General features: G+C 63.3%; 47 protein-coding genes (1 of these 47 cut by a window edge). 23 read left to right on the top strand and 24 right to left on the bottom strand.

All coding sequences use genetic code 11. The features are described from left to right. The first annotated feature begins 615 nt into the window (after nt 1-615). On the top strand, nt 616-1,194 hold the full coding sequence (locus NDY25_RS10825) for a class I SAM-dependent methyltransferase (protein WP_168959256.1): 579 nt from the start codon (nt 616-618) through the stop codon (nt 1,192-1,194). Between the two features lie 6 nt (nt 1,195-1,200). Beyond that, nucleotides 1,201-1,380 carry a hypothetical protein gene (locus NDY25_RS10820; protein WP_023901962.1) on the top strand — a complete coding sequence of 60 codons (180 nt, stop codon included), beginning with the start codon at nt 1,201-1,203 and terminating at the stop codon, nt 1,378-1,380. Here the strand turns inward: NDY25_RS10820 and NDY25_RS10815 are convergent. Beyond that, nucleotides 1,355-2,746, bottom strand: a complete 1,392-nt coding sequence (locus NDY25_RS10815; RefSeq protein ID WP_251756644.1) for a DNA topoisomerase IB — start codon at nt 2,744-2,746, stop codon at nt 1,355-1,357. The two genes, NDY25_RS10820 and NDY25_RS10815, sit on opposite strands and share 26 nt — an antisense overlap. Nucleotides 2,747-2,804: 58 nt before the next feature. Here NDY25_RS10815 and NDY25_RS10810 point away from each other — a divergent pair, with 58 nt between their 5' ends. The 4 genes from NDY25_RS10810 (at nt 2,805) to NDY25_RS10795 (ending at nt 11,271) form a co-directional block, all read left to right on the top strand. Next, a complete protein-coding gene (locus tag NDY25_RS10810; RefSeq protein WP_168959258.1) occupies nt 2,805-3,185 on the top strand; it encodes an I78 family peptidase inhibitor in 381 nt (126 codons plus the stop codon). Between the two features lie 202 nt (nt 3,186-3,387). Next, a complete protein-coding gene (gene gltB / locus NDY25_RS10805; protein ID WP_168959259.1) occupies nt 3,388-7,860 on the top strand; it encodes a glutamate synthase large subunit in 4,473 nt (1,490 codons plus the stop codon). Nucleotides 7,861-7,985: 125 nt separating this feature from the next. After that, nucleotides 7,986-9,467 (top strand): FAD-dependent oxidoreductase, encoded by a 1,482-nt coding sequence (locus tag NDY25_RS10800; RefSeq protein WP_006452227.1) that lies wholly within the window; start codon nt 7,986-7,988, stop codon nt 9,465-9,467. 706 nt (nt 9,468-10,173) lie between these two features. Further along, entirely contained in the window at nt 10,174-11,271 is a 1,098-nt protein-coding gene (locus NDY25_RS10795) for an acyltransferase family protein (protein WP_168959260.1), read from the top strand. A 165-nt stretch (nt 11,272-11,436) separates the two neighbouring features. Here the strand turns inward: NDY25_RS10795 and NDY25_RS10790 are convergent, their stop codons facing one another. Next, nucleotides 11,437-12,531 carry an NAD(P)-dependent alcohol dehydrogenase gene (locus tag NDY25_RS10790; protein ID WP_305888813.1) on the bottom strand — a complete coding sequence of 365 codons (1,095 nt, stop codon included), beginning with the start codon at nt 12,529-12,531 and terminating at the stop codon, nt 11,437-11,439. Between the two features lie 264 nt (nt 12,532-12,795). Between NDY25_RS10790 and NDY25_RS10785 the strand changes: the two genes are divergently transcribed. The 4 genes from NDY25_RS10785 (at nt 12,796) to NDY25_RS10770 (ending at nt 18,769) form a co-directional block, all read left to right on the top strand. Continuing rightward, a complete protein-coding gene (locus NDY25_RS10785; RefSeq protein ID WP_168959261.1) occupies nt 12,796-13,869 on the top strand; it encodes a glycoside hydrolase family 5 protein in 1,074 nt (357 codons plus the stop codon). Nucleotides 13,870-14,569: 700 nt separating this feature from the next. After that, nucleotides 14,570-15,565 carry a glycoside hydrolase family 5 protein gene (locus NDY25_RS10780; RefSeq protein ID WP_180336581.1) on the top strand — a complete coding sequence of 332 codons (996 nt, stop codon included), beginning with the start codon at nt 14,570-14,572 and terminating at the stop codon, nt 15,563-15,565. Nucleotides 15,566-15,950: 385 nt separating this feature from the next. Next, entirely contained in the window at nt 15,951-17,012 is a 1,062-nt protein-coding gene (locus NDY25_RS10775) for a glycoside hydrolase family 5 protein (protein ID WP_168959263.1), read from the top strand. Nucleotides 17,013-17,710: 698 nt separating this feature from the next. Next, nucleotides 17,711-18,769, top strand: coding sequence for a glycoside hydrolase family 5 protein (locus NDY25_RS10770; RefSeq protein ID WP_168959290.1), 1,059 nt, complete (start codon nt 17,711-17,713; stop codon nt 18,767-18,769). A gap of 106 nt (nt 18,770-18,875) precedes the next feature. Here the strand turns inward: NDY25_RS10770 and NDY25_RS10765 are convergent, their stop codons facing one another. Beyond that, entirely contained in the window at nt 18,876-19,034 is a 159-nt protein-coding gene (locus NDY25_RS10765) for a hypothetical protein (protein ID WP_251762178.1), read from the bottom strand. Between the two features lie 28 nt (nt 19,035-19,062). Between NDY25_RS10765 and NDY25_RS10760 the strand changes: the two genes are divergently transcribed. Then, a complete protein-coding gene (locus NDY25_RS10760) occupies nt 19,063-19,512 on the top strand; it encodes a PepSY domain-containing protein (RefSeq protein WP_023901948.1) in 450 nt (149 codons plus the stop codon). A 204-nt stretch (nt 19,513-19,716) separates the two neighbouring features. Here the strand turns inward: NDY25_RS10760 and NDY25_RS10755 are convergent, their stop codons facing one another. Both NDY25_RS10755 and NDY25_RS10750 read right to left on the bottom strand, forming a co-directional pair. Further along, nucleotides 19,717-21,522 (bottom strand): M28 family metallopeptidase, encoded by a 1,806-nt coding sequence (locus tag NDY25_RS10755; protein ID WP_168959264.1) that lies wholly within the window; start codon nt 21,520-21,522, stop codon nt 19,717-19,719. Between the two features lie 58 nt (nt 21,523-21,580). Next, nucleotides 21,581-22,237: a DUF4097 family beta strand repeat-containing protein gene (locus NDY25_RS10750; protein WP_256627928.1), complete on the bottom strand. Its 657-nt coding sequence runs from the start codon at nt 22,235-22,237 to the stop codon at nt 21,581-21,583. Nucleotides 22,238-22,334: 97 nt separating this feature from the next. Between NDY25_RS10750 and NDY25_RS10745 the strand changes: the two genes are divergently transcribed. Further along, on the top strand, nt 22,335-23,657 hold the full coding sequence (locus NDY25_RS10745; protein ID WP_168959266.1) for a murein hydrolase activator EnvC family protein: 1,323 nt from the start codon (nt 22,335-22,337) through the stop codon (nt 23,655-23,657). Between the two features lie 335 nt (nt 23,658-23,992). Beyond that, on the top strand, nt 23,993-25,513 hold the full coding sequence (locus NDY25_RS10740) for a S41 family peptidase (protein WP_256627927.1): 1,521 nt from the start codon (nt 23,993-23,995) through the stop codon (nt 25,511-25,513). Nucleotides 25,514-25,738: 225 nt separating this feature from the next. Here NDY25_RS10740 and NDY25_RS10735 read toward each other — a convergent pair whose 3' ends face one another. The 3 genes from NDY25_RS10735 to NDY25_RS10725 form a co-directional block, all read right to left on the bottom strand. After that, nucleotides 25,739-26,725, bottom strand: a complete 987-nt coding sequence (locus tag NDY25_RS10735) for a D-2-hydroxyacid dehydrogenase family protein (protein WP_168959268.1) — start codon at nt 26,723-26,725, stop codon at nt 25,739-25,741. Beyond that, a complete protein-coding gene (locus tag NDY25_RS10730) occupies nt 26,725-27,045 on the bottom strand; it encodes a DUF1820 family protein (protein WP_168959269.1) in 321 nt (106 codons plus the stop codon). The genes NDY25_RS10735 and NDY25_RS10730 overlap by 1 nt, the downstream gene beginning before the upstream one ends. A gap of 111 nt (nt 27,046-27,156) precedes the next feature. Further along, entirely contained in the window at nt 27,157-27,849 is a 693-nt protein-coding gene (locus NDY25_RS10725; RefSeq protein WP_023901941.1) for a rhomboid family intramembrane serine protease, read from the bottom strand. Between the two features lie 217 nt (nt 27,850-28,066). On the opposite strand from NDY25_RS10725, the gene NDY25_RS10720 reads away from it, so the two are divergent. Then, nucleotides 28,067-29,407: an outer membrane protein transport protein gene (locus NDY25_RS10720; protein WP_168959270.1), complete on the top strand. Its 1,341-nt coding sequence runs from the start codon at nt 28,067-28,069 to the stop codon at nt 29,405-29,407. Between the two features lie 164 nt (nt 29,408-29,571). On the opposite strand, the gene NDY25_RS10715 is transcribed toward NDY25_RS10720, so the two are convergent. Further along, the gene (locus tag NDY25_RS10715) at nt 29,572-30,399 is read right to left on the bottom strand and encodes a YopJ family acetyltransferase (protein WP_272164436.1); all 828 of its coding nucleotides are present in this window, start codon (nt 30,397-30,399) and stop codon (nt 29,572-29,574) included. A 468-nt stretch (nt 30,400-30,867) separates the two neighbouring features. On the opposite strand from NDY25_RS10715, the gene NDY25_RS10710 reads away from it, so the two are divergent. Beyond that, nucleotides 30,868-31,572: a 2OG-Fe(II) oxygenase gene (locus NDY25_RS10710; protein WP_168959271.1), complete on the top strand. Its 705-nt coding sequence runs from the start codon at nt 30,868-30,870 to the stop codon at nt 31,570-31,572. A 124-nt stretch (nt 31,573-31,696) separates the two neighbouring features. On the opposite strand, the gene NDY25_RS10705 is transcribed toward NDY25_RS10710, so the two are convergent. Then, the gene (locus NDY25_RS10705; protein ID WP_168959272.1) at nt 31,697-32,800 is read right to left on the bottom strand and encodes a PA0069 family radical SAM protein; all 1,104 of its coding nucleotides are present in this window, start codon (nt 32,798-32,800) and stop codon (nt 31,697-31,699) included. Nucleotides 32,801-32,936: 136 nt separating this feature from the next. Between NDY25_RS10705 and cls the strand changes: the two genes are divergently transcribed. From cls to NDY25_RS10690, 3 genes are all read left to right on the top strand, one after another. Continuing rightward, nucleotides 32,937-34,397, top strand: a complete 1,461-nt coding sequence (cls, locus tag NDY25_RS10700) for a cardiolipin synthase (RefSeq protein ID WP_168959273.1) — start codon at nt 32,937-32,939, stop codon at nt 34,395-34,397. Nucleotides 34,398-34,472: 75 nt separating this feature from the next. Beyond that, on the top strand, nt 34,473-34,742 hold the full coding sequence (locus tag NDY25_RS10695; protein ID WP_168959274.1) for a hypothetical protein: 270 nt from the start codon (nt 34,473-34,475) through the stop codon (nt 34,740-34,742). A 10-nt stretch (nt 34,743-34,752) separates the two neighbouring features. Next, a complete protein-coding gene (locus tag NDY25_RS10690) occupies nt 34,753-35,520 on the top strand; it encodes a pyridoxine 5'-phosphate synthase (protein ID WP_168959275.1) in 768 nt (255 codons plus the stop codon). Between the two features lie 486 nt (nt 35,521-36,006). Here the strand turns inward: NDY25_RS10690 and NDY25_RS10680 are convergent, their stop codons facing one another. The 11 genes from NDY25_RS10680 to dnaA form a co-directional block, all read right to left on the bottom strand. Beyond that, nucleotides 36,007-36,417: an ExbD/TolR family protein gene (locus tag NDY25_RS10680; protein ID WP_023901933.1), complete on the bottom strand. Its 411-nt coding sequence runs from the start codon at nt 36,415-36,417 to the stop codon at nt 36,007-36,009. Nucleotides 36,418-36,420: 3 nt separating this feature from the next. After that, nucleotides 36,421-36,843: an ExbD/TolR family protein gene (locus NDY25_RS10675; RefSeq protein ID WP_023901932.1), complete on the bottom strand. Its 423-nt coding sequence runs from the start codon at nt 36,841-36,843 to the stop codon at nt 36,421-36,423. Nucleotides 36,844-36,888: 45 nt separating this feature from the next. Then, nucleotides 36,889-37,653: a TonB-system energizer ExbB gene (gene exbB / locus NDY25_RS10670; protein ID WP_006451798.1), complete on the bottom strand. Its 765-nt coding sequence runs from the start codon at nt 37,651-37,653 to the stop codon at nt 36,889-36,891. Nucleotides 37,654-37,737: 84 nt separating this feature from the next. Next, a complete protein-coding gene (locus tag NDY25_RS10665; RefSeq protein WP_006451797.1) occupies nt 37,738-38,409 on the bottom strand; it encodes an energy transducer TonB in 672 nt (223 codons plus the stop codon). A 153-nt stretch (nt 38,410-38,562) separates the two neighbouring features. Beyond that, the gene (locus NDY25_RS10660; protein WP_168959276.1) at nt 38,563-39,759 is read right to left on the bottom strand and encodes a tetratricopeptide repeat protein; all 1,197 of its coding nucleotides are present in this window, start codon (nt 39,757-39,759) and stop codon (nt 38,563-38,565) included. A 152-nt stretch (nt 39,760-39,911) separates the two neighbouring features. Beyond that, the gene (locus NDY25_RS10655; protein ID WP_168959277.1) at nt 39,912-40,718 is read right to left on the bottom strand and encodes a M48 family metallopeptidase; all 807 of its coding nucleotides are present in this window, start codon (nt 40,716-40,718) and stop codon (nt 39,912-39,914) included. A gap of 62 nt (nt 40,719-40,780) precedes the next feature. Then, nucleotides 40,781-41,617, bottom strand: coding sequence for a CPBP family intramembrane glutamic endopeptidase (locus tag NDY25_RS10650; protein ID WP_168959278.1), 837 nt, complete (start codon nt 41,615-41,617; stop codon nt 40,781-40,783). 69 nt (nt 41,618-41,686) lie between these two features. Further along, nucleotides 41,687-44,131, bottom strand: a complete 2,445-nt coding sequence (gene gyrB / locus NDY25_RS10645) for a DNA topoisomerase (ATP-hydrolyzing) subunit B (protein WP_023901928.1) — start codon at nt 44,129-44,131, stop codon at nt 41,687-41,689. A gap of 114 nt (nt 44,132-44,245) precedes the next feature. Beyond that, nucleotides 44,246-45,352 (bottom strand): DNA replication/repair protein RecF, encoded by a 1,107-nt coding sequence (recF, locus tag NDY25_RS10640; RefSeq protein WP_168959279.1) that lies wholly within the window; start codon nt 45,350-45,352, stop codon nt 44,246-44,248. A gap of 723 nt (nt 45,353-46,075) precedes the next feature. After that, nucleotides 46,076-47,176, bottom strand: coding sequence for a DNA polymerase III subunit beta (gene dnaN, locus NDY25_RS10635; protein WP_006451791.1), 1,101 nt, complete (start codon nt 47,174-47,176; stop codon nt 46,076-46,078). A gap of 277 nt (nt 47,177-47,453) precedes the next feature. Further along, nucleotides 47,454-48,782, bottom strand: a complete 1,329-nt coding sequence (dnaA, locus tag NDY25_RS10630; protein WP_006451790.1) for a chromosomal replication initiator protein DnaA — start codon at nt 48,780-48,782, stop codon at nt 47,454-47,456. A gap of 242 nt (nt 48,783-49,024) precedes the next feature. Here dnaA and rpmH point away from each other — a divergent pair, with 242 nt between their 5' ends. The 4 genes from rpmH (at nt 49,025) to mnmE (ending at nt 52,812) form a co-directional block, all read left to right on the top strand. Next, nucleotides 49,025-49,165 carry a 50S ribosomal protein L34 gene (gene rpmH / locus NDY25_RS10625; RefSeq protein WP_002805908.1) on the top strand — a complete coding sequence of 47 codons (141 nt, stop codon included), beginning with the start codon at nt 49,025-49,027 and terminating at the stop codon, nt 49,163-49,165. A 38-nt stretch (nt 49,166-49,203) separates the two neighbouring features. After that, nucleotides 49,204-49,650, top strand: a complete 447-nt coding sequence (gene rnpA / locus NDY25_RS10620; protein ID WP_039512801.1) for a ribonuclease P protein component — start codon at nt 49,204-49,206, stop codon at nt 49,648-49,650. A 15-nt stretch (nt 49,651-49,665) separates the two neighbouring features. Further along, nucleotides 49,666-51,387: a membrane protein insertase YidC gene (gene yidC, locus NDY25_RS10615; RefSeq protein WP_168959280.1), complete on the top strand. Its 1,722-nt coding sequence runs from the start codon at nt 49,666-49,668 to the stop codon at nt 51,385-51,387. Between the two features lie 84 nt (nt 51,388-51,471). Then, nucleotides 51,472-52,812 (top strand): tRNA uridine-5-carboxymethylaminomethyl(34) synthesis GTPase MnmE, encoded by a 1,341-nt coding sequence (mnmE, locus tag NDY25_RS10610; protein WP_168959281.1) that lies wholly within the window; start codon nt 51,472-51,474, stop codon nt 52,810-52,812. Between the two features lie 102 nt (nt 52,813-52,914). Here mnmE and NDY25_RS10605 read toward each other — a convergent pair whose 3' ends face one another. Next, nucleotides 52,915-53,193: a TonB-dependent receptor gene (locus NDY25_RS10605; protein ID WP_233366585.1), complete on the bottom strand. Its 279-nt coding sequence runs from the start codon at nt 53,191-53,193 to the stop codon at nt 52,915-52,917. 71 nt (nt 53,194-53,264) lie between these two features. Here NDY25_RS10605 and NDY25_RS10600 point away from each other — a divergent pair, with 71 nt between their 5' ends. Then, nucleotides 53,265-54,026: an IS5 family transposase gene (locus NDY25_RS10600; RefSeq protein WP_256627964.1), complete on the top strand. Its 762-nt coding sequence runs from the start codon at nt 53,265-53,267 to the stop codon at nt 54,024-54,026. On the opposite strand, the gene NDY25_RS10595 is transcribed toward NDY25_RS10600, so the two are convergent. After that, a complete protein-coding gene (locus NDY25_RS10595) occupies nt 54,023-56,773 on the bottom strand; it encodes a TonB-dependent receptor (RefSeq protein ID WP_251757218.1) in 2,751 nt (916 codons plus the stop codon). The two genes, NDY25_RS10600 and NDY25_RS10595, sit on opposite strands and share 4 nt — an antisense overlap. 712 nt (nt 56,774-57,485) lie before the next feature. Continuing rightward, a protein-coding gene (locus NDY25_RS10590) for an acid phosphatase (protein WP_168959006.1) crosses the window boundary here: on the bottom strand, nt 57,486-57,671 show its 3' portion. Its footprint extends 672 nt past the window's final position; the window shows 186 of its 858 coding nt (coding positions 673-858); its start codon lies beyond the right edge, outside the window — the gene reads right to left on this strand; its stop codon occupies nt 57,486-57,488.

The following is a 57,671-nucleotide window of genomic DNA, read 5'->3' as shown; positions in this document are numbered from 1 at the left end:
AGGTTGCGGTTCGGTATCGCCGCTGCTGGCGGTGCGCAATGTCTCGCCGATTTCCACGTTGCTCACCTCCATGGCGCGGTCTAGCGGTCATTCAGACACCATGATGTCCGGCCCCTCAAAGCTTACGATGCGCACGCCAGACAACCCCCGCTGCACGCAGCTCGTCTGCGCATGCGGTGACGGCCGTGTTGGGCGCGTGTCTTGGCAATCGCTGGTCAGGATCATTCGACACGCATTCGCCCGATCAACACCTGCCGCACTGCGCACCGATTGCAAACATGGCCTGATGCGTCGGCTGCCACGCAGGCTGGCGCCACTGTCTGTCGATCATCTGTGCGATGCAGGCATTTATGCAACCGCCGCGCGTTATATGCGGTCATCACCTGCACCGACGATCACGCATCGTTTTTTTATCTGATGACAGCGCATTGCAGCTAAGCATTCGAATCGCCAGTGCACCAATGCTGATAAAAACCTGAACTATCGCCACCGATCTGCAGCCAAAACAGGTTCCGGACAGACTCTTGCTTTAGCCTTGTTTTTGCACCATCGCGCATCCTGCAGTGGTGCGTGCAGATGCAGCTTGGCCGAACTCTTTCAACGTTGTGAGGATAGATGGCACGTTCGTATATGACGTCGTTTTTTCGCGAATGGATCACCGCACCCTGCTCCGTTGCAGCGATAATTCCCTCCGGACGCGCCCTCGCCTCCATCATCACATCCGAGCTGTCGGCGCGTACCGGTCGGGTTCTCGAACTCGGGCCGGGGACCGGTGTGTTTACCCAGGCGATGATCGACAAAGGCGTGCAGGAAAAGAACCTCGTTCTGCTCGAGTACAACGCCACCTTTTCTGCGTTGCTTACGCAGCGCTTCCCGCGCGCAAGCTTGCTGCAGATGGATGTCTGCGATCTTGAATCGCTGCCTCGCATCGATGGCGCGTACGTCGATGCCGTGGTCTGCGGCCTTGGCCTGTTGAACATGCCGGCACACCAGGTGGCTGCGATTCTGCGCGGCGCCTTCCTGCAGCTGAAGCCTGGCGGGCGGCTGTATCTGTTTACCTATGGATTCAAATGCTCGGTGCCGGCGCATATTCTCGATGCGCTCGATCTGGAGGCCGTCAAGATCGGGCGCACATATCGAAACGTTCCGCCTGCAACGACCTATCGCATCCAGCGTCGCACCCACACAAGGTAAAACACGATGCAGGCCAACGATCTGCTCGCGCTTGTCGTGAGCTGTGGCATTGCGGGCGTGCTGGACGCTGCAGATAAAAATCTACAAGCAGACAGACATAGGCGTGACGCAGACCGGGCTACCGATCACCTCACCAGCGATATCTCGCCGAACAACAGCATCACGCAGATTTTTTGCTGCGGCTGAGCTTCGTCTTGGTAGCCTTGGTAGCCTTGGTAGCCTTGGTAGCCTTGGTAGCCTTGGTGGCCTTGGTGGCCTTGGTGGCCTTGGTGGCCTTGGTGGCCTTGGTCGTCTTGCCTTGCTTGCTGCGCGAGTCGGTCAAAAAGCGCAGCGTGGCCGCCTCCCATTGGCGCTCGCCGCGCACGCCGGTGGCCATGGCCTGCAGTTCGCCGGCGCGCCAGCCTTCGAATACGCATGGGTCGATATAGGCCTTGCGACACACCGAGGGCGTATTGCCCAGCGCATCGGCCACTTCGCGGATGACATCGTTCTGCACCTGGGTCAGCGCGCGTTCGCTCATGCGCTCGGGTAACGGCAACCGCGCCAGGCGTTGCAGTGCCGCCAGCGTACCGCCCCAGGTGCGGAAATCTTTGGCGGTAAAATCCTCACCCATCGCCTCACGCAGATAATCGTTGACCTCACCCGAATCCACTGGCTGCAGCTGGCCGTCGTCGTCGCGGTACTGAAACAGCGATTGGCCCGGCAATTGCTGGCATTGCCGGATGAGTTTCACCAGTTGCTTGTCGTCCACTTCGATCTCGTGATCCTGGCCGCTCTTGCCCCGGAATTTCAGCCGCGCACGTCCGCCGCGCAGAAATTCCATATGCCGGTTGCGCAAGGTGGTGAGGCCGTAGGAGCGATTGCTGCGCGCATATTCGGCATTGCCCACACGCACCAGGGTGTCGGCCAACAACGCCACCACGATCGCCAGCACCTTCTCGCGCGGAAATCCCGGCAGTACCAGATCGCGGCGCAGCCGTCGGCGTAATTTGGGCAAGGCCTGGCCGAAGGCGATCACACGTTCGAACTTGCCTTCGCCACGCACCTGCGCCCACTCGGCGTGATAGCGGTATTGCTTGCGCCTGCGCGCATCACGGCCGGTGGCCTGCAGATGGCCATTGGGCTTGGCGCAGATCCACACCTCGGTATACGCCGGCGGAATGGCCAGTGCGCGGATGCGCTGCAAGGTATCGGCATCGGCCACGCGCTGCCCGTCGGCACTGCGGTAACTGAAGCTCTTGCCGGCCTTGCGGCGGCTGATACCGGGCTGTTGATCGTTGACATAGGTGAGCCCGGCCGCACGCGCGGTGGCCTTGGCCTGCGCGACCGCTGCCACGCTCGCCGCCGCGGCCGTGGCAGCCACCGCACTGGCGGCACTGGCGGCCACGGTAGCCACGGTGGCCAGCTTGCCGGCAGCGCTGGCGGTGGCTGCGGCATTGCGAAGAACACGTTTGGCTTTCATTGCGCACGGATCGAAGGACAGGCGCCGATTGTTGAGCCGGGCAGGACTAGGCAGCGTCAACGCTGCGACAACGCCATGTGGGCAAGCGATGCCCGTCAGCAGATTTTCTGCTTATGCTTGGGCCTCCCCCACTGTGCTGGAGTCATCGATGCGCTCTGTCCTGCCTACCGCCCGCCTGGCCTGTTCCTTGGTCGTGCTGGCGGCCTTGAGTGCCTGCGGCTCGCCGCAACCGGACGAGCAGGAAGCCGTCACCGCCAAGGCGCAGCAAGCGGCCGAACAAGCCGCAGCCCCCGCACCGGCCGCCGCTCCCGAGGCCCCGCCGATCGGCAGCTGCGATGCCACCCAGGTGCAGTCGCTGGTCGGTCAGGCCTTGACCGATGCAGTGAGCGAACAGGCCCGCAGCGATGCCCGCGCCAAGTCGGTGCGCGTGCTCAAACCCGGGCAGATGGTCACCATGGAGTTCAACGGCGAACGGCTCAATCTGGAAGTGGATGCCAAGAACCTGATCGCCTCGGTGCGCTGCGGCTGAGCACCGCCTGGCGCCTGTTGGCGAACGGGCGCCAAGCCAGCTGGCACAGGGCCTTGCAGCCGCCCTCGTTGCAGCTGTAACGGTGTATTGCGGCACCGCATCAACTGTGGTCTAGTCGATCATCCGGTGACCTCTTCGAAACGCTCCACGGATCGAGCGCTGCAACGTCGTCGCCGCTCTCCCAGATCGCAAAGAGGCAGACATGGCCCCCCGCACTCGCCAAGGGCTCAACGACTACGGTCTCTACAACAGCGCGCGCGACGAACGCGACGCCTGTGGTTTTGGCATGGTCGCCCAGTTGGACGACCAACCTTCCCGCTCGCTGGTAGACACCGCGATTGCGGCGCTCTCGCGCATGACCCACCGCGGCGGCGTGGCCGCCGACGGGCTCACCGGCGATGGCTGCGGCTTGCTGATCCGCAAACCCGATGCGTTCCTGCGCGGGCTGGCGCGCGATGCCGGCATTACGCTGGGCACGCGCTACGCGGCCGGTGTGGTGTTCCTGCCGCTGGACGATGCCGATGCGGCGCGATGTCGTGCCGAACTGGAAACCCAGTTGCACACCGCCGGCGTGCACTTTCGCGGTTGGCGCGTGGTGCCCACCGACGACAGCGTGTGCGGGCAACTGGCGCGCGACACCTTGCCGCGTATCGAGCAGTTATTCGTCGATGCAGGCGCGGAGCAGACCGAAGACGGCTTCACCCTGGCGCTGTTCCTGGCGCGCCGGCGCGCCGAGCAGGCGCTGCGCGAGGTGGACAACTTCTACGTCACCACCTTGTCGCCCAATGGCATCAGCTATAAGGGCATGGTGCTGCCGGACAAGCTGAGCACGTTCTATCCGGACCTGCAGCGCAGCGATCTGTCCTCCAGCGCAATTGTCTTTCACCAGCGGTTTTCCACCAACACGCTGCCGCGCTGGCCGCTGGCGCATCCGTTCCGGCTGCTGGCGCATAACGGCGAAATCAACACCATCGAAGGCAACCGCCGCTGGGCGCAGGCGCGTAGCAAGGTGTGGCAGACCCCGCGCTTCGACATCGCCGAGTTCGACCCGGTGATCTCCATGCATGGCTCCGATTCGCAGAGCCTGGACAACATGCTCGAGCTGCTGGTCGCCGGTGGCATGGACCTGCTGCAGGCGCTGCGTATCCTGGTGCCGCCGGCGACCCAGTCGCTGGAATTCAAGGACGCCGACCTGGCTGCGTTCTACGAGTTCTACGGTTTGAACACCGAACCGTGGGACGGCCCGGCCGGCATCGTGGCCTGCGATGGCCGCTACGCCGCCTGCATGCTCGATCGCAACGGGCTGCGCCCGGCGCGCTGGATGCTGACCTCCGACCGCCATTTCCTGGTGGCCTCCGAGGCCGGCGTGTGGGAATTGCCGGCCGAGCGCATCACCCGCAAGGGCAAGCTGGGCCCGGGCGAGATGATGGCGATCGATTTGAAGCGCGGCGACCTGCTCGATTCGGATGCCATCGACCGCATCAACCGCGCGCGCGCGCCGTACAAGCAATGGCTGCAGCAGGGCGTGACCTATCTGCAGACCGAGTTGATCGACCCCTCGCTGGTGGAAGAACCCTTCAGCGAGCAGACCCTGCGCAGCTACCACAAGCTGTTCCAGCTCAGCACCGAGGAGGTGGAGCAGATCCTGCGCCCGCTGGCCGAGACCGAGCAGGAAGCCACCGGCTCGATGGGCGACGACACCCCGATGGCGGTGCTCAGCCGCCAGACCCGGCCGCTGTACGACTACTTCCGCCAGGCCTTCGCGCAGGTCACCAACCCGCCGATCGACCCGCTGCGCGAAGGCATCGCGATGTCGCTCACCACCCAGCTCGGCAAGGAGACCAACATCTTCCACGCCGGCGCCGAGACGGTGAACCACGTCATCCTCAACTCGCCGGTGCTCAGCCAGCGCAAGCTGCGCCAGTTGCTGAAGATGGAGCAGTACGTCGAGCGCAATCGCCTGATCGACCTGTCCTACAGCGTCGAAGAAGGCCTCAAGGCGGGGCTGGAACGCATCTGCCAGGAAGCCGAGACCGCCGCGCGCGCCGGTGCGGTGATGTTGCTGCTGTCCGACCGCTACCCGGTCCCGGACCGGCCGATGGCGCATGCGCTGCTGGCCACCGGCGCGGTGCATCACCACCTGTGCAAGGTGGGCCTGCGCTGCGACGCCAACCTGATCATCGAAACCGGCACCGCGCGCGACCCGCACCACATGGCCTGCCTGCTCGGCTTCGGCGCCACTGCGGTGTATCCGTATCTGGCTTACCAGACGCTGTTCGACCTGGGCCGGCGCGGCATCCTGCAGCTGAGCAAGGGCGGCGAGCAGTCGCAGATCGGGCGCCGCTATCGCAAGGGCATCTACAAGGGCCTGTCCAAGATCATTTCGAAGATGGGCATCTGCACCATCGCCAGTTATCGCGGCGCGCAGTTGTTCGAGATCGTGGGGTTGGACCCGGACGTGGTGGAGCTGTGCTTTGCCGAGACGCCCGCACGCATCGGCGGCGTCAACCTGGCGCGGCTGGACACCGAGGCGCGCGAGCTCACCGCGCGCGCCTGGAACGACCAGCTCAAGCCGGAAGTGGGCGGCTTGCTCAAGTACGTGCACGGCGGCGAGTACCACATGTACAACCCCGACGTGGTCATGACGCTGCAGCGCGCCACCCGCACCGGCGATGCCGGCGATTGGCAGAAATACGTGGATGCGGTGCATTCGCGCCCGGCCTCCACGCTGCGCGATCTGGTCCAGCTCAAGCGTGCCGAGACCCCGACCCCGCTGGACGAGGTGGCCCCGGCGGCCGATGTGCTGCGTCGCTTCGACACCGCTGCGATCAGCCTGGGCGCGTTGTCGCCCGAGGCGCACGAAGCACTGGCCATTGCGATGAACCGCCTGGGCGGACGCAGCAATTCCGGCGAAGGCGGCGAAGACCCGGCCCGCTACGGCACCGAGAAGCGCTCCAAGATCAAGCAGGTGGCCTCCGGTCGCTTCGGCGTGACCCCGGAATACCTGGTCAATGCCGAGGTGTTGCAGATCAAGGTCGCGCAGGGCGCCAAGCCCGGCGAAGGCGGTCAGCTGCCCGGCCACAAGGTCAACGAACTGATCGCCCGGCTGCGTTACGCCAAGCCCGGCATCGGCCTGATCTCGCCGCCGCCGCATCACGACATCTATTCGATCGAAGACCTGGCCCAGCTGATCTACGACCTCAAGCAGGTCAACCCCACCGCACTGGTGTCGGTGAAGCTGGTGGCGCATGCCGGCGTCGGCACCATTGCCGCCGGCGTGGTCAAGGCCGGCGCCGATCTGATCACCGTGTCCGGCCACGACGGCGGCACCGGCGCCAGCCCGATCAGCTCGATCCGTTACGCCGGCGTGCCGTGGGAACTGGGCGTGGCCGAGTCGCACCAAGCGCTGGTGGCCAACGACCTGCGCGACCGCACCATCCTGCAGACCGATGGCGGCCTGAAGACCGGCCTGGACGTGGTCAAGGCCGCGCTGCTGGGCGCCGACAGCTTCGGTTTCGGCACCGCGCCGATGATCGTGCTGGGCTGCAAGTACCTGCGCATCTGCCACCTCAACAACTGCGCCACCGGCGTGGCCACCCAGGACGAGCGCCTGCGTGCGAACTACTTCACCGGTTTGCCGGAGCGCGTGGAGCATTTCTTCCGCCTGCTGGCCGAAGAAGTGCGCCAGTGGCTGTCGTACCTGGGCGTGCGCTCGCTGGACGAGATCGTCGGCCGCACCGACCTGCTCGAACAGCTGGAGGTCTCGCCACGTGCCGGGGTCAAGGTCGATCTCTCGCGCCTGCTCACGCATGCGCAGTACGACGGCAGCCATTGCGCCGCCCAGCGCCTGTACGAGTCGCCGGACAGCCTGGCCACGCAGATGGATGGCCTGCTGGCCACTGCGATCGCCAACAAGACCGGCGGCGACCATCGCTTTTTGATCCACAACACCGACCGCTCGATCGGCGCGCGCCTGTCCGGCGCCATCGCGCGTGCGCACGGCAACCACGGCATGAGCGATGCGCCGTTGAACCTGCGCTTCCGCGGCACCGCCGGGCAGAGCTTCGGCGCGTTCAACGCCGGCGGCCTGCAGCTGGAATTGGAAGGCGAAGCCAACGACTACGTCGGCAAGGGTATGGCCGGCGGCCGGCTGGTGGTGCGCCCGCCGCGCGGTGCGCGCTTCGAGGCCCGTAGCACGCCGATCGTGGGCAACACCTGCCTGTACGGCGCCACCGGTGGCGAACTGTTCGCGGCCGGCCGTGCCGGCGAGCGCTTTGCGGTGCGCAACTCCGGCGCACTGGCGGTGGTGGAGGGCGCAGGCGACCACTGCTGCGAATACATGACCGACGGCGTGGTGCTGGTGCTGGGCAAGGTCGGCCTGAACTTCGGCGCCGGCTTCACCGGTGGCCTGGCCTATGTGCTGGATATCGAACGCGACTTCGTGGACCGCTACAACCACGAGCTGATCGACATCCACCGCGTCTCCGCCGAAGGTTTCGAGAACCATCGCCAGCACCTGCACACCCTGATCAGCCGCCACCGCGAGCTGACCGGCAGCATCTGGGCGCAGCAGATCCTGGACGAGTTCCGCGACTACATCGGCAAGTTCTGGCTGGTCAAACCCAAGGCCGCCAGCATCGAGTCGCTGACCGAGTCGCTGCGGCGCGCCGCCTGAGTGCTTCCCTCTCCCTGCAACGGGAGAGGGTTTGGGGATGCGGGCGCTGACGCTCCGTACCCTCATCCGCCCCTTCGGGGCACCTTCTCCCGGTGGGAGAAGGGAATCAGCCACGGATTTCTTTTATGAGCCGCAAGCAAGCCTTCCAATTCCTCGACCTGCCCCGGACCATGCCCACACGCATTCCGGTGGAGCTGCGCACGTCCGGTGACTGGGGCGAGCTGTACGGCAAGTTCGACAAGGCCGACGCGCAGTATCAGTCCGGCCGTTGCCTGGACTGCGGTAATCCGTATTGCAGCTGGAAGTGCCCGGTGCACAACGCGATCCCGCAGTGGCTGCAGCTGGTGCAGGAAAACCGCATCGAGGAAGCCGCCGCGCTGTGCCATTCCACCAACCCGCTGCCGGAAGTGTGCGGGCGGGTGTGTCCGCAGGACCGCTTGTGCGAAGGCAGCTGCACGCTGGAGGAATTCGGCGCGGTCACTATCGGTGCGGTGGAAAAATACATCGTCGATACCGCCTTCAAGATGGGCTGGCGCCCTGACCTGGGCAACGTGCAGCCGACCGGCTGGCGGGTGGCGGTGATCGGCGCCGGCCCGGCCGGCCTGTCGTGTGCGGACCGGCTGGTGCGTGCCGGCATTGAAGCGGTGGTCTACGACCGCTACGAGCAGATCGGCGGCCTGCTGCAGTTCGGCATCCCCAGCTTCAAGCTGGACAAGTCGGTGATCGGCAAGCGCCGCGAGATCCTCGAAGGCATGGGCGTGCAGTTCCGCCTGGGCGTGGAAGTGGGCCGCGACGTCAGCATCGAGCAGTTGCTGGGCGAATTCGATGCGGTGTTCCTGGGCACCGGTGCCTACCGCTACACCGATGGCGGGCTGCCCGGGCAGGATCTGAAGAACGTGCTGCCGGCGTTGCCGTTTCTGGTGCAGAACAGCCGCATCGTCAGCGGCAACGACCCGCACGGCCGGCCGATCGCCGGCTGGGAAGACCAGATGGCGCTGCCCGATCTCAACGGCAAGCGCGTGGTGGTGCTGGGCGGCGGCGACACCGGCATGGACTGCGTGCGCAGCGCCATCCGCCTGGGTGCGGCCAAGGTCACCTGCGCCTACCGCCGCGACGAGGCCAGCATGCCGGGTTCGGCACGCGAAGTGGCCAACGCGCGCGAGGAAGGCGTGCGCTTCCTGTTCAACCGTCAACCGCTGTCGATCGAATCCGGCGCCGACGACGAAGCCATCGGTGTGACCGTGGTGGAGACCAGGCTCGGTGAGCCCGATGCCAGCGGCCGTCGCAACGCGGTGCCGGTGGAAGGCAGCGAATCGCTGCTGGAAGCGGACGTGGTGATCATCGCCTTCGGCTTCTCGCCGACCGTACCGGACTGGCTGGCCTCGCAAGGCGTGGAAGCCGGCAGCAATGGCCGCATCGTCGCCCCGGCCGACGACAACGGCCGCCTGCCCTACCAGACCAGTAACCCACGCCTGTTCGCCGGTGGCGACTGCGTGCGCGGCGCCGACCTGGTGGTGACCGCCGTGGCCGAAGGCCGCGATGCGGCGGGCAGCATCGTGCAGCTGCTTGGCGTCAAGGCGCAGGTCAAGGAACCCGCTGCGGCCTGAGTGATTGCCAGCGGTGGGCGATGTGCCCACCATTGGTGCGGGCTCGCGTGCGGGCTCGCGTGCGGGCAACCCGCACGCTGCGTGAGCGGCTACGCCCGCGTGACGCACCGCAATGCAATGCATCCACGGCGACACGCAACGGACATCGCATCCCGCAAGGTCGCGCCTCGCCCGACCCGGAACGCTCCACGACCAATCCCCCTGTCTTTCGCGATCGGCACTTCGCTCAAGCGATCGTGCGGCGTTTGCTGCTGCGTGCGGTGATTTGTCCTGCCGCCGATCAGGCTGACGCTGGCAGCGCGCGTAGACCACAACGCAACACCACAACGCCGCCTACCGCTGAGCACACGCTCCACCGCATCTCGGCAACTGCAAACTCAAGCGGTCATCGACCGTGCAAGGCGCCCGCACCCACGCATGACCTTGCCATCAGCGCACACACAGGCCTGCATCTATCTGCAGCCTCGACGATTGCACGCGCCAAGCAAGTGTGATCTAAGTCACATATAAGCCGTCCCCGCATCACGCAGCCCAGCCACCCCTCAACTGACACGCGGAACGCTCTGCGCTTACCCGGATGTCCTCGGCAACGACGGTATCCGCCCTCCTCCCACGCGTGGACAACACCGCCGTGGAATCCAGACCTGATTCGTGTCGTCGCACACCGCGGCGGCAAAGCCGTGGGCCCCACCAAAGGAGCAACCTCATGACCTACCAAACCATTACCGGTAACCATAAACGCGATGATTGGGTGGACTGGCTACGCGGTGCCAGCGTGCTGATGGTGATCGTCCTGCACGCCTATGGCTTCGCCTTCGACGCCTATCCCGAGCTACGCAGCGGCGCAACCGGAGAAAGCAGCACGCTGATGCTGTCGATCGAGCGTATCAACCGCTCGCTGGCCCCATTGCGCATGCAGCTGATGTTCCTGCTCTCGGGCTTGTTCGTGGCGCGCGGGCTGGACAAGGGGATCGCGACCTACTTCAGCGGCAAGCTGCGGCACGTGTTGTATCCCTATCTGATCTGGTCGCTGCTGATCTTCGGGTTGCGCGAGGCAGGCTCGGTGCTGGCCAAGTCCGAACCCATTGCCTGGCTGGACCTGGGCAGGATCGCGGTCGGCAACGTGGCACTGACCTGGTTTCTGTTCTACCTGTTCGTGTTTCTTGCAGTGATCCCACTGCTGCGTCGGCTGCCGGCCCCGTTGGTGCTGGCAGCGACCCTGCTGGGCTCGGTGTGCCTGGGCCCATTGCTGCGCCAGGGTGCCGACCCGTTCTATTACTTCGCGTTCTTCTACATCGGCACGCTGCTGGCCGGTCGCGTGCCGGCACTGCTGCAGCAGGCACCGCGCTGGATCTGGCCACTGTCGTGCCTGAGCCTGTGCGCGATCGTGCTGATCGCCAATCTCACCGCGCTGCACGGTATCTGGATCGGCTACCTGCCGCTGGTGGTGATCGCGCTGCCGCTGGTGATCGCTGCTGCAATCTGGGCAAACCAGCAACCGGCCGCGCAGGCGATCCGCTATGTGGGCCGCAACTCGGTGGTGTTCTATCTGACCCACTTCCCGCCGTTCATCGTGCTGGCCTATCTGCTGCCGCGCTGGATCCACGATGGGTCGCTGCTGTTCTTCGCCTTGTTGGGCACCGGCGTGCTGGCGCCCACCCTGCTGTGCCTGCTGCGCACGCCGGGCCGCCTGCCCGCGCTGAACCTGCTGTTCTCCGCACCCATGCTGGTGCGCCCCGCGACGCCGCTGGTGTCGCCCTATCCGGCGCAGGACGGCAGCGTGGCCGCTGCGCAGGGCGCCTGACCTGGTTGAACGCGTCGCGGTCCGGCGATGCCTGCAGCCGGTGGCCGGTGTCATCCGGCAGCAGCGTGGACGCGGTCACCGCCGGGTCCACGCTGCAGTCGTTCGCAGGCACCTGATGTGCAGCCCTGTTGCAGGGCTGCATCGATTGCCGGGCGCGCTGGGGAATCAGGCCGCCTTGTCCAGCGTGGCCATGTCGATCACGAAGCGATACTTCACGTCGCTCTTGAGCATGCGCTCGTAGGCCTCGTTGATCTGGTCGGCGCGAATCGTTTCGATGTCCGAGACGATGTTGTGCTTGGCGCAGAAATCCAACATCTCCTGGGTCTGGCGGATGCCGCCGATCAACGAACCGGCCAGCGTGCGGCGCTTCATGATCAGATTGAACACGCTCGGCGAAGGGTGCGAATGCTCGGGCACACCCACCAGCACCATCGCCCCGTCGCGCTTGAGCGCAGCCAGGAACGGGTCCAGGTTGTGCGGCGCGGCCACGGTGTTGAGGATGAAGTCCAGTGTGTTGGCTTGCGCGGCCATCTGCGCCTCGTCCTTGGAGATCACCACTTCGCTGGCACCCAGACGCAACGCATCGGCGCGCTTGCTCTCGGAGGTGGTGAACAACACCACGGTGGCGCCCATCGCCTTGGCGATCTTCACTGCCATGTGGCCCAGGCCACCCAGGCCCACCACACCCACCTTCTGGCCGGGACCGACCTTCCAATGCGCCAGCGGCGAATAGGTGGTGATACCGGCGCACAGCAGCGGCGCCACGGCGGCCAGGTTGTCGCTGTGCGAGATGCGCAGCACGTATTTCTGATCGACCACGATGTGGTCCGAGTAACCGCCGTAAGTGTTCTCGCCGCCAAACATCGGCCCGTTATAGGTGCCGGTAAAGCCCTGCTCGCAATACTGTTCTTCGCCTTCCTGGCAGGACGCGCAGCTGCGACAGCTGTCGACCATGCAGCCGACACCGGCCAGGTCGCCGACCTTGAAACCAGTGACCGCATCGCCAACCGCCGTCACACGGCCGACGATCTCGTGGCCGGGCACCGACGGGTACAGCGTGTTGTGCCATTCGTTGCGTGCGGTATGCAGATCCGAGTGACACACACCGCAATAGGCGATGTCGATCTGTACATCGTCGGGGCCGGGTGCGCGCCGTTCGAACACGAACGGTGCAAGCGGTTGATCGGCGGTCTGGGCGGCGTAAGCGTGAGCTTTGCTCGTGAGGGGGCTCCGGGCGTCACGTCCCCCGCGATGGTGCAGGAGACAAAAGTAAGCAGCCTCTAGCTTAAAACAGGCGCCTGTCGCACTCCTGCGACAGTGCGTCTTGCCTGTCGGGTTGCGAACGCCACCGCAGCGGCGGGGTGCGCCTTGCAGGCGTTTGCGCGATCAAATCGCTGCAGTAGGCGTGAATGGCGCACTAACGCCAAAGCTTCTACGCTGACCAACCACCATCCTGCCCTGCACCATCTCTGCTGGCCGTGCCCTCCCCCTGCGGCCACTCACGTCGATGCCGAAGGAGGCTTCATGTTTCGCTCTCCCGCACATTTCCCCTCGTTACGCAGTGCCGCACTCGCACTGACCTTGCTCGCTGCAATGCCGTTGGCGCAGGCAAAAGAGCCCGCCGCTGCGAAAAAAGAATCTGCCGGCCTGAAATATGTCGGTGTCAATCTCTCCGGCGCCGAGTTCAACTCGCGCAAGAAGCCGGGCACCTTGTACAAGGACTACACCTATCCGGCCGCGTCGGACTTCAGTTATTTCGCCGGCAAAGGCATGAATACGATCCGCTTGCCGTTCCTGTGGGAACGCCTGCAGCCACAGCTCAGCGGCGAGTTGGATCCGGCGCAATTGGCACTACTGAAGAAATCGGTGGCGGCGGCCAAGGCCAACAAGCAATACCTGATCCTGGATGTGCACAACTACGCCAAGTACAACGGCAAGCGCATCGGCACCAGCGATGTACCCGCCGCCGCAGTGGCGGATCTGTGGCGCCGGCTGGCGCTGGAATTCAAGGACGACACATCGGTGATTTTCGGGCTGATGAATGAGCCCAATGGGATTTCCGCAACCGACTGGGCTGCAGCGGCGCAAGGCGCAATCAACGCGATCCGCAAGACCGGCGCCAAGAACCTGATCCTGGTACCGGGCACCGCCTACAGCGGCGCGCACAGCTGGCGCAGCGCCAACTACGGCGGTTCCAATGCCAAGGCGCTGGAGATCGTCAAGGACCCGGGCAACAACCTGGCCTTCGAAGCGCATCAATATCTGGACAGCGACTACAGCGGCACCAAGCCGGTCTGCACCAGCGCCACGGTTGGCGAAGAGAAATTGCGCGGCTTCACCGCATGGCTGCGCGAGAACAAGCAGAAAGGCTTTCTGGGCGAATTCGGCACTGCCAACAATCCGGTCTGCGACCAGGCGCTGGAAGGCATGCTGACCTACATGGAAAAGAACAGCGACGTGTGGCTGGGCTGGACCTGGTGGGCCGCCGGTGCATGGTGGAAGCCGGAGTACTTCTTCACCGTGCAGCCGGGCAAGGATGGCAGCGACAAGCCGCAGATCTCGATCCTGAGCAAGTACGCACGCCGCGCCACCAAGTAACACACGCCGGTCTGTTCGAATGCGGTGGTCACAGCAAGATGCTGCGGCCACCGTTTTTTTGTCGTGCATGTATGACATGCGCCATGCCGAAGCATCGGATGTGCGGGCGCTGGCAGCACAGCGCTACGCGCAAATACGCGGTGGCCCCGCAATCGCGCGACGCGTCTTGCAGGATCCGCAGTGATGGATTGTTGCCGCAATCACGACGCAGCACACAAACCTCACGTGCAATACATCGCAAGTGCCGACGTCCCGTTCGCGCACCAGGTGAGTTTTATACGTGCAATTGCGATCTGCGTTGATGCAAGGCACGCCACTGCATCGATGTACAGTGTTGTAATCGCAAGACAACCTGCAACGTCACTCCATCTCGAATGCGCAGCAGTCGATGCAGTGCTGCCGCGCAGAGTGCGACCTGTGTGCGGCGATGACGATCGCGCGATGTGCGCTCTACCACATCAAAGCACGTGTATGTTTGGCAATAAGTGCCAAGTCGCTCACAGCTCCAATTAAGTGATATCTCGCATTCGTAGTTTGAATGTACAGATGCGCCTAGGGTGTAGGTGTTGCATTGTCGTCATGCACGTGGCAGGTCCACGCCAGTGCAATGCACCTCCCCACGCGAATGCTTCAGGAGTCACCCATGTTGCCCCCTCCCCCTCGGACACGCCGGCTGCTTAGCTGCGCGTTCTCATTGCTGCTGCTTGTCATCATGCCGCTTGCACATGCACAGAGCGGCAATCGCCTGAAGTATGCCGGCGTCAATCTCTCTGGCGCAGAAATCAAATCCTCGCAAAAACCCGGCGTGCTCAACGTCGACTACCTGTATCCGGCTGCCAGCGATTACCGCTACTTCGCCGGCAAACACATGAACACCATTCGGCTACCCATCCTGTGGGAGCGCCTGCAACCCAAGGCTGGTGGTGAACTGGATGCGGCGCAATTGGCACTGATCCGCCAGGCAGTCGCCAATGCCAAGGCCGCCAAGGTCTATCTGATTCTGGATGTGCACAACTACGCCAAGTACTACGGCAACAAGATCGGCAGCAGCCGCGTGCCGATCAGCACCTTTACCGATTTGTGGCGCCGTCTGGCGATCGCCTTCAAGAACGACAACGCGGTGATCTTCGGGCTGATGAATGAGCCTTACGACATCAATCCGCAATCCTGGGCCACCGCGGCACAAGCATCGATCGACACCATCCGCAAAACCGGCGCCAACAATCTGATTCTGGTTCCCGGTGCATTGTGGAGCGGCGCGCACAGTTGGTATTCCACCGTTGCCGGGCAATCCAATGCCGTGGCACTGGCATCCATTCGTGACCCGCTCAATCGCTACGCCATCGAAGTGCATCAATACCTGGATACCGACTCCAGCGGTACCAGCGCCGGTTGCGTCAGCAGCACCGTGGGTGCCGAACGCCTGCGCAGTTTTACCCAGTGGCTACGCCTGAATCACAAGCGTGGATTTCTGGGCGAATTCGGCACTGGCAACAACGCAACCTGCAATAGCGCACTCAACAACATGTTGGGGTACATGGAAACCAACAGCGATGTGTGGATCGGCTGGACCTGGTGGGCCGCCGGTGCATGGTGGAACCGGACCTATCCATTCAACGTGCAGCCCGATTCGCAGGGACGCGACAAGCCACAGATGACGATCCTGAGCGCCCGCGCGCAGCGTATCGCCCGCTAACAGCGACACCTCGCATTCGTCTGCAAACCACGCCTCGCCTGCGCTGAGCATGCAGGCGCAACCGTGCACGGCGCCAACGAATCGGCGTCATGCAGTTGGCAGCAGACGCATCCATACGACGTTCTTTCGACAGCACACCGTCCGCGCTGACCGTGTGCCGAAGCGTGCGCGGCCGCTTTTTTCTGCCGCGCGTTACAGCGTGCTGGTGCGGAATGTGACCCCGGCGAATTGTGACTGCGAGTGAGCTCGCACATTTACTTAACGCTCAGTGTGTTGCGCGATCGGGCACAGCCAATGCATTAAGTCCTACCGATGCAGGGCGCTTGGCGCAAATCGCACGCAACCGGCTGCGACGCATCGTCCCCGTCGTTCAAGGAGTTGCTTTATGTCTTCTGTTTCCTGCTCGCTGCGCAGCGTCGTTCGCTGTGCACTGCTTCTCATCCTGCTTGGCGTCTTGCCGCAGGTTCATGCGCAGACACGCGCACTCACCTACGCCGGAGTCAATCTTTCCGGTGCCGAGTTTGCATCGTCGAAAAAGCCGGGAGTCCTCAACAAAGACTACATGTACGCACCTGCCAGCGATTACACCTATTTCGCCGGCGTTGGCATGAATACGATCCGCCTGCCCATTTTGTGGGAGCGTCTGCAACCCAGCGCGCGTGGCGAACTGGATCCGGCGCAATTGGCATTGGTGCAGCAGGCAGTGGCCCGCGCCAAGGCATCGGGCATGTATCTGGTGCTGGATATCCATAACTTTGCCAAATACTACGGTTATAAAATAGGCACTCCTGAAGTGCCGATTGCGACCTTCAGCGATGTATGGCGCCGTCTTGCGCTGGTGTTCAAAAACGATAACGCGGTGATCTTCGCGCTGATGAATGAGCCCAATGGGGTATCGGCAGGTGGTTGGGCAGCCGCTGCACAGGCAGGCATCGACAGCATTCGGGCCACCGGTGCAAACAATTTGATTCTGGTCCCCGGCGTGTTATGGACCGGCGCGCATAGTTGGTACTCGCCCACCAGCGATGGGTATTCCAACGCCACCGCGCTGACCTCCATCTACGACCCCCTCGACAACTATGCGTTCGAAGTGCATCAGTACCTGGATGCCGATTCCAGCGGCACCAGCAATGTCTGCGTCAGTGCCACCGTCGGCGCCGATCGGCTACGCAGTTTCACCGAGTGGTTGCGCCTCAATCAAAAACGCGGTTTCCTTGGCGAATTCGGCACCGGCAACAACGCAGGTTGCAATGCAGCGCTGCAGGGCATGCTCGGGTATATGGAAACCAATGCAGATGTCTGGCTGGGCTGGACGTGGTGGGCTGCCGGTTCATGGTGGAACATCAGTTACGAATACAGCGTACATCCCAACAAGGACGGAACCGACAAGCCGCAGATGTCGATCCTGTCGCCACAGGCGACCCATGCGACACGCTTCAGCCCTTGATGTGATGGCTCGCCATGATCCGATCGAGCCGCCGCAAGGCGGCTCTTTTGTGTGCGTCATCGCAACGTGCGGTCACACAAGTTGGACTCAATATCCAAGTGCAACACCCTCAGTGCAGTTGAAAAGCCATCACCACCTGACTGACGCCGGGGACGGAGGTGTTTCAGTTGGTGCGTGATCCTCTAATGCTAGGGCGCTGGTTGCCCCAGCAGCTTGCTGCCAAGCTCGCATGCATGCATGCATGCATGCATCCGGATGGTCCTGCCCGGCGCGTCAGCCACAAAGCCGTGCAAAGCGCATCGCTTAGTTAATAACGCCTGCGATAAACATAGACGACGACGGCAAACGCTTATGCGTTCGCTGCACGTGCTACTGCATTGTTACGTCAGTGATCCGACGCCGGACCGTTGACAGCGAGCGCGTCCATACGATGGTATTTCGACACAGCGATGCATCTGTCGCGGCTTGAAAAGCCTGCGTTGCCGCATATTCCATGCCCACGTTATAACGCGCTGATTCGAAAAGTGACCTATGCGATATATGACTGCGCATCATTCCCCATATTTACTTCAAGGTTAATTTTCCCGGAGTTCGGTACGGCAGATGCATTAAAGACGACGGATGCGGCGTATTTCGCGCAGATCGCAAGCACAAAGGGTGCTGTGACGCATCTTCCCCGTCGTCTAAGGAGTTGCTTTATGTCTGCCGTTTCTCACTCGCTTCGCAACCTTGTTCGTTGCGCCCTGCTGTTCCTCCTGATCGGCACGTTGCCGCTCGCCCACGCAAGAACGCGCGTACTGAAATACGCCGGCGTCAATCTCTCAGGCGCAGAATTCGCGTCTTCCAAAAAGCCGGGAGTCCTCAACAAGGACTATATGTATCCGGCAACCAGCGATTACACCTATTTCGCAGGTGTAGGCATGAATACCATCCGTCTTCCCATCCTGTGGGAGCGCCTGCAACCGAGTGCGCGCGGCGAATTGGATCCGGCGCAACTGGCATTGGTGCAACAGGCGGTGGCACGCGCCAAGGCATCGGGCATGTATCTGGTGTTGGACATCCACAACTACGCCAAATACAACGGCTACAAGATCGGTAGCAGCGAGGTGCAAAACGCCACGTTCGCCGATTTATGGCGGCGTCTTGCGCTGGTGTTCCGCAACGACAATGCCGTGATCTTCGGCCTGATGAACGAGCCCAATGGCGTATCTGCCAGCGGATGGGCCGGTAGCGCCCAGGCGGCGATCGACGCCATCCGCGCCACCGGTGCCAACAATTTGATCCTGGTCCCAGGCGTTCTCTGGACCGGTGCGCACAGTTGGTCCTCGCTCACAAGCGATGGCTATTCCAATGCCAGCGCGCTGGCGTCCATCTACGATCCCCTCAACAACTACGCGTTCGAGGTGCATCAGTATCTGGACGCAGATTCCAGCGGCACGACCAACGTGTGCGTCAATTCCAGCATCGGTGCCGATCGTCTGCGCAGCTTCACCGAGTGGCTACGCGCCAATCACAAGCGCGGTTTCCTTGGCGAATTCGGCAGTGCCAGCAATAAGACCTGTAATAGTGCGCTGTACGGCATGCTCAAGTACATGAAAAGAAACGACGATGTATGGTTGGGCTGGACGTGGTGGGCCGCAGGTGCCTGGTGGGGCTCCTACGCGTATACCGTACAGCCGAACAAGGACGGCACCGACCGGCCGCAGATGTCGATCCTGTCTCCGTGGGCAGTGGGCGTAACAGGTGTCACACCTTGATGTGATCGGATCGAGCCGCCGCAAGGCGGCTCGATTTTATGCGTCCGTCCGGGCTGTGCATCGTTCTGGCTCCGGTGCGAATCGCAGCGCAGCCATCCTGATCGCGTCATCGACGACCTTGCGCTACCACTGCAGCCACCTCCCGCGGAAGGTAAACATCACGTGCAAGGCGAATGAAGACCAGTGCGAGCATTTCAGCTGCCTGAACTCGTACCACCGCGACGTCGGTTTTTTCACCCGATGGCGATGACAGCGCGTCCAGCATGGGCACACTTCACTGCAGGAGCAGTCTCATGGCACATCGATTGATGAAGACCGCGCTGATCGGCGCACTCGCGCTGGCATCGCATGGCGCATTTGCGCAGGCCGCTGCTGATAAGCCGGCCAAGGCGCTGACGTCCGCCGAAATCACCAGCATGCTCACCAGCAAGGGTTACACCAAGGTGCACGACGTCAAGTTCGAGCACGGAGTGTGGACTGCCGATGCGCGCAGCGGCGATGGCAAGGATGTGGATGTGCGTATCGACCCGGTGACCGGGCGCGTGTACGGCGACCAGACCACCTCCAAGTTGAGCGAGGCCGATATCCGCGCGGCGTTGTCGACCAACGGCTATTCCAACGTGCACGACCTCAAGTTCAAGGACGGCCTGTGGAAGGCCGACGCCGAGCAACGTGGCGGGCAGAAGGTCGACCTGCACATCGATCCGGAAGATGGGCACGTGGTCAGCGCGGACAACGACTGATCCATCACTGACGCAATCGCGTGGTGGTGTTTGAGCACGTTTGCCGGGCAGAACTGCAGCACTGAACAGGGCCTCCAACTGGAGGCCCTGTTTACTGATACCGCAGGCTGCGCGGCCTTGTTATCACCCGCAGCGCCGCAACTCGATCGATCGCAACACGACTCCACACATGCGTGCTTGAGGCCATGCGCGCACTCGGTGTACTCAACGCGCCGGCGCTACCTGCTTGCCATTAGCCTGTTTGCCATCAGCAGCAGAGGCAGGTGCCTGCGGATCCGCTACTGCACTCGCACCCGGCTTGCCGACCATCATGCGGTCGCGCGCGGCCTTGAATGGATTGCCGGCATACCAGTTGGGCCAACGCTCGCCAGCGGCGACTTCCTTGCCCACGCCATACACCGCCTGCAGATCTTCGATGGTGCCATCGAGTTTCCAGGTGGCCGCATCGTACTGATCGCCAGGGGCATGGTAGCGATTGCGCCCATAGTCTTCGGCGGCTGCACGTCCGGCAGCGGTGCCGCCCTCGCGCAGGTCTTCGCCGCCATCGGCGTACAGCGCCGGCACACCGGCCTTGGCGAAGTTGAAATGATCCGAGCGGAAATACGAGCCGCTCTGCGGTGTGGCCTCAGCGTGCAGGGTGCGGCCCTGCATCGCGGCGATCGGCTTGAGAATGTCTTCCAGCTCCGAGCTGCCCATGCCCACTACGGTGACATCGCGCGCACGTCCGGCCACCGACATCGCATCCAGGTTGATCACCGCGGCGATCTTGTCCAGCGGGAAACTCGGGTTGGCCACGTAATACTTGGACCCGAGCAAACCGGATTCTTCCAGCGTCACCGCCACAAACACCACCGAGCGTGCCGGCTTGGGATCCTGATGCGCGAACGCATCGGCGATTTCCAGAATGCCGGCCACGCCGGTCGCGTTGTCCACCGCGCCGTTGTAGATGTTGTCGCCGCTCTCGCCCGGATGCTTGCCCAGGTGATCCCAATGCGCCATGTACAGCACCGCCTCATCGGCGTGGCTGCTGCCCGGCAGCACCCCGACCACATTGCGTGAGGTCTTTTCGGCGATGGTGCTCTTCAGGTCCACCGACCAGCTGGCCTTCAACGGCACCGGCTTGAAGCCGCGCTTGCTGGCGTCCTTGTAGGCCTGCGCCAGGTCCAGCCCGGCGTTGGCGAACAACTGCTTGGCGGTCTCGGCGCTGATCCAGCCCTGCACCGGCAGGCGCGGGTCGGTGTCGTCCTTGGCCGGCAGGTCGTATTGCGGGCCGGCCCAAGAATTCTTCACCACATCCCAGCCGTAGCTGGCGCCGGGCGTGTCGTGCACGATCAGCGCGGCGGCGGCGCCCTTGCGCGCGGCCTCTTCGAACTTGTAGGTCCAGCGCCCGTAGTAGGTCATGCGCTTGCCATCGAACAACTTGGCATCGCCGGTATGGAAGCCTGGGTCGTTGACGAACATCACCACCGTCTTGCCCTTCCAGTCCTGGCCGGCGTAATCGTTCCACTGTTGCTCGGGTGCATCCACGCCGTAGCCGACGAACACCAGCTCGCTGTTGTCCAGCTTGACCTCGGCCTGGCCGGTGCGCGTGCCCACCACGATGTCGGTGCCGAAGGCCAGCGCGCGCGTCTGATCGCCGCTGCGCAGGCTGGGTGCGGTGGCTGCATCGGCGGTGGTTTCCACCATCGGCACGTCCTGGAACCAGCTATCGCCATTGCCCGGCTGCAGCCCGATGCGCTGCATCTGGTCGCGGATATAGGTAACGGTCTTCTCTTCGCCCGCTGTGCCCGGGCCGCGTCCTTCGAAATCGTCCGAGGCCAGCGTCTTGACCAACTCGGCGAAATCGCCGGTCGTCATCTCCGGCGAGAACGCGTGCCGGCTGACCGGTGCGCTGGGTGCGGTATCGGCGGGAGTCTGCGCGCTGGGCGCGGCAGGTGCGTCGGCGGGCTCACGTTTGCAGCCGGCCAGGGCCAGCGTCGCGGCCAGGCACAACAGGATCTTGCGGGGCATCGGGACTCCTCGTGCGGCGAAGGTCCCCCGATTCTAGGCGCTGACTGTGGTGAGCGCGTCAGTCCCTGGGCGCCACGTCGCTGTCGAAACTGCGCGCAGTGGCGCCGGTGACCGCGCCGATCCTGGCGGTGCGATGCACATACAGGCTGACCTCGCGCTCGAACTGCAGCTGCCCATCCACCACCGCATTGGGGCCGATCACCACCCGCGGCTTGCGCGATGGCTTGAACGAAAGACTGAAATTGGGCTTGGTGACCTCGATCCCGCCATGCACATGCGAGCCCACCCCCACGGTGATGTCGCCGTTGACGGTCTCGATGTCCTTGCCGAGCTCGGTTTCCACCAGACCGATGCTGCCGTTGACGGTTTCCACGCCGCCGCTGATCTGGCTGCCGCGCTCCACCAGAATGCTGCCGTTGACCGTTTCCAGCCCGCCGGACACCACCACTTTCTGGCCCAGCGTGATCGCACCATTGACGGTGGAGACGCCACCGGTGCGCGCGCGCTCGCCGATCTGGATGCTGCCGTTGACGGTTTCCACGCTCTTGGTCTGCGCACCGGCACCGATTTCGATGGAGCCGTTGACGGTGTCCAGGGCGCCATAGGATTGGCCGGCCTCGGCGCTGATGCGGCCGTTGACCTTGCTGATGTCCTCGTTGGCCCAGGCGCTCGTGCAGACCAGGGACACCATCAGGAGAAGATGCTGGGACTTCATGCTGAACCTCGCGCGGCGGCGGCTATCTGGGGCGTGGCGGCGATCACACCATGCTTGGCTACAATCGCGCACCTGCCTGAAGTCACTGGACCGTTCGTTGCCTCCTTCGCCCGCACCGCGCTCGCGCCTGCCGCTTGCCCCTGCCACCGGCCGCTCACGCGCGTGGCTGGCGGCGGCCATGCTGGCTTGTGCGCTGCTGGCTTGCACACTGCTCGGCAGCGCCGGTGCAAGCGCGCAAAGCCAGCGCGAGGCCGAGCGCAAACTGCAGCAGCTGCGCGATGAATTGAAGACCATCACTGCCGACCGGCGCGAACTGGAAGGCAAGCGCGGCACCGCCGCCCAGCAGTTGCGCCAGGCCGATGAAAAGGTGGCCAAGACCGCACGCGCACTGAGCGAGACCGAATCGGCCATGCGCGAGCAGGAGCAGCATCTGGGCAAACTGCAGCAGGATCGCGCGCAGTTGCAGCGCGGCCTGCAGACCCAGCGCGTGCAGCTGGCCGCGTTATTGCGCGCCGCCGATCAGGTCGGTCGCAATGCGCCGTTGAAGGTGCTGTTGTCGCAAGACACGGTGGGCGATGCCACGCGCAGGCTGGCCGACCATCGTTACGTGCAGAACGCGCGCGCGCAGCGCATCCAGGCGCTGACCACGCAGCTGGAGGCCTTGGCGAAGGTAGAACAGGACATCGCCAGCCGGCGCCAGGCACTGGATAGCGCGCGTGCGCAGCAAAAAGCGCAGGCCTCTTCGCTGCAGAAGGATCGCTCGCAGCAGGCGGTCACCGTCGCCCAGCTGGACGACCGCTACAAACAGCGCGCCGAACGCGAAAAAGCCCTGGGCCAGGACGCCAAGTCGCTGGAACAGTTGCTCGCCAATCTGCGCGCGGCCGCCGCCAAGGCCGAAGCCGAACGGCGCGCGGCCGCCAAGCGCGCCGCAGCCGAAGCCGCCGCGCAGGCAAAGCGCGCCAAAACCGATCGTCCCGATCGCTCCGACCGGCCGGGCAAGACGCCGCCCAAGGTCATCGCCAGCGCGCCGGCCCCCAAGGTCGGTGGGCTGAGCTGGCCGGTGTCGGGCAACCTGCTGGCCCGCTTCAACGCCACCTTGCCGGACGGCCACACCAGCAAGGGCGTGCTGATCGGCGCGCCCAAGGGCAGCACCGTCAGCGCAGTGGCCGATGGCACGGTGGTGTTCTCCGACTGGATGACCGGCTACGGCATGATCCTGATCGTGGACCACGGCAACGGCTACATGAGCCTGTACGCGCACAACGACACGCTGTTGCGCGATGCTGGCGCCTCGATCAAGCGCGGCGAGGCGGTGGCCAAGGTCGGCAGCTCGGGCGGGCAGGGCGTGCCGGCGTTGTACTTCGAACTGCGTCGCAACGGGCAGCCGGTGGATCCGTCGAGCTGGTTGCAGCGGCGCTGAGTGCAGGTGCGGTGTGCGGTGAGCCGCGCGCTGCCGCGTCCCGGCGACCAGACGTGCATCGCGTTGAAGCGACCATTGAGGCGACCACTCAGGGAACCGGGACAAGCTGCTTGCGCAGCCATCGGGCGGGCGCTCCCGGTACGGTGTCGCCAATGCCCGGCAGCGCGTCTGGGCGCGTCATCGCCAGCACGATGCGCACCGCACAGCGACGCCACCGCGCATGCACCTGCGCAGTGGCGGCCGGCAACGGCAATTCAACGCGGATTTATCGCTGCTTCGCGCATAATCCAGGCGGCGCCACGTTGTGGGGCGTCTTCTCTCTTCCGGAGTGCTTCATGCGCGTAGCTGTCCTGTCCGTTGCCCTGTCGCTGGCCTTGTTCGCGTCGCCCGGTTGGGCACAGAAGGCCGGCACCGCCGCCGCCCAGGCCACTGCGGACGATCCGGAAGCCAATGAAGCCGCCGTGTCCAAGGTGCCGCTGGAGGAGATCCGCCGCTTCGTGGCGGTCTACAACGCGGTCAAGCAGGCGTATGTGGATCCGGTCGAAGACAAGAAGCTGATGCATGCCGCCGTACGTGGCCTGCTCTCGGATCTGGACCCGCACAGCACCTATTTCGACAAGGAAGACGCCGAGGCCTTCGACGAGCAAGCCACCGGCGCCTACGACGGCATCGGCGTGGAATTGCTGCAGCAGCAGGACAACACGCTCAAGGTGATCGCCCCGATCGACGACACCCCGGCCGCGCGCGCCGGCATCCGCGCCGGCGATGTGATCGTGGCCATCGACGGCAAGCCGATCGACGCCAGCAAGGCGATGGAGCCGCTGCGTGGCGAATCCGGCAGCAAGGTCACCCTGACCATCCTGCGCGAGAAGACGCCCAAGCCGTTCGACGTCACCCTGCAGCGCGAGACCATCCGCGTGGCCAGCGTGCGCAGCAAGCTGCTGGAACCGGGCTACGGCTATATCCGCATCAGCACCTTCCAGGCCGACACCGGTGCCGACTTCCAGAAGAACCTCAAGCAACTGCAGGCCGGCGGCAAGTTGCGCGGCCTGGTGCTGGATCTGCGCAGCAATCCGGGCGGCCTGCTGACCGCCGCGGTACAGGTCGCCGACGATCTGCTCGACAAGGGCAACATCGTCAGCACCCGCGGACGTATTTCGATCAGCGATGCCAAGTTCGACGCCACCCCAGGCGATCTGCTCGGCGGGGTGCCGGTCATCGTGCTGGTGGACGCCGGCTCGGCCAGCGCCTCGGAAGTGCTGGCCGGCGCGCTGCGCGACAACCAGCGCGCGCGCATCATCGGCAGCCGCACCTTCGGCAAGGGCTCGGTGCAGACCGTGCTGCCGCTGGACAACGGCGACTCGGTCAAGCTCACCACCGCGCGCTATTACACGCCCAGCGGCAAGTCGATCCAGGCCAGCGGCATCGTGCCGGAAGTGCTGCTCACCCCGGAACCGCAACCGGGCGACGCCGACCTGCCGGCCAGCCTGACCGACTACAGCGAAGCCACCTTGCCCGGCCATCTGCGTGGCGATGCCGAGGGCGAAGAGGGCTATAGCGCCGGCGACGTACTGCCGGGCGATGGCCCGATCGCCGCCGCATTGGCCGAACTCAAGCAGCCCGGCTCGGCCGCCAAGGCCCAAGCCGCGCTCAAAGCCAAGGCACAGGCAGCGCAGAAGGCCAAGGCCGCCAAGACAGCGGCCGAACCCAAGCCGGCAGCAGCGCGTCCGGCGACCGGCGACAAGCCCAAGCCCACCGACAAGCCCACCGAACCGGCTGAAAAAGCCAAGCCAGCGGCGCCAGCCGAACCGACCGCGCCTGCGGAAAAACCCAAGCCGGCCGAACCGGTCAAGTAATCCGGACACGGCGCAGCGGGTGAGCTACACCCGCTGCGCACTCGGCGCGATCGATGTGCGCAGGCACTGCAACGCCATCTACCCGCACACCTCGATCACCCGGCAACCGTAGCGCTGACCGGATGTAACGTCACGCAACGAGCCGCGCCGCAGCGCTGATGCTTTTGTAGGAGCGACCTTGGTCGCGAGAAGCCTTCCCGAACGCGATCACCACTCAAACAACCGCTATCGCGCAATCGCCAACGCCTCGGGATTGACCAGATTGCGCGGCGTGCCTGCGGCAAACGCCAGCACATTGTCGAATGCCGCTTCGAAGTACAGCGCGTAGCTGTCGCGTTCCACATAGCCCAAATGCGGCGTCGCCAACACGCGCGGGTGCTGCAGCAACGCATCGCGCGCATCCAGCACCGGCTCACGTTCGAACACATCCACCGCCGCCTGCGCCGGACGGCCTGCGTCCAACGCGGCCAACAGCGCACCTGGCGCGATCAATTCGGCGCGGCTGGTGTTCACCAGCAAGGCATCGCGGCGCATGCGCGCCAGATCGTCCACGGTCACCTGATGGCGTGTCTGCGCGCTCAGGCGCCGATGCAGCGACAGCACATCGCTGCGTTCGAACAGGTCCTCGCGGCTGGCGGCGATCTCGAACCCATCGCCCGCGGCCTGCGCGCAGGAGGCTTCGCCGCCCCACACCAGCACCTGCATGCCGAACGCACGCCCGAAGCCGGCCACGCGCTGGCCGATCCGCCCATAACTCCAGATGCCCAAGGTGCGCCCGTGCAGCACGCGTCCCAACCCGGGATCACCCAGCGCCTGCCAGCGGCCCTGATGCAGCGCGCGCTGGTACTCGGTCAGCCGCCGGCTGGCCGACAGGATCAAGGCCCAGGTCAGCTCGGCCGGCGCCACCGGCGAGCCGACGCCTTCGGCCACTGCCACCCCGAACTCGGTGCACGCGGCCACATCCACATGTGCGCCCACCCGCCCGGTCTGGCTGATCAACTTGAGCCGTGGCAAACGCCGCAGCAGCGTGGCATCCACGCGGGTACGCTCGCGAATCAGCACCAGCGCATCGGCTTCCACCAGCCGCTCGGCCCATTCGTTGGGATCGGTGGCCAGCGCACCCAGCACCTGCACATCGTGCCCTTGCAACCGTTGCAAACAGGGCAGCTGGCGGACGGCGCCCTGGTAATCGTCGGGCACCAGGATGCGCATCAGCGCGGCTTGGTCGGCAGCGGGAACGGCGTGACCACCTTGTCGCCGGTGGTGGCATCGCGGATCACCGACTGGCCTTTCTTCTCGACCTCTTCGATCCGCACGATGCTCTGCATCGGCAGGTGCAGCGTCTTGGTATTGCCGAACTCTTCGCGCAACCGTTCTTCGGTGGGATCCACCACCAACCCGTCGTGCACGTCGAACACCAGCTCGCCGATCTGGTTGAAGCCCCACAGATGGCTGCTGGTGACCTCGCGCGCGTAAAGCTCGTACACCTTGCCATGATTGTGGAAGGTGACTTTGTACAAAGGTTTGACCATGCCAGCGATTATAGGCGCGCCAGCATGGCCGAGGCAGCGCAACCGGTCACTGCCAGAACGCAACGCCCGCATCAGCGTCGTCGGGCCATCCACCACGCGTCGCTCGCCGCGTTAAAACCCGTGGCGCTTGCGCAGCCGCCGCGCGATCGCCGCGCGCACGTACAGGCCATAGACGATCCCGAACACGAAACCGGCGATATGCGCCGACCACGCCACCATGCCGAACGCCGGGCCGATGTAGGCGAACACCACCTGCAGCATCGCCCACACCCCGATCAGCAACGGCGCCGGCACCCGGATGAATTCCAGAAACACCCCCAGCGGCAGCACCACGCCCAGCTTGGCGCCGGGAAACAGCGCCAGATAGGTGCCGATCAATGCCGACACCGCGCCCGAGGCGCCGATGATCACCCGGTCCGGCGTGCCGATCGCAAAGATCGCCGCCAGGTTGGAGGCCGCGCCGCCGACCAGAAACAGCAGCAGCAACCGCCACGGCCCCAGAATGCGCTCGGCCGGCAGCCCGAAGATCAGCAGGAACACCAGGTTGCCGAGCAGATGCGACCAGTCGGCATGCAGGAACAGGGCCGTGAACAGCCGCAGCACGCTGCCGTCGCGCAGGGTCGCCCACCAGTCGCCCAGGTTGGAGACGCCGCTGGACAGCGCGCCCCAGTCCAGCCATAGCGTGTTGCGCGCCTCGCCTGGCCGGCTGATCGACCACAGGTAAGCCAGCCAGACGGTTGCGAACAGCAACGGCACCGCCCAGCGGGGGGTAGGTTTCTTGCGGGAGGGGAGAGAGACGAACATCGGAGTGGCACTCTAGCGGGTTCACGCTCCTGAACCCATCCCCAACCTGTCCAGCCAGCCAAAACGCACTTCGTTATTGTTCGGTTAATCGTCGTGGTTATACTGCGTACGGCGTCGTATGTCGGGGGGGGGTCTCCGGCGCGCTCCAGCTGCTGTTTGGCGCTGGGCGCGGGCGCTGTACCGACCACTGCAGTCTTTATCCGGAGAGCAACAACTTATGCCTACCGCTTCCACTCTCAGCCGCGCCACCCTGTTGGCCGTTGGTATCGCCGGTGTGCTGGCCGTTGGCCAAGCCCACGGCGCCGCGTTCCAGCTGAAGGAAAACAGCGCCAAGGGTCTTGGCCGCGCCTTCGCCGGTTCCGGCAGCGCCCCCGATGACGCCTCGATCATCGCCAACAACCCGGCCGGCATGCGTCAGCTCGACGGCCGCCTGTTCCAGGCCGACGTCAGCGCCATCCACTTCTCGGCCAAGTTCCAGCCCGACACCGCCACCTACGCCAACGGCGCCCCGGTTTCCGGCGGCAATGGCGGCGATGCCGGCATGATTGCGCCGGTCCCGGCGATGTACTTCCACGTGCCGTTCGGCGAAAACGACAACATGCACCTGGGTACCTCACTGACCGTGCCGTTCGGCTTCAAGACCGACTACGACCGCGACTGGGTCGGCCGCTACCACGGCACCAAGACCGAGCTGCAGGCGCTCGACTTCAACGTCGCCTTCTCCTACGACGTGAACCCGTACGTGTCCTTTGGTGCCTCGGTGTTCGCCGAGCGTCTGGATATCGACCTGGCCAACGCCGTGGATTTCGGCAGCATCCTGGCCGCCCGCCGCGTGCCGGGCTTTGCGCCGGGCAGCGCCGATGGTTACTCGCGCATCAAGGGCAACAGCACCGAAGTGGGCTTCACCCTGGGTGGCTTGTTCAGCATCGATGAGAACACCCACATCGGCTTCAGCTACCGCTCGGAAGTGGAGCACAAGATCACCGACGGCGATGCCGACTTCACCACGCCGGGCAATGCCGCCAGCGTGCTGGCTGTCGCCGCACCGGGTACCTTCGTCGACACCAAGGGCCGCGCCACCGTCACGTTGCCGGCCAGCGCCACCGCCAGCTTCACCCACAACGTGAACGAGCAGTGGTCGATCATGGCCGACGTCACCCGCACCGCCTGGAGCAAGTTCGACCAGGTGACGGTGGACTTTGCCTCCAATCAGCCCGACAGCGTGCTGGACTTCTCCTACCGCGACACCACCTTCGCCTCGATCGGTGCCGACTACCGCATGAGCGAGAGCCTGACCCTGCGTGGCGGCCTGGCCTACGACCAGACCCCGACCACCGCCGAGCACCGCGACGTGCGCGTGCCGGATGCGAGCCGCAAGTGGCTCTCGCTGGGTCTGAGCTGGCGTCCGTCGGACAAGGCCGAGTACAACTTCGGCTACACGCACCTGTTCACCAGCGACCCGACCAGCGACACCCGCAGCGCCACCGGCGACCGCCTAGCCGGTAGTTACGAGGTACAGGGCAATATCCTGGCTGCCTCGATCAACTACAAGTTCTGATCGGCGCTTCAAGGTATGCATGATGCTGTGCATTTAGATTTCTGATCAAAGTTGGTACAGCTCGGCATCGTCGCAAGGCCAACTAAAACGGCGCTTCTCCCGGTAGGTAAAAGCGCCGTTTTCCTTAAGCGAACAACATTACAACGCATTCCATTGAATGTTCCTCAAGACTCCAGTGCATGACGAATCTTTCGGGCTCTGGAAGCTTCAATTGAAATGCTATAGCTTTTCTCGCGCTCGACCCGAAACTGCTCCAGTCTGCTGCTTAGTGACTCCTTGTAGCGAGCGGATCTGCCGGATCTGACATCAGTATCCGATGCGCCAGGCTGTGCCGCATCGAGTTGGTCGATAGTACGACGGGAATGCGCATGCTTGTAGAAATTTGCAGGCAATAAGTCAATCCCGCAAAGCACGTACACACCAAGTCCCATAAGGTACGAATTTTGTGGACGCATTTTCTGAATCTTTCCCTTTTTCCGCAGATCTTTATGCCATTCATCGAAGCTGTTTCTTTCCTGGTATGCCGCCAGGGCGTAGTCGAGCGAAAACAGCACACAATCATCCTTTGACTTCTGTGCTTCTGCCTCAATGACTGCGAACGATATATTTTTACCGAACTGGGTTGCTAGGTTTTGTCTCATCTTCACAAACCCCGGCATATGTTGTGGATTAAGTGCAGACGCAGGCTCCAGTGCAATGATGCTCGTGTGACCACTTTCATGGTTGCGCACGTCGAAAGCCACCCGATGCCACCGTCCGGCTTCTTCGTCAAGCCTTACTACCGCCCTGCAAGGCAGTCCTGTCTTACGCCAGCGATGCAGATCTTGAACAAACTCATGCGGTGAGTCATAACAGCGTAAATTGAGATTATTTAGCCTTGTGTCGTATGACCGGACAAGATGAGGCAGATTATTTATTTCCATTGTTAAAATTTGAGCACTTATTGGCTCATTTCTCTGCAACTGCTCCAGCGTTGCGTTAGCATAAGTCACAAGGTCCGGCGGAGCTGAATATGCATGCGCTTCCACCGCCGCCGATAACGCCTCGGCTTTTTTGCGAGGCCGGTTCGGGAGAGCAGAAAACGCCGGATTACTGGGTGGAGATGCGGGGGTGTAGATGCTCTGCTACTGGCAGGCGAGTTTGGCTCCGGAACATTATTCCGGGAACGACTGCTGCTTGCATTGCCTGCGCCAAACGCCCTTAAAAAGCTTTTCATCTCATTTCCTAGTATTACCAGCTAATCGACAACATTGCCGGCGGGCAGGCTATTTTTTCTCTTGAAGAGTGAAGTCAGTAGCGCGAAAAAGGTCACTTAGACACGAAGTATTGATGTATGCAGTCTCTGGACAACGCGCCGCCGCTGCGCGGCTCTCTTGCCACAGAGTGAGGCGTCGTTCCACTTTGCCGGCAGCCCCAGCCTGCTCGCGCGCACGCCGTGGCGGGATTACTATCGTCATGACATGGACCGACCCGACTTCATCCAGATCACCGACAACGCCATCGCGCGCGAGGACTGCGCGGCCATCGTGCAACGCATGCGCGCCAGCCAGCAGCTGCAGCCGGGGCGCGTGGGCAGCGGCGTGTTTCCCGAACTCAAACACAGCCGCGATCTGCGCATCAGCGGCGTGGCCGAGTGGGCGGAAGTGGAAAACCGCCTGCAACAAGCGGTGTTCGAAGGCCTGCTCGGCTATCTGCGGCGCTATCCGCAAGCGTTGATCTCGCCGCTGATGCTGCAGGTCACCACCGACGACGGCAGCCCGCATCGCCTGGTTGCCGAAGACATCGTGCAGATGAGCGATCAGGCACTGGGCGATCTGGCGCGCACCTGCCTGCGCCCGGCAGCGATCAATCTGCAGTGGTACGCCGCCGACCAGGGCGGTTATCCGTACTGGCATTGCGAGCTGTATCCACGCGATGCCAGTGCCGAAACGCTGCACCGCCATCTGCTATGGACGCTCTACCTCAACGAGGAGTTCGAGCACGGCGAAACCGAGTTCCTGTTCCAGCAACGCAAGGCCCGCCCACGCACCGGCAGCCTGCTGATCGCTCCCACCGCATTCACCCACACCCACCGCGGCAACCGCCCGGTCGGCGGCGACAAGTTCATTGCGACCAGCTGGATCTTGTTTCAGTCGGCGCAGGCTTTGTATGGCGGGGATTCGTGATTCAGGATTGGGGATTCGCAAGAGCGGGGACTGCAGTGCTGCTGCTGTGACGCATCCCTAATCCCGACTGCCGAATCACGGCTGCTCTTACGAATCCACAATCCCGAATCACAAATCCCCGCCCCTAAAACAACTGCCCCTGCGGCGATTCCTCGATCGGCTTGACCGGCTTGGCCGGCGGAGCAGGGCGCCGAAACTTCCCCGTGTCCAACGGCGGCATCTGGCGTGCATCGAAACCGGCGCGGCGGTGGGCCAGCGCGAAGCGTCTCGCCAGCAGATCCGCATACACGCCTTGTCCGCGCATGCGGGTGCCGAAGGCGCTGTCGTAATCCTTGCCGCCGCGCAGCTGCTGGATCGTGCTCATCACATGCTCGGCGCGTTGTGGATGATGGGTCTGCAACCAGTCGCGGAACAGCGGCGCCACTTCATGCGGTAGCCGCAGCAATACGTAGCCGGCACTGTGGGCGCCAGCATCGGCGGCGGCCTGCAGGATCGCTTCCAGTTCGTGATCGTTGATCCACGGAATCACCGGCGCGGCCATCACCCCGACCGGCACGCCGGCCTCGTGCAATGCACGCATCGCGCGCAGGCGTGCATGCGGCGCGGACGCGCGCGGTTCAAGCTTGGCCGACACGTGCGGGTCGAGCGTGGTCACCGAAAAGTACACGTTGACCAACCCCTCGCGCGCCAGCGGCGCAAGCAGATCCAGATCGCGCGTCACCAACGCGTTCTTGGTAATCAGCGTGAACGGATGCCGCGTCTCCCACAGCACTTCGATCAATTGCCGCGTCAGCGCGTGCTTACGTTCGATCGGCTGATACGCATCGGTGTTGATGCCCAATGCGATCGGGCTGGGTACATAGCTGGGCCGCGACAACTCGCGCCGCAACACCTCCGGCGCATTGGTCTTGGCGAACAACTTTGTTTCGAAATCCAGTCCGGGCGAGAGATTGAGATACGCATGCGAGGGCCGCGCAAAGCAGTAGCTGCACCCATGCTCGCAACCCCGATAGGGATTCACCGATTGCGAGAACCCGATATCCGGCGATTGATTGCGGCTGATGATGCTGCGTGCGGTTTCCTCGGTGACCTGCGTGCGCAATGCGGGCGAAGCGAACTCTTCGCTGTCGTCGGCGTGCCAGCCATCGTCCACCGCCTGCTGGGTGGTGACTTCGAAACGTCCGGGCAGATGGCCGGTCGCACCCCGGCCTTTGATCGCAGTTGCCATTGCGCCATCGTACGGCCGGCAGGTCTCACGTGGCGCGACCGCGCACGCGACCCGATGACGCTTTCATCCCCGTGCACCGCCGTCGCGTTGGCTGCCTGGTCATCGCGGTAAAGCGTGCGGGCCGTAGAATCCGCGCATGCTCGCATCTGCACAGGGCGAGTGGGACTGGCTGGCCACCATTCCACACCTCGAAGCGCTCCTCCTGGCCGCCTATGTGTTGTACCTGCTGTGGATCGCCAGCTGGATCGTGCTGCAGAAGCGCGAGCCGGTGGCCACGCTGAGCTGGGTGCTGTCGTTGGCCGCGCTGCCGTATCTGGGCCTGCTGATCTATTACTGGCTCGGCCCGCAGAAGGTCAAGCGCCAGCGCCTGCGCCGCGGCCGTTCGCGCTCGGGCATGGAAAGCTACGACAGCGTCTGCCCACCCGACGCCGACTGCACCGAGCTGGCCAGGATCGCCCAGTCCACCACCGGCCTGGCGCCCAGCAGCGCCACCGAAGTGCACTGGCTGGTCGACGGCGCGGCCACCTACGCCGCCATCATCGAGGCGATTCATCACGCGCGCGACCACATCCATCTGGAGTACTACATCTTCCAGCCGGACCGCAGCGGCACCGCAATCTGCGAGGCCTTGATGGAACGCGCGCGCGCCGGCGTCAAGGTGCGCTTGTTGCTGGATGCGGTGGGTTCTTCGGCGATGACACGGCGCAGCCTGCGCACGCTGCGCGAGGCCGGGGTGGAGACCGCCTGGTTCCATCCCTCGCAGTTGCTCAAGCCGTTCAAGCGGCCGTGGTTGAACCTGCGCACCCACCGCAAGGTGATCGTCATCGATGGGCGGATCGGCTTCACTGGCGGCATCAACGTCACCGACGACGAGAACGAGCAGGTGCGCAGCGACGCCTACCGCGACCTGCACGTGCGTCTGCAAGGCCACGTGGTGCGCAGCCTGCAGCTGGTGTTCCTGGAGGACTGGCTCTACGCCACCCGGCAGGGCCGCCCGGCCTTCCACGGTCAACAGCTGTGGCCGGAGGATGTGCCGACCCGCGCGCAAGGCGATGTCGATGCGCAGGTGCTGGTGTCGGGGCCGGATTCCTCGTGGGAGGCGATCCATCGGCTGATGGTCGCTGCGATCCACGAAGCCAGGCATCGGGTCTGGCTGGTCACGCCGTACTTCGTCCCAGGCGAGGCCGCGCGCATGGCACTGACCTCGGCCGCATTGGGCGGCCTGGACGTGCGCCTGCTGGTGCCGCGCGTCAGCGATTCGCGCCTGGTCACCTACGCGGCACGCTCGTATTTCGACGAACTGCTCGAAGCCGGCGTGCGCATCTACGAGTACGGCCCGCGCATGCTGCACACCAAGGCGCTGCTGGTCGACGATGAGATCAGTATCGTCGGCAGCGCCAATTTCGACAGCCGCAGCTTCCGGCTGAATTTCGAGTTGTCGATGCTGTTTCGCGACCAGGCGGTGGCGGCGGAACTGGCGGGGCTGATCGGCAGCGACCTGGAAAAAGCCCAGGAAGTGCGATTCGTACGCCGCCGCCCCCTGTGGCGCTCGCGCCTTCCCGAAGCCTTCGCACGGCTGCTGTCGCCGTTGCTCTGAACCTTGCCCACCGCGCCCACGTGGAACCGCACCGGGCGCGGCGCTACACTGCCGCCACTGATTGGGGAGCTCGTCATGCACTGGCTGTTTCTGCTTATGGCACTGGGTGCGCTGGTGCTGGCTTTCAGCACGCCGCACGTGTGGTTGCTGGTGGTCTCGCTGCTGGTGGCATTGCTGCTGCTGTTGCTGTGGACGCGCGGCTGGTTCGCATCGCGCATGGACGATACCCAGCGCGATACCAGCAGCATGATCGACCCGGCAGAACTGCGCCGCCTGCGCGAAGTGGCCGAGGCCCGCAAAGCGGCCGCACTCAACGCCACGCGCGATGGCGAGCCGCAGGCCTGAGAGCGACGTCGTGACCACCCAGCTCAGCGTCAACGTCAACAAGATCGCGGTGCTGCGCAATTCGCGCGGCGGGCACGATCCCGATGTCGTGCAGGCCGCACGCGCCTGCATCGCGGCAGGTGCGCACGGCATCACCGTGCATCCGCGCCCGGACCAGCGGCATATCCGCGCCGACGACGTGCTGGCGCTGAGCGCGCTAACACGCGAACACGCGGTTGAGTTCAATATCGAAGGCAACCCGTTCGCGCCATCGCGCGACGGTTATCCCGGGCTGCTGGAGCTATGTCGCCTCACGCGCCCCGAGCAGGTCACCCTGGTGCCCGACGGCGACGGGCAACTGACCTCCGACCGCGGTTTCGACTTTTCACAGGACACCGCACAGCTCGCCGCACTGATTGCCTCGTTCAAGGCGATTGGTGCGCGCGTCAGTTTGTTTGTCGATGCCGGTAATGCCGAGATCGCTCAAGCGGCAGTGCTCGGTGCAGATCGCATCGAGTTGTACACCGGCCCGTATGCGCAGGCGCATCTGAGCGGGCAGCCGGATGCTGCATTCGCGCTGTTTGCCGGTGCCGCACAACGTGCCAGCGCCGCAGGGTTGGGCATCAATGCCGGGCATGATCTGTCGCAGGACAACCTTGGCGATTTTCTCAACGCCGTCCCCGGCGTGCTCGAAGTCTCGATCGGCCACGCGCTGATCAGCGAAGCCTTGTATCGAGGTCTGGAGGCGACTGTGCGCGCGTATCTGGAGATATTGCGCAGTCCATCGGCTAGCGTTTGAGAGATTCAATCGTCTAAGCGCGTCTATCGAAGCGACGGCACTTACCGAAACACGGAGCTCGGCGGTCTTGAGGTCGCAGATGACACCGAATTCTCGCATGCGGTCCAGACGCCTGATGGCGCCGGCCGCTGCGTTTTGTCGTTTTTCTCGGTTGCTTTAAGGCAGCTGCACGTTATGCATCCCATTACTCGCAACGGAGCAGAGTTTTTCTGCCCCGTTGCGCTATTTACTGCACCATTTACTTCAGTAGTAACTGCATTATCTACTGTACAAAACCGATGCTATCGGCCTGCGCGTTCTTTGCCGCAGCCAATACCTTGGCCATCACTGCATATTCCGCATTTGCACTGGCCGCAGTGCAAAAACAATGCTCGAACACCGAGCCGAAGCGTCGGGCTGCGAATCGATCACGCATAAAAAAACGCCACCGTTTCCGGTGGCGTTTGCAGTCGCGTCATGACTGTTGTGTTGCGGTCTTGCGATGTCTTACTGCATGAAGCCGATCTTCTTCATCTGCGAGTTCTTTGCCGCAGCCAGGACTTTGGCCATCACCTCGTACTCCGCGTCCTGGTTCGCATCGATGCGCAGTTCCGGCTGGTTGGTCGGATCGCTGGCGATCACTTCTTCCATCTTCTGCTGCAGCTGAGCCACCGGCACTGGACTGTTGTTCCAGAACACCTGGTTGCTGGCGTCGATCCGCAACTCGATCGGCGGCGGCGGTTCGGTCGTCTGCGGTGGCGGGTTGAGCACCCGCTGCGGCAGATCCACGGCGATCGGATAGGTCATGATCGGCGCGGTCACGATGAAGATGATCAGCAGCACCAACATCACGTCCACCAGGGGCGTGACGTTGATATCGGCCATCGGGCCACGGTTTCCACCGGTACTGAATGCCATGGCTTACTGCCCCTTCTCTTTGGTCGCGACGAAGCCGATGTCCAACATGCCCTGACCCTGCGCGATCTTGGTGATCTCGTTGATCGTACGCATCTTGGTCGTGCGGTCGCCACGCAGGTTGAGCGGCGGTTGCGGTGTCTGCTGTGCGGCGGTGGACAGGCGCGACTCCAATGCTTCCTTGGAGACCGGCTCGTCGTTCCAGTACAGCGACCCGTCTTCCTTGACGGCCAGGGTGATCGGCGCGGCACGTTTCTCCGGCTCTTCCTTCTGGACCAGGTTGGCCTCGGGCAGCTCCACCTTGACCTTATGGGACATCAGCGGTGCCGTAATGATGAAGATGATCAGCAGCACCAACATCACGTCCACAAGGGGCGTCACATTGATGTCGGCCATCGGGCCACCGCTGTTTCCACTACTGAAGGCCATAACGGGCTCCGTCTAAATCGTTGCGAAGTCGTTCTTTACTACGGATTAGCGAACGCGCGAACCAGTGGCGAAGAAGTCGTGCAGGTCGTGAGCGAAGGTGTCGAACTTGGCGATCACCGAGCTGTTGACCTTGGAGAAGAAGTTGAACGCGAACACCGCCGGGATGGCGACGAACAGACCGATCGCGGTCATGATCAGCGCTTCACCCACCGGGCCGGCAACGGCGTCGATGGAAGCCGAACCGGTTGCACCGATCTTGATCAGCGCGCCGTAGATGCCCCACACGGTACCGAGCAGACCGACGAACGGTGCGGTCGCACCGACGGTGGCGAGCAGGGTCATGCCGGACTGCAGACGGGTGCTTTCGCGGGTCACGGCCTGACGCAGGGCGCGATCGACGAACTCGGAACGGCTCAGGCTCTCGCCCAGACCGCCGGCGCTGGTGCCTTCGGCACGCTGGTGGTGAGCGGCGGCCTGGGCTGCGTCCAGCGCGATCTTGGAGAACGGCTCGGAAGCGGGCTGCTCTTCCATGGCGCGGATGGCGTCCTGTGCATTCGGGGCATCCCAGAACGCGGTGGTGACGCGGTCAGCCGCGCTCTTCAGACGGGTGGCGCGGAAAATGTTGATGACGGTCCAGTACCAGGAGGCAGCGGACATGGCGATCAGGGTGATCAGAACGACCCAGGACACGGCGAAGTCGCCGGGCTGAGAGGTCATTTCGGTGATCAGATGCTCGAAGCCCATCTGCGAAAGAGCGGCCGACGGATTGGAGCCCCCTGCAGCGGCGGCGATAAAGAATTCCTGCAGCATGACGCTTACCTTTGTTGTGTGTGGTGATGAAGGGTGGAGCGAAAGGAAGACAGGATCCTGGGCCGGCCGTAGCCGGCCCGTGGATCAGTTCAGAGCAAAGTTGACCGGGACGCGGACACGTCCGGCGGCTTTCTGCCCGTTGACAGTGGAAGCATTGAACTTCCACTTGCGTGCTGCGTCCATCGCGGCACGGTCAAGGTCGCGGTTGCGGCTGGACTTTTCGACCGACACATTGGTCACGTTGCCGCTTGCATCCACATCCACGATCAGGATGACCTCACCTTGTACACCGGCACGGAATGCAGCCGGCGGATACTTCGGCGGGTTCATGTTCTTGGACGAGATATCGACACTGGCGCCGATGTCATTCGGCGGTTGCGGCGGAGACGGTGGGCTCGGCGGCGTGACGATATCGCTGGGACGCGGTTCGGGAACGTCGACCACCGGAGCTTCCGGCGGCGGCGGAACCGGTGACGGCTTCGGCGGCGACAGATTCTTGACCGGCGGCGGCGGCTTGTCTTCCGGCGGCGGCGGCGGCGGCGGCGGCGGGGGAGGAGGCGGTGCATCCACCAAGGTGACCATGGTGGTGCGCTCCTTCTCAGCCGGAGCCTTCGGCGCCACTGCAGGGATCAGCAACATCATCAGTGCAGTGAGGTGCAAAGCAATTACAAACGCGATGCCGATAATGCGGGCCCAGCTCAGACCCTGGTTCCCGGCATCATAGTCATGCCTGTGGATAACGAGTTGTTCCGTCATGCGCCAATGGCTCTTTCAGTGGGGGCCCCGGATCACGGTGATGATCCCCAGGTTTTCGGACGGCTTTGACACCGCAGGAACTCCCAAGCTTATACCAATCCCGAGTCCTGTAACCACTAAAAACACAGGGATTTCGGGGGTTTATTTTCTTTTTTACTTCAGGTTGATGATCTTCTTTGCGTCTTCAGGTTTTTTGACGCCTTTGGCGATCGCCTGCTGGGCAGCCTGCTTGGCTTCGGGGATACGCCCTTCCGAATGCAGCACCTTGGCCAGATTCAGATAGGTCTCGCCGTCCTTGGAAAGTGGTGCGGCTTTCTGCCAATTCTCGACTGCCTTGGGCACATCCTCGCTGTAGTAATACGACTGCGCCAACGCGAGGTATGTCTGATAATCAGGCTTGAGGATGCCTTTTTGCATACCTTCGTTGATGACAGCGATGACGTCCTTTTCCTTGTTCTCGGTGTTGGCGTAGATCGAGTACAGCTGCTTGTACTCCTTCTCCTCGGTCAACTGCCCGGCAGCGCGCAGCTTGTCCATGACGGCTGCGGCCTTGTCCATCTGGTCGGCCTGCATATACATGCTGGCCAGATTGAGCTGGGCCTTTTTGTCGTTCGGCGTCTTGGCGGCGATCGCCTCGGCGGTCGCGACGGCCTCGCCGGTCTGGCCGGCCTCGGCGTAGGCAGCCATCAACAACTGGTTCCACGTGTCCTTCGGCTCGGGCGAGGCGGCGATGGCCTGCTTCAGCACCGGAATCGCCTCCTTGTACCGCTCGGCCTGATACAGCGCCTGGCCCTTGAGGATCAGGTCTTCCGGGCGCTGCGACTTGCTTTCGTCCAGGTACTTGTCCAGCGTGGCCAGGCCCTCGGCCTGCTGGTCGTCCTGCATCTGCAACTGCGCCAGCATCAGCATCGACTGGAACTGGCCGTTGTTGTCCAGCGCATTCAGACCGATCGCCTGCTGCAGGTATTTCTTGGCAGCGGCGGTGTCGTCGGTGTTGTACGCGGCCTGTGCAGCAAGCTGCGCGGCCAGCGCCTTGTCGGCTTCATTGGCGGCGGAATTGGCCAGGATTTCATCGGCCTGGGTGCGCACGCCATGGTAGTCCTCGCCCTTGTTGAAGGTTTCGATCAGCTTCTGCAGCTTGCTGCCCAGCTTGGACGAGGGCTTGATCGTCGGCGCGGCGCGGGTGGACTGCGGGTACAGCTCTTCGGCCTTGCCGCTGCTCTTGGACTTGCGGCTGGCACGCTCGGACGAGCGGTCCGACTGCGCGACCGCATCGGCGACGACTGCCCCGCCCAGCGACGCGGCGATGAACAGGGACAACAGGGCTTGCTTGCGCTTGAGCAGTTTCATGATTCACCTCGGACGAGCCGCCGTCGGGCGGTACGAAAAGCGGAATGGAAGCTGTACGAAAAATCTGAGCCGGCAAACTTAGCAGAAAGTCTCAGTTCCCGAAAACGGTTTCCATGCTGTGTTGCGATATTCGGTACGTATCAGGGGCGGTTTCAGCCACAGCGTGGCGCCCGGCCGTCTTGTCGCGCCTGCGTGTAGACCGGCTCGAGCTGATTGACGTCGGCCTGCAGTTCGCGGATGCGATTGGCCGGATCGGGGTGAGTGGACAGCCATTGCGGCTGACGGTTGCCACTGGCGGCCATCATGTTCTGCCACAGCGTGACCGCCTGGGCAGGGTCGAAGCCGGCCTGCGCCATCAGGCGTTGTCCGACTACGTCGGCCTCGCTCTCCTGCGTGCGCGAGCCGGGCAGCAGGAACACCGTCTGCGCGGTCATGCCACCGACCTGGTTCACCGCGCTGGCCGCGCCATCGCCGTAGGCCGCGCCAGCCAGCGCGCCGATGATGCCCAGGCCGGTCTGCGCGCCGAGCTGGCGGGTGATGCGCTCTTCATGGTGCCGCGAGATCACATGCCCGATTTCATGACCGAGCACGGCGGCCAGCTGATCCTGGGTCTTGGCGACGGTGAAGATACCGGTGTTCACGCCGACCTTGCCGCCGGGCAGCGCGAACGCATTGGCTTCGTCGTCGACGAACAGCGCGGTTTCCCAGCGGGTTTCGCGCCATTGCGGCGGCAATTGCGCCACCAGGGCATTGACCACGCACTGCACGTAGGCGTTCTGCTTGCCGTCGGTGCTGACCTTTTCCTTGGCCATGGTCTGCGCAAACGACTCCGCGCCAAGCTTGTCGAGTTGGTCTTGCGTGACGCCTCCCACCACCTGTCGGCGGCCGGTCGGCGAAGTTGTGGTGGCACATGCCGTCAACGTAAGGACGGCAACAACGATCAACAGCCTAGCTTTCATTCAATCCCCCTGGAACCCTGGGGGCATTTTGGCAGGCTCGTCTTAACTTTTCGTCAAACGGGTCAGCCGACCCCGAAAAAGTACAGCGCGGCCAGGGCCGTGGCGTTGTTGATGCCGTGCGCGGCGATGGGTGCCCACAGGGTGCCAGTGCGCCAATACAGCCATGCAAATGCCGCACCCATGCTGCCGTAGATCAGCCACAACTGGGCGATGGCGGCCGGACCGTTGCCGCTGATGCCGGGCACTTCATGCACCAGCGCAAAGATCGCGCTGCTCAGCGCGATGCCCAGCCACGGGCGCCCGGCGGCCAGCAGGCGGCCGAACAGCACGCGCCGGAACAGCAATTCCTCGTACGCCGGGGCGATGACCACGGCGAACACCACCAGCGCCAGCGGCCATTGCTTGATCGCTTCTTCCATCAGCGGCAGGTTGGTCGGCACCGGTTTGATGCCCAGCGCCGATGCCGCGACGCTGACCAGATTGCTCAGCACGAACACGGAGACGGCGATCAGGCCGGTCCAGCCCCAGGTCGAGGCACGCCGCGTGGCGGCACGCGAGGCAGCCTGTTCGCCAGCGGTGGCCCGGCGACGCCAGTAGTACAGCAGCACGGCCGGCGTGGCGGTGCTGACCAGTGCAGTGAGCAACTGCACCAGCACTCCGGGTTGACCGATCGCGGCCATGATCTGCGCGGAAGAGGGCGTCAGGCCCTGCGCTTTGGCCGCCTGCACATAGCTGAAGCCGCGTACCGCCCCCCACAGCGCAAAGCCGGCCACGCTGAGCGTCAGCAGCAGGCCGGTGGCGATCAGCACGTCGATCCAGAAGCCGAGCAGTGCGGGAAACAACCGGGACTTGCCGGCAGCGGAGGCCGGAGCCGGGGTCGTTGGAGAATCTGCGCTCATCGTCGTCCTGCGAAAAACCGCGCCCGCGCGGGCATCGCCAAGGCGACGCGCGCGCGTACGACGGAAGGCTCAGATATCCAGGTTGGACACCTTCAGCGCGTTGTCCTCGATGAAATCGCGGCGTGGTTCGACCACATCGCCCATCAAGGTGCTGAAGATCTGATCGGCGGCCACCGCGTCTTCGATGCGTACCTGCAGCAAGCGACGCGTATCCGGGTTGACCGTGGTTTCCCACAGCTGCTCGGCGTTCATTTCGCCCAGGCCCTTGAAGCGCTGCACCTGGCGACCCTTCTTGGCCTCTTCCAGCAACCAGGCGTGCGCCTGCGCAAAGCTGGTGATCGGATGGGTCTTGTTGCCACGCACGATCTGCGCGCCTTCGCGCACCAGACCATCCAGAGCCAGTGCCACCTCGCGTAACGGGCGCAGTTCGCCGCTTTCGAACGCGCCCATCGGCAACACCTGGGTGAATTCCTCGCCCATGTGCTTGCGCACCGCAACCAGCGTGGCAGAGGTGCTGTCGGTGGCCGGGTCGAAGCGCAGCTGGTAGCGCGCCGTGCCCAGGGTGCCGCGGTTGAGCACCGCCTGCAGCTTGTCCAGGGTCGGATGCTGGTCGCCCTCGGCCTGCAGCTTTGCCACGTCCAGCGGCGGCAGGTCGATCAACGCCGTCATCAGCGCCGGGTCGTAACGATGCGCGTTGCGCGCAATCGCCTCGTTGGCGCCGGTGAACAGCATCAGCAGCTTCTCCAGCGCCTCGCCGGTGATCGGCGGCTCGTCGCTGGCCGGAATCAGCGCCGCACCTTCCACCGCGTTGCTGGCCAGGTAAGCGTTGAGCGCCGCGTCGTCCTTGAGATAGAGCTCGCTCTTGCCCTGCTTGAGCTTGTACAGCGGCGGCAGGCCGATATAGATGTAGCCGCGCTCGATCAGCTCCGGCATCTGCCGGTAGAAGAACGTCAGCAGCAGGGTGCGGATGTGCGAGCCGTCGACGTCGGCGTCGGTCATCAGGATGATGCGGTGGTAGCGCAGCTTGTCCGGGTTGTACTCGTCACGGCCGATGCCGGTGCCGAGCGCAGTGATCAGCGTGCCGACCTGGTCGGAGGCCAGCATACGGTCGAAGCGGGCACGTTCGACGTTGAGGATCTTGCCGCGCAGCGGCAGCACCGCCTGGTTCTTGCGGTTGCGACCCTGCTTGGCCGAGCCACCCGCCGAGTCACCCTCGACGATGAACAGTTCGGACAACGCCGGGTCCTTTTCCTGGCAGTCGGCCAGCTTGCCCGGCAGGCCGGCGATGTCCAGCGCGCCCTTGCGGCGGGTCAGATCGCGCGCCTTGCGGGCGGCTTCGCGCGCACGCGCGGCGTCGACGATCTTGCCGGTGATGGCCTTGGCTTCGTTCGGGTTTTCCTGCAGGAATTCCTGCAGGCGCGCACCGAAGGCGTTTTCCACCGCCGGGCGCACGTCCGAGCTGACCAGCTTTTCCTTGGTCTGCGAGGAGAAGCTGGGGTCGGGCACCTTCACCGACAGCACCGCGATCATGCCTTCGCGCATGTCGTCGCCGGTCAGCGCGACCTTGGCCTGCTTGGCGATGCCGTTCTGCTCGATGTAGTTGCTGAGCACGCGCGTCAGCGCGGCGCGGAAACCGGCCAGATGGGTACCGCCATCCTTCTGCGGGATGTTGTTGGTGAAGCAGTACATGGTTTCCTGGTAGGCGTCGGTCCACTGCAGGGCAACGTCCACCACGATGCCGTTGTGCTCGCCGGTCACCGAGATCACATTGGGGTGCAGCGGCGACTTCAGCTGGGCCAGATGCTCCACGAAGCTGCGGATGCCGCCTTCGTAATGGAAATCGTCGCGGCGGCCTTCGCCACGTTCGTCGATCAGCGCGATCTTGACGCCGGAATTGAGGAACGACAGCTCGCGAAGGCGGCGCGCCAGGATGTCGTAATGGAACTCGACATCGCTGAAGATGGCCACGGCCGGCTTGAAGCGCAGCGTGGTGCCGCGCTTGGTCGAGGCTTCCAGCTGCTTGAGCGGGTACTGCGGCTCACCCAGCGCGTATTCCTGCTGGTAGTGGAAGCCGTCACGCCAGATATCCAGCCACAGGTGCTCGGACAGCGCATTGACCACCGAGACGCCCACGCCGTGCAGGCCGCCGGAAACCTTGTAGCTATTGTCGTCGAACTTGCCGCCGGCATGCAGCACGGTGAGGATCACCTCCGCCGCCGATACGCCTTCTTCCTTGTGGATATCGACTGGCACGCCGCGTCCGTTGTCCGACACGGCGACCGAGCCATCGACCAGGATCTTGACCACGATGTCGTCGGCATGGCCGGCCAGGGCCTCATCGACCGAGTTGTCGACCACCTCGAACACCATGTGATGCAGGCCGGTGCCGTCATGGACATCGCCGATGTACATGCCGGGGCGCTTGCGGACGGCTTCCAGGCCACGCAGTACGGTGATCTTGCTGGAATCGTAGGTGCTGTTGGGTGTGGTCGGGGTGTTTTGATCTTCGGTCATGCGCGTGCCGTTAGCTCCACAACACGGGCGAGGGCGGCAGGAGCCGCTTCGCGCCGTGGGAAAAGGGGGATAGCGCATAAATTATACCAGTCGGCCCACCTGTGCCGTGGTTGCTTACTCCGACGCGGCTTGAACGGCGATTTGCCCGTGTTCCACGTGGAACCGATGGAGCAGTTCGCCTGAGTCTGCAAGCCCCGGCGGCATTTCGGTCGCGGTGATGAGTACCTGCGCAGGCGCCGAGGCGAGCCGCTGCAAGACGCGCGCCTGGTGGTGTCGATCCAGCTCAGAACCCAGATCGTCCAATGCAATTACCGGCCATTCGCCACGTTCGTGGGCAAAGTCCTCCGCCTGGGCCAGCAGGCAGGCGAGGGCGGTGAGCTTGGCCTGGCCACGCGAGAGCGCGTCCTTTCCCGGCAGCGCGTCGAAGGCAGGCGTCCAGTCGGCCCGGTGCGGGCCTTGCGAGGTATAGCCATTCTGACGGTCGCGCTCCCGTGCCAACAGCAACGCGTCGGCGAGCGAGACCTCATGGCGCTTCCACCCCGGCGCGAACGTCAGCGCAGACAGGCCTAACGAGGGGGCGATCGCGGTTGCAACGGGAATCAACCGTTCCTGCAGGCGATCCAGGTAGCGAAGGCGCCGCGACGTCAGGGTTTCACCGGATTCGGCAAGCTCGTGATCCCACGCATCGAGCATGCGCGGCTGCGCGCCCTGCTTGAGTAGGGCGTTGCGCTGCTTGAGCGCACGTGCATAACGCCGCCATAGCGCCAGGAAGTCAGGTTCCACGTGGAACAAGCCCCAATCCAGGAAGCGTCGGCGTGGTTCGCCACCGCCGCTGATCAAGACATGGCTGCCCGGCTCAAACGTCACCACCGCCAGCGCGGCACATAACGATCCCAACTGCGCGACATCTTCCCCATCCAGCCGGCCGGTCCATTCCTGGCCGCTATGGCGCAGACCTGCGCGACGCGAGCGTTCGCTGGTCTCGCCGCTGCGCTCGCGCCATTCCACGAACACTTCCAGATCGTCGGCGCCTTGCTGGATCAGCCCATCGCGCACCCGCCCACGGAAACTGCGGCCATAGGCCATCAGATGCAGCGCCTCGAGCACACTGGTCTTGCCTGCGCCGTTATCGCCGGTGAGCAAGTTCAAGGAACTGGCGGGATGAAGCTCGACGGTCTGGAAACGACGAAGTCGATGGATGGACAACCGCACAACGTGCATCGATCGGTTTGCTCTGAGCTAATCCGGCGTCCCGGTCGGGGCGCAGGATACGTGATCGCTGCCAGTTCCGTGCAAACGCCTGTGAAGGCCGGTCAAGGACAGGCAGGGGATAACGTGTGGATAAGTTTGACGCTCAGGAGGGTCCTTCTACTTACCCACAGGTTACAGGCCTGTAAACAGGGCTGAAAACACAGGGTTTCGCGACCTAAAACCACTTTTGAAACAAACACTTAAGGTAGTTTTCGGCGAAATCTGGCCCTACCATCACCACCAAGCTCTTAAGTTATTTCTAGATTTAAAAGCAAAGCTAGATGTGCATAAGTCAAAAACGTACTTGAAATGCCCACAAGCTCGGACGATGGAAGACACCGGTTCGCCTCAGCCGCCGATGTTCCTGATTGCTCGAAAGTGAACTTGTTCAGATTTGTGCCGCGGATGTCATCTTGTTCTTACCGCGATTGGCCGACGGCGCGCTGTTACAGGCCGAGCACTATTTCCGTAAACACGACCTAACCCTCACCGTTGGCAGCCTCGCCTCAGAATGCGGTGCACCACCGACATCGGACAGGCACCCAACTGCGACTCGACAATGAGAGTGGAATCACAGCAGAGCAGGACCGCTTTGTTTTCGATAGTCCGATACTGCGTGGCTTCAGACTTGCTGCCCCGCAAACAAAAAGCCCGGCAATGCCGGGCCCTTCGTGTTCCACGTGGAACGCAACGTCAAAGACGCAGCGGCATCACCACATGACGCGACTTCTCGCTGCTGGCTTCACGCACCAACGCAGAAGAGTTCGCATCACGCAGCTGGATCACTACATGCTCGTCGCGCAACGCGGAGAGGGCATCGAGCAGGTAATTGACGTTGAAGCCAATCGCCAGATCGTCGACCTTGGTATCGGCCTCGATCTCTTCCTGCGCTTCTTCCTGCTCCGGGTTGTGCGCGCTGATCTTGAGCTGACCAGGCGAGACTTCCACACGGACACCGCGGTACTTCTCGTTCGACAGAATCGCAGCACGCTGCAGCGAGGCACGCAACGCTTCACGGTCAACCTTGACCTCGCGATCGGCGCCAATCGGGATCACTGCCTCATAATCCGGAAAGCGGCCATCGATCAGCTTGGAGGTGAAGGTCACATCGCCGCGCTTGACGCGGATATGGCTGCGGCCAACTTCCAGCTCGACTTCGCGGTCCGCCGCTTCCAGCAAACGCAACAATTCGGTCACACCCTTGCGCGGCACGATGATCTGGCGCTTGGCGCCGCCGGCCTTCTCCAGCTCCATTTCGCACAACGCCAGACGGTGGCCGTCGGTGGCCACACAGCGCAGCAGGCCGTCGCGCAGATCGAACAGCAGGCCGTTGAGGTAATAGCGCACGTCCTGCTGGGCCATGGCGAACGCGGTGCGCTCGATTAGCTCCTTCAATCCGGCTTCCGGCACCACCACACGCTCGGTGGCCTCGACTTCGTCCACCGATGGGAAGTCGTTGGCAGGCAGCGTGGCCAGGGTGAAGCGGCTACGCCCAGCCTGCACGGTGACCTTGTCGCCGGTCTGCGAGATGGTGACGCGGCTGCCGTCGGGCAGGGCGCGCAGGATGTCGAACAACTTGCGGGCCGGGATGGTGGTTTCGCCGTCCTGCGCGTCTTCCACCATCGTGCGCGAGATCATTTCCACTTCCAGGTCCGTGCCGGTCAATGAGACCTGTCCGTCCTTGACCTGCACCAGCAGGTTGGCCAGAACAGGCAGGGTTTGACGGCGTTCGACCACATTGACCACTTGGGCCAACGGTTTGAGGAAGGCTTCGCGCTGCAGTGTAAAACGCATGTGGTTCCGTGCCCCTATGCTTTAAAAGATAATGGAATAAATCAAAAGCTTGGTGGTGATGGTAGGGCCGTTTTCAGCGGATAACCACCATAACTATTTGTTTCCAAAGATATTTCAGCGCCTGAAAGTCGTTGGACTAGTGCCCCTGGTCTAGCGGTAAAACCTGTGGATAGTTTTTCGCTCGAACCGCGAGGCAACGTTATCCACAGATTCTCCCGCATTTGACCCCAACGTTTCCACGCTTTTCTCCAAGCGGGCCGTCAAGGGCCGAAACGACTCACTCGCTGAGCTTGCGAATCAGCTTTTCCCAGTCCTCGCGCAGCTTGCCGTCGGCTTCCATCAGCGTGCGGATCTGCCGACAGGCATGCAGCACGGTGGTGTGGTCGCGGCCCGCAAAGGCGTCGCCGATCTCCGGCAGGCTGTGTTCGGTGAGCTCCTTGGCCAACGCCATCGCCACCTGGCGCGGACGCGCCAGCGAACGGGTGCGCCGCTTGGAGAGCAGATCCTTCATCTGCAGGCCGTAGTAGTCCGCCACGGTCTTCTGGATATTGGGGATGCCGATCGCCTGCTGCTGGGCGCGCAGCAGGTCGCGCAGCGTCTCCTGGGCGAATTCCACGGTGATCGAGCGCCCGGTGAAGTTGGCACGCGCCACCAGGGTGTTGAGCGCGCCTTCCAGATCGCGCACGTTGGAGCGCATCTTCTTGGCGATCAAAAACGCCACGTCGTCCGGAATGTCGGCGCCGCGCTCGCGCGCCTTGGCCAGCACGATGGCCGCGCGGGTCTCGAAATCGGGCGGATCGATCGCCACCGACAGGCCCCAGGCCAGGCGCGACTTCAGACGCGGCTCCAGGCCCTCGACTTCGCGCGGATAGCGATCGCAGGTGAGGATGATCTGCTGGCGACCATCGAACAGCGCGTTGAAGGTGTGGAAAAACTCCTCCTGCGTGCGGTCCTTGCCGGCGAAAAACTGGATGTCGTCGATCAGCAGCGCGTCGATCTGCTGGAACTGGCGCTTGAACTGGTCCATCGCCTTGTCCTGCAGCGCCCGGATCATCGCGCTGAAGAACTGTTCCGAACGCAGATACATCACCTTGGCTGCCGGATTGGCCTGGCGCAGTGCATTGCCAGCGGCGAACATCAGGTGGGTCTTGCCCAGGCCGGTGCTGCCGTACAGCAGCAGCGGGTTGTGCGCACGGTCGCCCGGCTTCTGCGCGGCCTGGATGGCGGCGGCCAGCCCCAGCTGGTTGCTGCGGCCTTCGACGAAATTGGCGAAGGTGTAGTGCGAATCCAGGTTGCCGGCAAACGGCACGATCGGTGCGGCAGCCGGCGCACTGGGCGCGGCCATCGGTGCCGGCAACGGGTCTGGTGCACGTGGACGCGAACCGACCGCCAGCGCCACTTCGCCATTGCCGACGAAGTACGCCACCAGTTCGCGGATGCGCGGCAGATAACGTTCACGGACCTGGTCGACGATGAAGGCATTCGGCGCGTACAGCACGATGCTGTCGCCGCGGTCTTCGGCTTGCAGGGGTTTCAACCAGGTGTGGACGTCTTCGGGCGGGAATTCAGCTTCGAGACGTTCCAGACAGCGGGGCCAAGCATCCATCAAAGTATGATCATCTGTTGCTGGCTGCGGCGCGCAGAAAAGCGCCGTGCTCGCAGCCCGGTAGTGAAAAGAGGATGGGCCAGACTAGCACCGAGGGCAGGGTTTTCCCAGACTTATTCACAGGTCCATCCACAGGCTGCTGCCATCCTCACCTGCGGTAAAGCGTTTGGGGAGTTGACCGGCGCTGTAGAGGTCCTATAGAATTTCCGGTTCTATTCGTCTCCATCCATGCAGAGGGCCCCATGGCCACCAAGCGTACTTTCCAACCCAGCAACCTCAAGCGAGCACGCGACCATGGCTTCCGCGCACGTATGGCAACTGCCGACGGCCGCAAGATCCTGGCTCGCCGCCGCGCCAAGGGCCGCAAGCGCCTGAGCGCTTGATTGCCGCGCCGCTCCCCGCGGCCGAGGCAGTCCCTACCGTGAACGCATCGAACCCGTGCAGGCGATTTCCTCGCTCTGCGCGGGTTCGTACGCGTGCGCAATATACGGTCGTTTTCGATACTGCACGTCGCACCTCGGACCCGTTGCTCAGCCTGCACTGGCGGACCGGCGATACGCCGCCGCGCCTGGGCATGGCGGTGTCGCGCAAGGTCGATACGCGTGCGGTTGGACGTAACCGCATCAAACGCGTGTTGCGCGATGCCATGCGGCACCTGTTGCCCGAGCTGGCCGGTGGTGATTACGTCATCGTGGCGCGCTCGGCCGCCGCAAAAGCGACCAATCCACAGATTCGCGACGCCTTCCTGCGTCTGCTGCGCCGTGCCGGCGCATTGCCCCTGCCTGCTGCGCCCGGCACAATGCCGCCCGCCAGGACGATGCACCCATCCTCCCTTTCCCCGACAGAGCCGGAACCCAGTTCCGACTGAGCGAGTTGCTGCCCGATGAACCAGACCCGTGTTTTCCTGATTTTTGCCTGGCTGATGGTCGCGGCGTTGCTGTGGATGGAGTGGGGCAAGGAGAAGACGGCTGCCAATGCGCCGGCTGTGGCAACGACCCAGTCGGTGCCGGCTGCGCGCGATCTGGATGCAGCTGCGACCGCGGCCAATGTGCCGGCGGCCCAGGCCATCCCGCAGGCGGGCGTGCCAGGCACGGTGCCGGCCACCAGCACCACCACCGCGACACCAGCAGCTGCCGGCGCTGCACCGGTGGTGACGCTGACCTCGGACGTGCTGCGTCTGAAGCTGGATGGCCGCAGCGTGCTCGATGCCGAACTGCTGCAGTTTCCGCAGACCAAGGACGGCACCGCGCCGGTCAGCCTGCTGACCGAAGACGCCGCGCACCCATACAACGCCACCAGCGGCTGGGCCAGCGAGCATTCGCCGGTGCCGGGCGTGGGCGGCTTCCGTGCCGAACAGCCGGGCACCGCGTTCGAACTGGCCAAGGGCCAGAACACCTTGGTGGTGCCGTTCGTGTGGACGGGCCCCAACGGCGTGTCGATCCGCCGCACCTTCACCCTGGAACGTGGTCGCTATGCGATCTCGATCAAGGACGAGGTGATCAACAAGAGCGGCGCGCCGTGGAACGGCTATGTGTTCCGCAAGTTGAGCCGGGTGCCGACCATCCTCAGCCGCGGCATGACCAACCCGGATTCCTTCAGCTTCAACGGGGCGACCTGGTACAGCCCGCAGGAAGGCTACGAGCGTCGCGCGTTCAAGGACTACATGGACGATGGCGGCCTGAATCGCCAGATCACCGGCGGCTGGGTGGCGCTATTGCAGCACCACTTCTTTACCGCATGGATTCCGCAGAAGGACCAGGCCTCGTTGTATGTGCTGAACCAGGACGGCCCGCGTGACGTGGCCGAGCTGCGCGGCCCGGCCTTCACCGTGGCGCCGGGCCAGACCGCCAGCACCGAGGCGCGCCTGTGGGTGGGCCCGAAGCTGGTCAGCCTGATCGCCAAGGAAGACGTGAAGGGCCTGGACCGTGTGGTCGATTACAGCCGCTTCTCGATCATGGCCATCATCGGCCAGGGCCTGTTCTGGGTGCTGAGCCATCTGCACAGCTTCCTGCACAACTGGGGCTGGGCCATCATCGGCCTGGTGGTGCTGCTGCGCCTGGCGCTGTATCCGTTGTCGGCCGCGCAGTACAAGTCCGGTGCCAAGATGCGCCGCTTCCAGCCGCGCCTGGCGCAGTTGAAGGAGCGTTATGGCGACGATCGCGTCAAGTATCAGCAGGCGACGATGGAGTTGTTCAAGAAGGAAAAGATCAACCCGATGGGCGGCTGCCTGCCGCTGCTGATCCAGATGCCGATCTTCTTCGCGCTGTACTGGGTGCTGGTGGAATCGGTGGAACTGCGTCAGGCGCCGTGGCTGGGCTGGATCCAGGATCTGACCGCGCGCGATCCATACTTCATCCTGCCGGTGCTCAACATCGCCATCATGTGGGCCACGCAAAAGCTGACCCCGACCCCGGGCATGGACCCGATGCAGGCCAAGATGATGCAGTTCATGCCGCTGGTGTTCGGCGTCATGATGGCCTTCATGCCGGCCGGCCTGGTGCTGTACTGGGTGGTCAACGGTGGCCTCGGTCTGCTGATCCAGTGGTGGATGATCCGCCAGCACGGCGAGAAGCCGAGCAAGATCATCCAGGCCAACGCCAAGTGATCTGAAGAAGGCCCGCCGCAAGGCGGGTTTTCTGCATGCGCGCCTGCAAGCCACGTTTCTGACCACACGCCGTACCAACAGCCTATGTCTTCTTCGCCATCGACCATTGTTGCCATCGCCAGCGCCGCCGGAACCGGAGGCATCGGCATCGTGCGGCTGTCCGGCCCGCAGGCTGCGCAGATCGCCGCCGCGCTGGGCATTGCCACGTTGCAGCCACGGTACGCGCGCTACGCACGCTTTCGCGACGCACAGGGCGAGGTGATCGACGACGGTATCGCGCTGTGGTTTCCGGCGCCGCACAGTTTTACCGGCGAAGACGTGGTGGAGTTGCAAGGCCATGGCAGCCCGGTGTTGCTGCGGCAGGTGGTGGCGCGCTGTATCGCACTGGGCGCACGGCAGGCACGCGCGGGCGAATTCAGCGAGCGTGCGTTTCTCAACGGCAAACTCGATCTTGCGCAGGCAGAGGCCATCGCCGACCTGATTGCCGCCGGCGATCTGCGCGCTGCGCGTGCCGCGCGGCGCTCGCTGGATGGTGTGTTCTCGCGCCGCGTCGATGCAGTCAGCGACAGCCTCACGCGTTTGCGCATCCATGTGGAGGCGGCGATCGATTTTGCCGATGAGCCGCTGGATACGCTGGGCGGCACGCAGGTGCGCGATGGACTGACGCATGCACGCAGCTTGCTCGCGCAGCTACTGCGCGATGCCGAACGTGGACGCAAACTGCGCGACGGCCTGCATGCGGTGTTGATCGGTCCGCCTAACGCCGGCAAGAGTTCCTTGCTCAATGCACTGGCCGGCAGCGAGCGCGCCATCGTCACCGATGTCGCTGGCACCACGCGCGACACATTGCAGGAAACCATCCAGCTCGATGGCTTCGAACTGACCCTGGTCGACACTGCGGGCTTGCGCGATGGCGGCGATGCGATCGAACGCGAAGGCATGCGCCGCGCACGCGCGGAACTGCAGCGCGCCGACCTGGCGCTGATCGTGCTGGATGCACGCAACCCGCAAACCGCACGCGATGCGATCGGCGATGCCATTGATGCGGTGCCGCGGCAGCTGTGGATTCACAATAAATGCGATCTGCTGGTAGATGCTCTGAAACTCGATAGCGATGCAATCGCGGTCTCTGCAGTGACCGGGCAGGGTTTGGAGCAGTTGCACGTGCGTCTGCGCGAACTCGCACTGGGCGATGGCGTAGAAAGCGTGGAAGGCGAATTCTCCGCACGCACGCGGCATGTCGAAGCACTGCGTCGCGCCGAACAACACGCGGATGCGGCGGATCTGGAACTGGGTTTCGAACAACTCGAACTGGCCGCAGAAGAACTGCGCCTGGCGCATGAAGCGCTCGGCGAGATCACCGGCAAGCTGAGTGCCGACGAGTTGCTGGGCAAGATCTTTTCGAGTTTTTGTATTGGTAAGTGATGCGGCGCTGCGCAGCGTGCAGCTGCGATCTTGCATTCGCCAATTAAAAAATCCGGCCTCTTACGAGACCGGATTTCGTATGTAAAACGCTGATACCGCGACTTAGAAGTCGTAGCGAGCGGTCAACCGGAACGAGCGCGGCGTCTGATAATTGACATCGTTCAAGTAGTTCGGGCTGATCACATCACGCGAGGCCTCACTGAACTCGTTGTACTCGGTGACCCGGTCGTTGTTGAACAGGTTGAACACGTCGAGCTTGAAGCGCAGCTTGTTGTCGGCCCAGTTGGGGATGTACGCCGCCGCCAGATCGAAGGTCCAGGTCCACGGTGTGCGGCCTTCGTCGCCACGCTGCCGAAGGACACGTGTGCCCTCGGCGTTCAAGCAATAGAAACTCGAACCACTGTAGTTAGGGCCTGTTAACACTAATGGCCCGAGCGATTAAACTATTGGTCATGGAGATCACGCCAGCACAATTTTCTCTGATCGAACACTGCCTGCCGGCGCAGCGCGGCAATGTCAGCATGACCAACCTGCAAGTGGTCAACGCCATCCTTTACGTTGCCGAGCATGGCTGCAAATGGCGCGGCCTACCCAAGCGCTTTGGCAACTGGCATACGGTCTACACACGCATGAACCGTTGGGCCAAGGCGGGTGTGCTGGACCGGATGTTCGCCCAATTGCAGAAGTCCCAGATCGTGCGCATCAAGATCGAAGCAGTCTCGCTGGACTCCACCAGCGTCAAGGTCCATCCCGATGGCACGGGTGCATTAAAAAACGGCCCGCAGGCCGTCGGCAAGTCTCGCGGTGGATGGAACACCAAGATTCATATGGTTGCCGCAGATGCTCGAACAGCCATCACCTTTGGATTGACGCCTGGCAACGTGCATGACGCACCTGCAGGCCGCGCGTTGCTTGAACACCTGGGGCCAGTGGAGCGGCCGATTCATTTGTTGATGGACCGTGCTTACGAAGGCAACGAAACCCGCCAGTTGGCGCTCGATCTTGGCTTCGTGCCGGTGGTCCCGCCGAAATCCAATCGGGTCGAGCCTTGGGAATACAACCGGGAGATGTACAAGCGGCGTAACGAAGTGGAGAGACTGTTCCGTCGCTTGAAAGGCTACCGCCGGATTTTCTCGCGCTTCGAGAAGCTGGATGTCATGTTCCTTGGATTCCTCAGCTTCGTCCTAGTCGTTGATGGGCTTCGGATGTGTTAACAGGCCCTAGTCAGCGACCCTTGGTCGGGCTGCGGGATGTCGTCCAGCGGGATGTAGCCTTGGCAATTGACCGGGCGACCGGACTGCAATACCAGGTTGCCGCCGAACTGCCATTCCGGTGTGAGGTTGTAGGCGCCGAACAGCTTGAGGGTGTGCTGGCGATCGTTCGGTGTCGGCCCGTAGGTGCCATCGGTGAACAGGCGGTGGTCGAAGTCCTGCGTCAAGCCCGGATCTTCCTGTTCCAACGTGGAATTGACGTAGCCCTCCACATTGCCGCGCGTTCTGGCAAACGTGTAGGAACCCTGGAAGTTGAACTTCTCCCCGGTGCGCTCCCAGAAGAACTCCAGCGCGGTGTGGATACGCCGATATTCAGGCAGGCCGAGATACGAAGCCGGCAGGGTCGCCAGTTCCACTTCGCCATCGCCATTCAAGTCGACATTGAGAGTGACGTCGTTACCCGGATTCAGGAAATAGCAGCTCGGGACCGAACTCGGATCGAAGTCGGTAAAGCCGTTGTCTGCAGCCCAGTCGATCCAGGGATTGGTTGTGCAGGTATCGTCCATGCCGGACTTCACTTCGCGGCGGATCATGCGAACGCCCGCCATCCAGTTTTCCGTCAATTGCAGCTGCCCGCCCAGAATCACCTCGTCCTGGTACATGGGCGAAAGATTGGTGGATGCAACCGAGGCCGGGTTTGGCGCAACCAGTGAGCCATTGGCCTGGGTCGCGCCAATCTGTGCGCCCTGACCGACCGGCGTGCCGTCGGCTTCACTCCACCCATTGACGAAGTACCAACTGGACACAGTCGACTCTGCGCCCGTTGCACGGATACTGGAGTTTGTGGCGACCGGGATGTAGTAGCGGCCGGCGGTACCGAATAGCTTCAAGCTGGCGTCGCCGAGCACATCCCATGAGAAACCGAGTCGCGGTGCGAGTTTATAATCGGATTCGACCCAGGCAATACCATCGCCATTCTTGTTTTCGAACTTCTCGCCGCGCAGACCGAGCACCGCGAGGAAGTTTTCCGTCACTTGCCAATTGTCTTCAAGATAAAACGCGCTGTTGGTGTTTTCATAGCTGGAACTACTGGTCTGATAGACGCGCGAACGTGCGTAAAGCGCGCCACGCGGAACCAATTGACCGTTCACAGTACGACCCGGCTGCCCTGCAAATGCGCCAGTGGCTACCGAGTTGCCTGGGACTAAGTAATACGCCCAGTTGATTCCGCCGGCGTAGGTCTGACCGCGATGGCTGGACTCGTAGTTTTCCTGGTCGACACCGAAGCGTAGCCGGTGATCGCCTAGCACCCATTCACCGTCGACACGGAATGCCTTGCGGATGTCTTCGTCCGGTTCGGCATTCAAATCGGCGATGGTCGAAATGGTTCCTGGATTGCAGCCGATGTAGCGATCCACCGTGCTGGTGGTCAACCCGAAGCTGTACGCCCATGGGCACTCGCCGCCCGCAGGATTGGCCGGCAGGCGCGAGTCGATCAGATTGCTCAGATAGCCGTACTGCGCCGATAGCGTGAAGTTATCGGTGAAGTAGCCGGTGTATTTGAGGATGCCGACCTTGCCGCCGTTTTCCATCTCGTACTGCTCGATCGGCACTTCGTGCCGGCCAACGTTGTAGCGGTTATCGCCGTTGGCGTCGGTGGCGTATTCGTAGGTACGGTACTTGGTCTTGGCCTGGTTGTAGATGCCGGTGAATTCGACCAGATTGCTGTCGTTGATATACCAATCGAGCTTGACCAAGCCCTGCGGGGTCGTGTCACTGACGCGCCGGCTGGTCAGCGCGTAGAAGTTGTCTTCAGTCTCCTGGCGGCCTTCCACCATTGCAAAGAAAAACAAGCGGTCCTTGACGATCGGGCCGCTGGCATACGCAGAGTAAATGGTGCTGTCGAACTGATCGTCGCTGCGGTACTGGTACAGCGGGTCTGACGCGTCGGGGTCGCGTTCGCGGACGTTTTTACCTGCCGCCGCGCCCCAGTCTGGCGCCCATTCGACACTGCCGCCGTAGTGCCAGTCGTTGGAGCCGGCTTTGGTGACGATGCTGACGATGCCGCCCAGCGAGCGACCATATTCTGCGCCGTAGCCGCCGGTCTTGATCTGCAGCTGTCCAATGCCCTGGAACGGCACATTGGCGAAGGACAGGAACGTGCGCATGTTCGTGACGTCGAAGCCGTTGATGTAATAGCCGTTCTCGGCCACCGACGAGCCGCCGAACGAAGCGAGATTGCCTGCGCCCAGGCCGCTATCGCCGCGGACTGCGCCAGGCGCGAGCAGCGCGACCGAGGAGACATCGCTGGCAACCGGCAGCGAAACCATCTGCTCGGCAGTGAATACCGTGGTGGATTCCACCGAGGACACGTCGATTGGATTGAAAGCACGCGCGCCTACCACCTCGATCCGGTCAAGCGTTTTGGCCTGACTGCCGAGCAGTACCTGCGAGCCGCTGCCGACCTTGACCTCGACCTCGCGAGTGACCCCGTCCGCAGTGATTACGTATTTACCCGGCGGCAGCTGGCTGAACGTGAATCGGCCATCGGCAGCGGCAGTGGCTGAACGACTCACGCCCGTCTGCGGGCTTTGAATGGCGATGGTGCTGCCAGGCTGCCCGGTACCGAAAATGGAGCCCACCGCGCTCTGCGCCTGTACACCGCCGGCAACACACATACTCAGCGCAATGCTCAAGGCACTACGTGTGATGTTCTTGGACAAGGCACTACGAACCCCTGGACGTGTCATTCCTCTCTCTCCTGATGAAGTACCGTCACACCGACTGCAAGACGTAAAACTCAACTGCCTGTGGCAATTGAGGGGGGAAGGCGCTTCGAGAAAACCTGACCAACCGAGCTCGTCACTTTCCTGAAGGCTGTCTGAAGATTAACCCAAGATTTACGGAGATGTCATCTTCCGGGAACTTTTTGATGAAACAGGGCTTCCTGGCCAGGAATTGCTTGTCGGATTCATGTAGTGAGCGCCTGTCCCCCGGTCCAACGCGGCTGGTGTCGTCGTCCCACGTCTTCGTCCAGGCGACGAGTACGCATCCGGCGCCTTCGCCGACAGTGAGCACGCTGCCCGACCGAGCGAAGCGCCGCTGCGACCTGTCATCGCGGTGGGGACGGACAGCGAGATGTCTATTGCCGTGAACGGGCAAGTGCCAGGCCGGTCGGCCGGGTTGGTGAGCATCGGCTCGCATTGATCATGCAGAACATGCGGGAGGGGCTGGCGCCGGACGCGCGCGTGCGCAGAGTGATCGAGGCCAGGCGGTCTCGATCAACGTAGTCGATCTACTCAATGCGTCTATGGCCGGCCAGTGTCCGGCGGAGTGATGCCGAGGCCGGGATCAGTCGAGGTCCAATACCGCGTATTCAACAGACGTTGGATGCATGGTCCAACGCGCAGTGGCCGAGCGTTGTCTGGAGCAGGTTGCAGTGATCCGATCCTGTCGTATCGCTTACATCACACCCGGCAACACCGTCTGCAGTGCCGCGTTTTCGGCATCGCACGCTTGCGGTGTGTGCGTCGCTGATTGCTTCGCACGCGCCAGCGCGATCTCGCGGCGTGCGGCGGCCATGTCTTTCTGGAATTCGGGGTTGTCGTGCAGGGCGGCGACGGTGGCGGCGGCCATCATGCGGCCCTG

It is taken from the genome of Xanthomonas hortorum pv. pelargonii (assembly GCF_024499015.1).
Taxonomy (GTDB): Bacteria; Pseudomonadota; Gammaproteobacteria; order Xanthomonadales; family Xanthomonadaceae; genus Xanthomonas; species Xanthomonas hortorum_B.
Note: the sequence above shows the minus strand (reverse complement) of the source record. Positions and strands in the feature narration are given on the sequence as shown.

Coding starts and splice junctions, on each gene's coding strand:
- NDY25_RS10825 (WP_168959256.1), top strand. CDS start 616: ATGGCACGTTCGTATATGACGTCGTTTTTTCGCGAATGGATCACCGCA.
- NDY25_RS10820 (WP_023901962.1), top strand. CDS start 1,201: ATGCAGGCCAACGATCTGCTCGCGCTTGTCGTGAGCTGTGGCATTGCG.
- NDY25_RS10810 (WP_168959258.1), top strand. CDS start 2,805: ATGCGCTCTGTCCTGCCTACCGCCCGCCTGGCCTGTTCCTTGGTCGTG.
- gltB (WP_168959259.1), top strand. CDS start 3,388: ATGGCCCCCCGCACTCGCCAAGGGCTCAACGACTACGGTCTCTACAAC.
- NDY25_RS10800 (WP_006452227.1), top strand. CDS start 7,986: ATGAGCCGCAAGCAAGCCTTCCAATTCCTCGACCTGCCCCGGACCATG.
- NDY25_RS10795 (WP_168959260.1), top strand. CDS start 10,174: ATGACCTACCAAACCATTACCGGTAACCATAAACGCGATGATTGGGTG.
- NDY25_RS10785 (WP_168959261.1), top strand. CDS start 12,796: ATGTTTCGCTCTCCCGCACATTTCCCCTCGTTACGCAGTGCCGCACTC.
- NDY25_RS10775 (WP_168959263.1), top strand. CDS start 15,951: ATGTCTTCTGTTTCCTGCTCGCTGCGCAGCGTCGTTCGCTGTGCACTG.
- NDY25_RS10770 (WP_168959290.1), top strand. CDS start 17,711: ATGTCTGCCGTTTCTCACTCGCTTCGCAACCTTGTTCGTTGCGCCCTG.
- NDY25_RS10765 (WP_251762178.1), bottom strand. CDS start 19,034: ATGCTGGACGCGCTGTCATCGCCATCGGGTGAAAAAACCGACGTCGCG.
- NDY25_RS10760 (WP_023901948.1), top strand. CDS start 19,063: ATGGCACATCGATTGATGAAGACCGCGCTGATCGGCGCACTCGCGCTG.
- NDY25_RS10755 (WP_168959264.1), bottom strand. CDS start 21,522: ATGCCCCGCAAGATCCTGTTGTGCCTGGCCGCGACGCTGGCCCTGGCC.
- NDY25_RS10750 (WP_256627928.1), bottom strand. CDS start 22,237: ATGAAGTCCCAGCATCTTCTCCTGATGGTGTCCCTGGTCTGCACGAGC.
- NDY25_RS10740 (WP_256627927.1), top strand. CDS start 23,993: ATGCGCGTAGCTGTCCTGTCCGTTGCCCTGTCGCTGGCCTTGTTCGCG.
- NDY25_RS10735 (WP_168959268.1), bottom strand. CDS start 26,725: ATGCGCATCCTGGTGCCCGACGATTACCAGGGCGCCGTCCGCCAGCTG.
- NDY25_RS10730 (WP_168959269.1), bottom strand. CDS start 27,045: ATGGTCAAACCTTTGTACAAAGTCACCTTCCACAATCATGGCAAGGTG.
- NDY25_RS10725 (WP_023901941.1), bottom strand. CDS start 27,849: ATGTTCGTCTCTCTCCCCTCCCGCAAGAAACCTACCCCCCGCTGGGCG.
- NDY25_RS10720 (WP_168959270.1), top strand. CDS start 28,067: ATGCCTACCGCTTCCACTCTCAGCCGCGCCACCCTGTTGGCCGTTGGT.
- NDY25_RS10710 (WP_168959271.1), top strand. CDS start 30,868: ATGGACCGACCCGACTTCATCCAGATCACCGACAACGCCATCGCGCGC.
- NDY25_RS10705 (WP_168959272.1), bottom strand. CDS start 32,800: ATGGCAACTGCGATCAAAGGCCGGGGTGCGACCGGCCATCTGCCCGGA.
- cls (WP_168959273.1), top strand. CDS start 32,937: ATGCTCGCATCTGCACAGGGCGAGTGGGACTGGCTGGCCACCATTCCA.
- NDY25_RS10695 (WP_168959274.1), top strand. CDS start 34,473: ATGCACTGGCTGTTTCTGCTTATGGCACTGGGTGCGCTGGTGCTGGCT.
- NDY25_RS10680 (WP_023901933.1), bottom strand. CDS start 36,417: ATGGCATTCAGTACCGGTGGAAACCGTGGCCCGATGGCCGATATCAAC.
- NDY25_RS10675 (WP_023901932.1), bottom strand. CDS start 36,843: ATGGCCTTCAGTAGTGGAAACAGCGGTGGCCCGATGGCCGACATCAAT.
- exbB (WP_006451798.1), bottom strand. CDS start 37,653: ATGCTGCAGGAATTCTTTATCGCCGCCGCTGCAGGGGGCTCCAATCCG.
- NDY25_RS10665 (WP_006451797.1), bottom strand. CDS start 38,409: ATGACGGAACAACTCGTTATCCACAGGCATGACTATGATGCCGGGAAC.
- NDY25_RS10660 (WP_168959276.1), bottom strand. CDS start 39,759: ATGAAACTGCTCAAGCGCAAGCAAGCCCTGTTGTCCCTGTTCATCGCC.
- NDY25_RS10655 (WP_168959277.1), bottom strand. CDS start 40,718: ATGAAAGCTAGGCTGTTGATCGTTGTTGCCGTCCTTACGTTGACGGCA.
- NDY25_RS10650 (WP_168959278.1), bottom strand. CDS start 41,617: ATGAGCGCAGATTCTCCAACGACCCCGGCTCCGGCCTCCGCTGCCGGC.
- gyrB (WP_023901928.1), bottom strand. CDS start 44,131: ATGACCGAAGATCAAAACACCCCGACCACACCCAACAGCACCTACGAT.
- recF (WP_168959279.1), bottom strand. CDS start 45,352: ATGCACGTTGTGCGGTTGTCCATCCATCGACTTCGTCGTTTCCAGACC.
- dnaN (WP_006451791.1), bottom strand. CDS start 47,176: ATGCGTTTTACACTGCAGCGCGAAGCCTTCCTCAAACCGTTGGCCCAA.
- dnaA (WP_006451790.1), bottom strand. CDS start 48,782: ATGGATGCTTGGCCCCGCTGTCTGGAACGTCTCGAAGCTGAATTCCCG.
- rpmH (WP_002805908.1), top strand. CDS start 49,025: ATGGCCACCAAGCGTACTTTCCAACCCAGCAACCTCAAGCGAGCACGC.
- yidC (WP_168959280.1), top strand. CDS start 49,666: ATGAACCAGACCCGTGTTTTCCTGATTTTTGCCTGGCTGATGGTCGCG.
- mnmE (WP_168959281.1), top strand. CDS start 51,472: ATGTCTTCTTCGCCATCGACCATTGTTGCCATCGCCAGCGCCGCCGGA.
- NDY25_RS10600 (WP_256627964.1), top strand. CDS start 53,265: ATGGAGATCACGCCAGCACAATTTTCTCTGATCGAACACTGCCTGCCG.
- NDY25_RS10595 (WP_251757218.1), bottom strand. CDS start 56,773: ATGACACGTCCAGGGGTTCGTAGTGCCTTGTCCAAGAACATCACACGT.